The organism is Streptomyces nojiriensis (assembly GCF_017639205.1).
Taxonomy (GTDB): domain Bacteria; phylum Actinomycetota; class Actinomycetes; order Streptomycetales; family Streptomycetaceae; genus Streptomyces; species Streptomyces nojiriensis.
In genome coordinates, this window is sequence record NZ_CP071139.1 from 5,082,675 (window position 1) to 5,140,345 (window position 57,671).

The window sequence follows — 57,671 nt, forward strand, 5'->3', positions numbered from 1 at the left end:
GAGTGGGCCGCGCTGCCCGCGGGGGCCGAGCGGGCCCGCGCCGAGCGGATCGCCGCGCTGCGCGCCGCCCGTCCGGGCGCCGTCACCTACCGGGCGGCCGACCTGGCGGACCCGGAGCAGGCCCGGGCGCTCGTCGAGGAGGCCCGCTCCCTGCTGGGCGCCGTCGACGGCGTACTGCACTGCGCGGACGCCCGCGGCACCGGACTCGTCGCGCTCAAGTCGCGGGACGACTTCGAGGCCGTGCTGGGGGCGCGGGTGCGCTCCACGCTGCTGCTCGAAGAGCTGCTCGCCGACGACGAGCCGGCCTTCTTCCTCTCGGCTTCGGCCACCACCGGCATCGTCGGCGGCTTCGGCCAGGCCGACAACTGCGCCGCCGCCGCCTTCCTGGACGCGTTCGCCGCCGCGGGCTCCGCCCAGGGGCGCAACACCGTCACCCTCGACTGGTCGCAGTGGGAGTGGGACGACTGGTTCGAGCTGCAGATGGCCGGACTGCCCGAGGTGCGCGAGCTGTACGAGCGGCTGCGCGTAAGCCAGGGCATCCCCGTCGCCGACGGCCTCGCGCTGGCCCGCGCCGCGCTCTTCGCCGGCCTGCCCCAGCTGGTCGTGTCCCGAGCCGACTTCCAGGACGTCCTGGCCGACCAGCAGGGCATGACCGCGGCCTCCTTCACGAACGCGCTCGGCAGCGGCCGCGGCGAGGACAGTGACTGGGACCCCGCCACGGTGTGGCCGGACGACGAACTGGCCCAGTCGGTGGCCCGGGTGTGGCAGGAGATGCTCGGCGCCTCCCCGATCGGCCCGGACGACGACTTCTACGACCTGGGCGGGAACTCGCTGTTCGCCATCCAGATCGTGGGCCGGCTGCGCCAGGCGCACGGCGACTTCCCGATGAGCGCCGTCTTCGAGGCGCCGACCGTACCGGGGCTCGCGGCGGCGATCCGCGCCCACCAGGCCGAGTCCATCGGTCTGGACGAGTTCGAGGCGATGCTGCGCGAGGTCGAAGCCCTCTCCGCCGCCGAGGCCGAGCAGAAGCTGAAGGGTGACAGCTGACCATGGCTGACGAGAAGACGACCAACGACGCCGAGGCGGCGCAGGCCCGCATGCTCCAGGAGCGGCTCGCCTCGCTGAGCCCGGAGCAGCGCGAGGTCCTGTTGCGCGCCATGCGCGAGCGGGGCCTGAAGGCGCCCGCCACCGTGGACGCGGGGGAGAAGGCCGGTGCCCGGCAGGCCGCCGCGCCGCGCCGCACCCGGCGCCCCGGCAGCACCATGGAGTTCAGCCTGTTCTTCTTCTCCGGCGACGGCACCGCCGCCGGCCCCGGGAAGTACGACCTCCTCATGGAGAGCGCCCGGATCGCCGACGCCAACGGCTTCGCCGGGATCTGGGTGCCCGAGCGGCACTTCGTGGACTTCGGCGGGCTCTACCCCAACCCGTCGGTCCTGGCCGCGGCCATCGCCGTACAGACGCAGTCGATCCAGATCCGGGCGGGCAGCTGCGTCCTGCCGCTGCACCACCCGGTGCGGGTCGCCGAGGAGTGGGCGGTCGTCGACAACCTGTCCGGCGGGCGGGCCGCGATCTCCGCGGCCTCCGGCTGGCACCCCGACGACTTCCTCCTGGCCCCCGGCGACGGGCAGCAGCGCTACCCGCGCCGAAAGGAGGAGATGTTCGAGGCGATCGAGACGATCCAGCGGCTGTGGGCCGGGGAGAGCGTCGAACTGCCGCGCGCCGACGGCTCGCTGCAGTCGGTGCGCACCCTGCCGCGCCCGATCCAGGCCGAGCTCCCGGTGTGGGTGTCGGCGCAGGGCAGCCCCGAGACGTTCGTCAAGGCCGGTGAGGCCGGTGCGTACCTGCTGACCGGTCTCGTCGCCCAGCGGCCCGCCGACCTCAAGGACAAGATCGCCGCCTACCGCGAGGCGCTCGTCGGAGCCGGGCACGACCCGTCCCGCGCCAAGGTCACCGCGATGGTGCACACGTTCCTGGACTCCGACGACGAGAGCGCCCGGGAGATCGTGCGGGAGCCGCTGACCGGCTACCTCAAGACCTTCCTCGCGCAGCAGGACAGCTTCGGCAGCGAGTACTCCAAGCTCTCCGAGGCCGAGCGCGACGTGATGCTGAACGCCACCTTCGAGCGGTACTTCGACACGCTCGCGCTGCTCGGCACGCCCGACAAGTGCGAGTCCCTGATCGAGGACCTGGTCGACATCGGCGTGGACGAGGTGGCCTGCCTGGTCGACTTCGGCCTCGCGCCGGGCCAGGTCGTCAAGGGCCTGGAACACCTCACCGAACTCAAGAACCGGTACCGGGCCGACGCGGCCGCCGCCGAAGGAGACCAGTCGTGACCGAACTCGCCAACCGGCTGGCCGGCCTCACCCCGGCCCAGCGGGCCCTCCTGGACAAGAAGATGCGCGAGCGCGCCCAGACGCCCGCGACGGCCGGCCCCATCCCGCGGCGCACGGGCGGCGACCGGGTGCCGCTCACGGTGGACCAGGAGCGCATCTGGCTGATCCACCAGTTCGACGCCGAAGACCCGCTCTACAACGTGTACTTCGCCTCGAAGCTGCACGGCGCGCTGGACCGGGACGCGCTCCAGCGCGCCACCGACGCCTTCGTGGACCGCCACGAGGCGATGCGCACCACCTTCGAGCAGGACGGCCACACTCCCGTCCAGGTCGTCCACCCGGCCATGGAGGTGCCGGTCCGCCACGTCGACCTGCGCTCCGTACCGCAGGAGCGGCGCGAGGCGGAGCTGACGCGCCTGGCCACCGAGGAGATGCGCGCCCCCTTCGACCTGGTCAAGGGACCGCTGCTGCGCATCGCGGTGCTGCGGGTCGCCGACGACCGGCACGTGCTCGTCGGCACCGTCGACCACCTGGTCTGGGACCGCGGCTCGATGGGCATCTTCAACGCCGAGTTCGCCGAGTTCTACACGGCGTTCGCGACGGGCCGTGAGCCCCGGCTGCCGCCCGTCGAGGTGCACTACGCGGACTACTCCGAGTGGCAGCCGCAGTGGCTGCGCGAGGAGGTCCGGCACAAGCACCTGCCGTACTGGAAGAAGAAGCTCGAAGGCGCCGAACTGGTCCTGGAGCTGCCCACCGACCGGCCGCGCCCGCCGGTCATGACCTCCAACGGCGCCCGCTACCAGTTCCCGCTCACCCCGGAGCTGACCCAGGCGATCCGCGACCTCGCCAAGCGCGAGGACGTCACGATCAACATCGTGCTGCTCGCCGCGTGGAAGACGCTGCTGCACCGGCTCACCGGCCAGCAGGACGTCGTCGTCGGCACCACCTCGTCGACCCGCGGCAGGCCCGAGACCGAGCCGATGATCGGCTACTTCCTCACGATGCTGCCGCTGCGCACCACGGTCTCGCCCGCGATGACGGTGCGCGAGCTGATGCAGGCGACCCGCTCCACCATGCTGGGCGCCTTCGACCACTTCGACATCCCGTTCGGCACCCTGCTGGACGAGCTCGACATCCCCCGCGACCCCAGCCGCACCCCGATCTACCAGGCCTCCTTCATCCTGGTGGACTTCGTCCACGAGGACCCGCCGCCGATGGCCGGGCTGCGCGTCGAGGAGCTGATGCTCGACAACGCCACCGCCAAGGACGACGTGTTCCTCGGGTTCCTCGACGACCCGCAGCTCGCCGCCGACCACCTGCACGGCCTGTTCGAGTACAACACCGACCTGTTCGACGAGAGCACCATGGCGCGGATGGCCCGGCAGGTCGTGCGCCTCCTGGAGCAGATGACCGAGGACGCGGGACGCACCGTCCGGGACCTGTCCCTGGTCGACGCCGACGAGGCGCACACCCTGCTCGTCGAGTGGAACAGCACCGCGGCCGAGCGCGAGCCCGGCGTGGGCCTGGACGAGCTGGTGCGCCGCCACGCCGCCGCCACCCCCGACGCGGTCGCCGTCTCCTGCGGCGACGAGCGGCTGACGTACGGCGAACTCCTGGACCGCTCCGGCCGGCTGGCGTCCCACCTGCAGGCACGCGGCGTCGTCCCCGAGACCGTCGTCGGCGTCTGCCTGGACCGCTCGGTCGACCTCGTCGTCGCCCTGCTCGGCGTGATCATGTCGGGCGGCGCCTACCTCCCGCTCGACGCGGCCTACCCGGCGCAGCGCCTCGCCGACATGACCGGCGACGCCGGCACCGGCTTCCTGCTCACCCGGGACGGTCTGCTCGGCGCGCTCGCCGGGTGTCCCGGCGAGCGGATCCGCCTGGACGCCGACGCGGAGGCGATCGCGGCCGCGCCCGCCGTCCCGGCGAAGCCCGCCTCCGGCGAGGACCGGCTCGCGTACGTCATCTTCACCTCGGGCTCCACCGGCCGCCCCAAGGGCGTCGAGGTGACCCACCGCAACCTGGTCAACCTGCTCCTGTCGATGGCCCGCGAGACCGGGCTCGGCCCCGGCGACACGCTCGCCGCCGTCACCCCCGTCACCTTCGACATCGCGGGCCTGGAGCTGTACGCCCCGCTGATCAGCGGGGCCCGGGTGCACGTCGTCACCAAGGAGCAGGCCGTCGACGGCCGGCGGCTCGCCCGGCTGCTCGCCGAGACCGGCGCCACCGTCATGCAGGCCACCCCCGCCACCTGGCACCTGCTGGTGGAGGCGGGCTGGCACAACGACGGCTCGCTGCGCGTCCTGGTCGGCGGCGAGGCCCTGCCGCCCGCCCTGGCCGAGCAGCTGGTCCGCGAGCCCGGCCGCACCTGGAACGTGTACGGCCCCACCGAGACCACCATCTGGTCCACGTTCCAGCGCCTGGACAGCGGCACCGAGCAGATCTCCATCGGCCGGCCGCTCGACAACACCCAGGTGTACGTCCTGGACGACCGGCTCGCGCCGGTCCCCGTCGGCATGCCCGGTGACCTGTACCTGGGCGGCACCGGAGTCGCCCGCGGCTACCGCGGCCGGCCCGGGCTGACCGCCGAGCGGTTCGTGCCCGACCCGTTCGGCGGCCGCCCCGGCGCCCGCCTCTACTTCACCGGGGACAAGGCGCGGCTGCGCGAGGACGGCACGCTCGTCTTCCTCGGCCGCGACGACGGCCAGGTCAAGCTGCGCGGCTTCCGCATCGAGCTGGGCGAGATCGAGGCCCGGCTGGAGGAGCACCCGGCGGTGCGCCGCGCGGTCGCCCTGGTCCGCGAGGACCGCCCCGGCGACAAGCGGCTCACCGGGTACGTCGAGTCCGCCGACGAGGCGCTGACCGCCGAGGAGCTGCGCGAGCACCTGCGCGGCTCGCTGCCCGACTACATGGTCCCCGCCGCGATCGTGCGCCTGGAGACCTTCCCGCTGAACACCAGCGGCAAGATCGACCGCCGGGCGCTGCCCGCCCCCGCCGTCGAGCGCGACGCGGCGGGCTACGTGCCGCCGCGCGACGCCGTCGAGCTGGAGGTCGCGCACATCTGGGAGGAGGTCCTCGGGGTCTCCCCGATCGGCCTGCACGACCGGTTCTTCGACCTGGGCGGCCACTCGCTGCTCGTGCTGCGCCTGATGGCGGAGATCGAGAAGCGGTTCGGGCAGCAGCTCCCGATGGCGGCGATCTTCCGGGGCGCCACCGTCGAGCGGTTCGCCCGGATGCTGCGCGAGGGCTACCAGGACGAGACCGGGGTGCACCTGGTCGAGCTCGGTTCCGGCGACGGCACCGGCTCCCCGGTGTTCTTCGCCCACCCGGCCGGCAGCGAGGTCGTCTGCTACATGCCGTTCGCAGCCCTCGTCGAGCCCGCCGGACGCCCGCTGTACGCGCTGGCCTCGCCGCCGCCCGTCGACGGCGAGCTGCCGTTCACCGGCTTCGGCGACCGCGCCGCCCAGTACGCGGCGCTGATCCGCGAGACCCAGCCCGAGGGCCCCTACACGGTGGCCGGCTGGTGCTACGGCGGGGCCAACGCCTTCGCCGTCGCCGGGGAGCTGGAGAAGAGCGGCGCCGAGGTGTCGGTGGTCATGATGGACGCGCACGCGCCCGCCGTCGTACCGGCCGGCTCCGAGCCGGACCCGGCCGAGATCGTCGAGGCCATCGCCGCCAACCTGCAGTGGGACTACGGCCGGCGCCTCAAGCCGCTCGCCGAACTGCAGACCATGGACGAGGACGCGCACCTCGACTACCTGCTCGGCATCGCCCGCGAGTGCGACTACCTGCCGCCGGACGCCGGCCGCGAGCAGATCCGCGACATCTACGAGCTGTGGGTCGCCAACCTGCGCCTGGTGTGGAACTTCCGGCCCGGCCCCGTCAAGGGCAAGGTCACGCTGATCCGCGCCGACGAGGAGGAGTGGGACCTCGCGACCTCCTGGAACGAGCTGACCGGGCAGCACTTCGACGTCCGCACGGTCGGCGGCAACCACTACACGATGATGCGCCACCCCCACATCGAGGGCGTCGCCGAAGTACTCAACGAGGTACTGAACGGCGCTGCCGGGAACGGTGGGGGAGACGATGCTTGAGCTGCTGAAGGACCGGACGTACATCCGGTACTGGCTGGCCGTCGTCGCCTCCTTCCTCGGTGACGCCATCACCAAGATCACTCTGATCTACGTGGTGGCCACCGAGACCGACGACCCGGTCCTGTACGTGTCCCTGGTCGTCATCGCGCAGCTGCTGCCCTTCGGCGTGCTCGGCGCGTTCGTGGGACCGCTGGCCGACCGGCTGCCGGCCCGGCTGCTGATGGTCGGCTCGGACCTGGTCCGCGTCGTCCTGGTGCTCGCGATGATCGTCGTACGGGACTCCCCGCTGCTGCTGCTCGTGCTCATCCTGCTCAGCGGCATCGCCAAGGCCTTCTTCGAGACGGCCCGCATCACCGCGATCCCGCTGATCGTGCGCGGGCACAGCATCCCCACGGCGGTCGCCCTCTTCCAGTCCACCAACCACACCCTCAACCTGGTGGGCCCGGCGCTCGGCGGGCTGCTCATCGCCTTCGGCAGCGTCACCGCGGTCTTCGTGCTCGACGCCGTGACGTTCGTGCTCTCGGCGGTGCTGCTCGCCAGCATGGCGGTGCTGCGGGAGGTGCCCGTGCGGGGCGCCGACAGCGGCCGCGAGGGGTACTGGCAGTCCCTGCGCACCGGCATCTCCGGCGTGCTCGCCGTACCCTCGCTGCGCTTCCTGGCGATCGTCATGGTCCCGGTGATGCTGGTCCTCGGCCTGTTCACCACCAACCTCAACTCCCAGCTCCTGAGCGTCTTCGAGCTGCCGGCCTTCGAGTACGGGCTGGCCCAGGCCGGCTTCGGAGCGGGCTGTGTCATCGGCGCGCTCACCGGTCCGCCGCTGGTGCGCCGGTTCTCCGACCGGGGGCTGCTCATCGGGTCGATCGTGCTCTTCGGCGCCTCCCTGCTGCTGCTCGCCCCCACGGGCACGGCATGGGAGGCCACCGACCAGGGCGCACTCGGCCTGACCGTCGTCCTGCTCTGGTGCGTCCTGGCCGGTCTCGGCTCGGGGCTCTTCCAGGTGCCGGTCGCCAACACGCTGCTGAGCGACCTGCCCGAGGAGCTGCGCGGCCGCGGTGTCGGCCTGCTCAACGCCCTGATGGTCAATTTCACCGTCCTCGGCGTGGTCGTCGGCGGCCTGCTCGCCGGGATCGTCGGCATCGCCGACTCCATCGTGGTGGCCGGCGCCGTCCTGGTCGTCGCGGCCCTCGTCCTGCTCGTCCCCCGGCTGCGCGGCGGCCGCGGTGACCAGGCGGGCACCCCGGAACCGGAGGCCGTCGCATGAGCACGCCCGACCTGCCCGCGCTTCCCCTGACCCCCGCCCAGCGGCGGCTGTGGGCCCTCGGCCAGCTCCGGCCCGGCGACCCGTTCTTCAGCATCCCCTTCGCCGTCACCATCGAGGGCCCGCTCGACGGCGACGCCCTGCAGCGCGCCCTGGACGCCCTCGTCCGGCGGCACGACGCACTGCGGGTGCGCATCGTGCGGGACGCCGGCGGCGAGCCCGTACAGGAGATCGGGGCGCCCGCCCCGGTCGCCCTCGCCCCGGTCGACGTGACGCGCGAGGAGGCGGCCGCCCGTGCGGACGCCTTCGCCCGCACCCCCTTCGACCTCGACGGCGGACCGCTGCTGCGGGCCGAGCTGCTGCGCCTGTCCCCGACGCACCACCAGCTCCTCGTCGGCGTCCACCACATCGTGTTCGACGGGGCCTCGCTGGAGCTGTTCACCGCCGAACTCACCGCCCTGTACGGGGCGTTCGCGGACGGCCTCGCCGACCCGCTGCCGCGTCCCGCGGTCGGGTACGGGGAGTTCCTCGCCGCGCGCACCGCGCTGGACGAGGAGGCCAGGCCCGAGCGGCTCGCCTACTGGACGCAGCGCCTGGCCGGCGCCCCCGCACTCCTCGAACTGCCGCTCGCCGGGCCCCGCCGGGCGCGTGCCGGGCACACCGGGGCCCGGGTCACCACCGTCGTCCCCGAGCCGGTCGTGGAGCCGCTGCGCCGGCTGGCCCGCACCAAGCGCGCCAGCCTGTTCATGGTCCTCAAGGCCGCGGTGGACGTGGTGCTGAGCCAGTACGGCGGCACCGACGTGCTGACGGGCATGGCCGTCTCCGGCCGCGACACCACCGAGAGCGCCGGCGTCATCGGCTACCTCACCCGGCCCGTCGTCCTGCGCGGCGAGCTGGCCGACGACCCGGAGTTCACCGATCTGATCGGCCGGGTGCGCGGGGACCTCCTCGACGCCCTCGACCACCCCGACCTGCTCGTCGACGAGGTCATGGACCGGCTCGGGCTCGCCCGCGACCCGAGCTACCACCCGCTCTACCAGGTCATGTACACGCACGCGCCGGCCGCGCCCGTCCACGAGGCGGCCGGCTCCCGGTTCGGCGCGGCCGAGCTGCGCCTGCCGACCATGAAGACCGACCTGGCGATCGACACCGTGGAGACCGAGGACGGCCTGCTGGCCCTCGCGGACTACCGCGCCGACCTCTTCGACGAGGCCACCGCCCGGCTGCTGCTCGACCGGCTGCGCACCGTACTGGAGCGGATCGGCGCGGACCCGAAGGCCCGCGTCTCCGCGCTGCTGCGCACCGAGGCCCCGGAGCCGGTGGCGGCGTACGAGGACGAGGGCACCCTGCACGGGCTGGTCGCCGAGCAGATCGCCCGCACCCCCGACGCGGTCGCCGTGGCCGCGGGGGCGCGCACCTGGACGTACCGCGAACTCGACCGCGCGGCGGACCGGGTGGCGGCGCGCCTGCGGGCGCTCGGGGTCGGCCCCGAGACCCCCGTCGGGGTGTGCGTCCCGAAGTCCTTCGCGCTGGCCGCGGCCCAGCTCGGCGTGGTCAGGGCCGGCGGCACGTGCGTACCGCTCGACCCGGAACTGCCCGCCTTCCTGCTGCGGCTCGCCGTGGACGACGCGGGGCTGCGGACGGTCCTCGCCGACCCGTACTCCGGCGCGCTGTTCGACCACACCCAGGTCGACGTGCTCGACCCGGAGGACGCCGCCGACGCGGACGGGGCGGCGCCGGAGGCCGCAGGAACCACCGCGCGGGGCGCCGCCTGGGTGCTGCGCACGGCCGGTGTCACCGGCGAGCCGCGCGCGGTCGTCGCCGAGCACCGCAACCTGGTGTCCCGGCTGCGCTGGGCCCACCGCGAGCTGTCCGGGGCCGCCTTCGACGCGGTCGCCCTGCTCGCGGCCCCGGACTCGCCGGCCGCGTTCCTGGAGCTGTTCGGCCCGCTGACCCGGGGCGGCCGCGCGGTCGTCCCCACCGGCGGCGACGCGGCCACCGTGCTCGCGGCCCCCGCCGAGCTCGCGGGGCTGCTCACGAGCGGCGCCCGGATCCCCGTACTCACCACGGGCGAGCCGCTGTTCCCCGGCACGCTCGCGGCCGCGGTGGCCGCCGGCGCCACGGACGTGCACCAGCTGTACTCGTGCGCCGAGACGGCCGGCCCCGCGCTCGCGGGCCCGGCGCCGTCCCCGGAGGGGGAGGGCTACGGCCCCCTGCCGCTGGGGCCGGCGGGCGCCGGCACGGCGTACGTCCTGGACGCGCGCGGCGCGATCGCGGCCACCGGCGCGGTCGGCGAGCTGCACATCGGCGGCCCGGCCGTCACCCGCGGCTACCCGGACCGGGCGAGCGGCACCGCCGAACGCTTCCTGCCCGACCCGTTCGGCGGGGAGCCCGGCGCCCGCCTGTTCGCCACCGGCGACCTGGCCCGCCGGCTCCCCGACGGGCGGATCGTCCTCGCCGGCCGGGCCGCCGACCACGCCCTGGTGCGGGGCGTCCGCGTGGCCGCCCTCGACGTCGAGGCGGCGCTGCTCGCGCACCCCGACGTCGCCCGGGCGCAGGTCCTGACCGACCCGGCGGACGGCTCCCTCGCGGCGGCCGTGGCGGCCCGGCCGGGCGCGGACCTGACCGCCGGCGCACTCCGCACCCACCTGCGGGACCTGCTGCCCGGCCACCTGCTGCCCGCCCGGCTGCACCTGGCCGCCCGGCTGCCGCTGCTGCCCGGCGGGCGCCCCGACCGGGAGGCGATCGCCAAGCTGCTCGCCGAGGCGGCCGCAGCCGAGGCCGCGGAGCCGGCCGACCGGGCCGACGCGCAGCCGGCGAACGACACCGAGCGGACCGTCGCCGCGGCCTGGGAGCAGGTGCTGGGCCGGACGGTCGGAGCGTCGGAGAACTTCTTCGACGTCGGCGGCAACTCGCTGCTCCTGATCCGGCTGCGCGACCGGCTGCGCGGCGCACTGGACCGCGAGGTCGACGTCGTGGACCTGTTCCGGCACTCCACCGTCCGGGCCATGGCCGCCTTCCTGGGCGGCGCCCCCGCCACGGACGCCCCGTCGGCCGCCGGGGAGCGCGGGCAGAGCCGGGCCCAGGCCCGCGCCGAGGCCATGCGCGCCCGCGGCCGCACCCGCCAGACCAGCACACCGATACCGAGGAAGCGATGAACGACCGGCAACAGCGCACGCTCTACCAGTGGTTCGAGGAATCGGCCCTGCGTCACCCCGGCCTGCCCGCCCTGGAGATCGGCGACGAGGTACTGACCTACGGCGAGGTGCGCGCCCTCGCGCTCACCCTCGCCGACCGCATCGCCGCCAAGCACGGCTCGCTGCCCGCCCGGGTGGCGCTCGCCGCCACCCGCTCGGTCGCCGCGTACGCCGGCTACCTGGCGATCCAGCGGCTCGGCGCGGCCGTCGTCCCGCTCAACCCCGACTACCCCGCGCAGCGCAACCTCGACATCGCCCAGCGGGCCGGCGTCGAGGCGGCTCTGGTGGACACCCGGTCCGCCGGCCTGTTCACCCGGCTGCCCGAGCGCCACCGGCCGACCGTCCTCGGACTCGACGAGGACGAGCGGGTGTCCGCGGCCGTGACCGACGCGCTGGAGCGGTCGCTGCCGCCGGTCCCCGACGACCCGGACCGCGAGGCGTACCTGCTGTTCACGTCCGGTTCCACCGGCCAGCCCAAGGGCGTGCCGATCCGGCACCGGAACACCTCGCTGTTCCTCGCGCACAACATCGAGCGGTACGAGATCGCGCCGGGCGCCCGGCTCACGCAGACCTTCGGCCTGACCTTCGACGCGAGCGTCATCGACCTGTTCGCCACCTGGGGCGGCGGGGCCACCCTGGTGGTGCCGCTCGCCGCCGACCTGTACCGGCCGGTCGACTTCATCGTCGAGCGCGAGCTCACCCACTGGTTCTCGGTGCCCTCGGTGATCCGGGAGGCGCAGCGGCTCGGCAACCTGCCCCTGGGCCGCGCCGTGAACCTGCGGCACAGCATGTTCGGCGCCGAGCCGGTCACCGCGCAGCACGCCGAGCTCTGGCGCGCGGTCGCCCCGAACGCCGTGATCCACAACGTGTACGGGCCCACCGAGCTGACGGTGTGCTGCATCAACCACGGCCTGTCCGGTCCGAGTACGGACTGGCCGGAGTCCTCCAACGGCACCGTGCCGATCGGCGTCCCCTTCCCGGGCAACGAGATGGTGCTGCTGGACGCGGACGGCCTGGCGGCCGACGAGGGCGAGCTGTGCGTGCGCGGCGCACAGCGCTTCGGCGGCTACCTCGACCCGCGCGAGAACGCCGGGCGGTTCGTGTCGTACGAGCCGGATGCCGGCCCCGCCGAGGGCTACGACGGCAGCACCGCGCTGACCGACCGCCACTGGTACCGCACCGGTGACCGGGTCCGGCGCGAGAACGGGCTCTACGTGCACTGGGGCCGCCTCGACCAGCAGGTCAAGGTACGCGGCTTCCGCATCGAGCTCGGCGAGGTCGAGGCGGCCGTGCACCGCCACCCGCACGTCATCGACGCCGCGGTGCTCGCCCTGCCCGGCCCGGACGGCGAGACCGAGCTGGTCGGCGCCTACGCGGGCCGCGAGGTGGACCCCGAGCGGTTCGACGCCTGGCTGCGCGAGCTGCTGCCGCTGCACATGGTGCCCGCCACGCTCGTCCACCTGCCGGGCGGGCTGCCGCTCAACGACAACGGAAAGACGGACCGCAAGGCACTGGCGCGGATCCTCGACACGACGGAGGGGTCATGACCGACGCGCTGGAGTACTGGCGAACCGAACTGGCGGGCCTGGAACCGCTGGAGCCGGCCACCGACCGGCCGCGCCCCTCGGCGCGCACCGGCGCCCTGGGCCACCTCACCCGCACCGTCCCGGCCGGCACGGCGCAGGCGCTGGACAAGGCGGCCGCCGAGTACGGCGCCCCGCTGTCCACCGTGCTGCTCGCCGCCTACCAGGTGCTGCTCGGCCGGTGGACCCGGCAGCGCGACCTCGCCGTGGGCGTCCCGGACCCCGACGGCGGCCTGGCCGTCGTACGCGCCGACCTGGCCGCGGGCCCGGCCTTCGCCGAGCTCGTGGCGCGGACCGACGCCGCGCTGACCCGCGGCCGGGCCGCCGCGCTGCCGGTGGACCGCCTCGCCGCCGCGCTGGGACCCGGAGCCGACGGTCACCACCCGGTGGTCCAGGCCCTGTTCACGGACGGGCCCGCCTACCGGGCCGAGGGAGTCTGCCCGCCCGACCTGACCCTGGCGCTCGACCCGGTCCCCGGCCGCGAGGGCCTCGGCCTGCGCGTCGGTTTCGCCGCCGAGCTGTTCGACGCGGCGAGCGCGGAGCGGTTCACCGACGGCTACCTCACCCTCCTCACCGCGATCGCCGAAACCCCCGGCATCGCGCTGGAGGGGCTCGACCCGCTCGGCGCCGCCGAGCGCGAGCTGCTGCTCACCGGCTGGGGCCGCGGCCGCGCCGCGTTCCCCGAAGCGGACGCCGACGTGGCCGCGCTGGTCGCCGAGCAGGCCCGGCGCGTCCCCGACGCCGTCGCGGTCGTCTTCGGCGCCGAGGAGGTCGGCTACCGGGAGCTCGACGCCCGCGCCGACCGCCTCGCCCACCACCTGCGCGGCCTCGGCGCCGGCCCCGACGTGCCCGTCGCGGTCTGCCTGGAGCGCGGCCCCGCACTGATCGTGGCGCTGCTCGCGGTGCTCCGGTCGGGCGCGGCCTACGTGCCGCTCGACCCCCAGCACCCGGTCGACCGCCTGGAGTTCGTCCTGCGGGACACGGCCGCTCCGGTGGTCGTCACCCAGGAGTCGCTGCGCGGGCGGCTGTCCGGCGGCGACGGCGCGCAGCCCCGTACCCTCGTCGCGGTCGACACCGACGCCGCGGCGATCGCCTCCTCCCCCGTCGTGGAAGCGGCGGCGGCCGCCGGGCCCGGGCACCTCGCCTACGTCCTCTACACCTCCGGCTCCACCGGCACCCCCAAGGGCGTCGCCGTCACCCGGGGCGGCTTCCACAACCTGCTGTGCGGCATGCGGGAGACCTTCCCGGCGCCGGCGAACGAGCGGGTCCTGTTCACCACCTCGGCCACCTTCGACATCGCGGGCGTCGAGATGTTCCTGCCGCTGATCACCGGCGGCCGGATCATCGGCGCGTACCAGGACCAGGTCCACAACCCGCCCGCCCTCGTCGAGCTGATCGACCGGCACGCCGTCACCCTCGTCCAGGCCACGCCGTCCGCACTGCGCCCGCTCCTGGACGCCCTCGGTGACCGGCCGCGCGCCCTGGAGATCTTCGCCGCGGGCGAGGCCCTGCCCGCCGAACTCGCGGCGCGGATGCTGCGGGCCGGCACCCGGGTCCTCAACGGCTACGGCCCGACGGAGACCACCGTCTACGCGTCCGTCGCCGAGCTCACCGGCGCCGCCGGCGCCGTCCCCATCGGCCGCCCCACCGCCGGCACCGAGCTGTACGTCGTCGACGACGCGGACCGCCCGGTCCCCGTCGGCGTACCCGGCGAACTGCTCATCGGCGGCGCCGGAGTGGCCCGCGGCTACCTCGGCCGCGAGGACCTGACCGCCGAGCGCTTCACCCGCAACCCGTTCGCCGCGGGCCGGGTCTACCGCACCGGCGACCTGGTGCGCTGGCTGCCCGGCGGCGAACTGGAGTTCCTCGGCCGCCTCGACCACCAGGTCAAGGTCCGCGGGTTCCGCATCGAACTCGGCGAGATCGAGGCCGCGCTGCTCGCCCACGAGGACGTCGACTCCTGCGCCGTCACGGTCCGCGAGGACGTGCCCGGCGAGAAGACGCTCGTGGCGTACGTCGTCCCGGTGCCCGGCCGCCCGGTGCCCGGCATCGGCGCGCTGCGCGACTGGTGCGGCCGTACCCTGCCCGGCTACATGGTGCCCGGTACGTACGTCTTCCTGGACCGGATGCCGCTGACCACCAGCGGCAAGACCGACCGCAAGGCGCTGCCCGCACCGGACGGCGAACGCACCGGCCTGGAGGCCGAGTTCATCGCCCCGCGCACCCCGGCCGAGCGGGCCGTGGCCCGGGTGTGGGCCGAGACCCTGTACGCCGACGAGGTCGGCGCCGGGGACGACTTCTTCGACCTGGGCGGCGATTCGCTGACCGCGACCCGGGTGGCGCTGCGGCTCCAGGAGGAATTCGGCCTGGAGATCCCGGTGCGCACCCTGTTCACCCACTCGACCGTCGAGTCGCTCGCGGGGGCCCTGACCGTCGCCCGCCGCACCGGCGCGTTCCCGGCCGGAGGCTGACCCATGACCGCGACCCCCGCCAACCCCGTGCTGCTCGTCGTCTACGACGCCGGCAGCCTCGCCCCCACCCGGCTCGCCGAGGCGGCCCGGCAGGCCGGCTGCGACCTGGTGTTCGTGACCGCGGACACCGCGCACGCCCAGGAGATGATCCCGACCCTGGAGATGGTCGGCACCGTGGTGAACACCGCGGGCCGCACCGAGGCACAGACCGAGGCGGCGCTGCGCGCGCTCGCCCCGGCGGGCATCATCACCTTCAGCGAGTTCCAGATCGCACCCACCGTGCGGCTGGCCGAGGCGCTCGGCCTGCGCTACCACCGGCCGGCCGACGTCGACGCCATCACCCACAAGGACCTGCAGCGCCGCCGGTTCGCCGAGGCGGGCGTCGACAGCGTGCGCTTCCGCACCCTGACCGACCCCGCCCAGGCCGACGAGGCGATCGCCTACGTCGGACTGCCGGCCATCATCAAGCCGGTGATCGGCGCGTCCAGCCGCAACACGCAGGCCGTCGCCACCCCCGAGGAGTGCCGGGCCGCCCTCGCGGCGATCTTCACCGGTTCCGACGGCGGGCCCGCCGAGACGGCCGTGATGCTGGAGGAGCTCCTGGTCGGGCGGCCCACCCCGGCGCCCTGGGGCGACTACATCGCGGTGGACTGCGTGGCCGACGGCGACGACGTCCGGCCGGTGTTCGTCACCAGCAAGTTCGCCCTGGCCGAGCCGTTCCGCGAGCGCGGCGGCTACGGCGGCTTCTCCGTCGTACCGGAGGCCGAGGAGCGCGAGGTCCGCGACCTCGCCTGCCGCGCGGTGCGCGCCCTGAACATCCACGGCGTCGCCGACGTCGAGATCAAGCTGACCGCCGACGGCCCCCGGGTCATCGAGGTCAACGGCCGGCTCGGCGCCTGGGTCGACGACCTCGCGGTCCGCTCCGGCACCTCCGACCCCGCGTACGTCGCGGTCGCCGCCGCGCTCGGCCTCCCGTACGAGACCCCCGAGGTCAAGCAGGGCGGGCCGATCGCCTTCCACTACCTGACCGTGCCGCCCGTCGGCGCCCGCCGGGTGCGCGCCATCCGGGGCGTCTCCGCACTGCGCCGCCTCGCCCGCGTCGACCGGGTCGTCGTCCTCGCCGAGCCCGGCGCCGACGTGGACTGGCGGATCGGCGCGCGCGGCAACACGGCGGCCGTCATCGGCTCCGCCGCCACCCATGAGGAACTGGCCGCGACCGTCGCCGCCATCGAGAGCGTGGACTGGATCGACTATGAGTGAGTTCCCCGTACGAGCCGCCGAGTTCGTGGTCTTCGACCTGGACGGCGTCCTCGTCGACACGCAGGACGCCGAGAACGGCGGCATCGCCCACGTCGGCGAGATGATGGGCCTGCGGCTGGACAAGGACCAGCGGGACGAGCTGTTCTCCGGCAAGAAGATGCAGGAGTGCTTCGACCTGATGGCGGACCTGTCGGGCAACGCCCCGCCGCAGGACGCCATGGCGATCGCCCGCGCCCGGTGCGAGGAGCTGATCGGCGACCGCATCGAGCCCATCGACGGCGTCGCGTACGCCCTCGAACAGCTCGCCGCCGCCGTCGGCGACCGCATGTGCGTGGCCTCCAACAGCCCGCTCGCGATCATGCGCAGCCGTCTGGAGAAGGCCCGGATCCTGCACCACTTCGGCGGCCGGCTCTTCTCGGCCTACGACGCCGACGCCTGGAAGCCCGACCCGAAGCTGTTCCTCTGGGCCGCCGAGAGCTGCGGTGTCACGCCCGACGAGTGCGTCGTGGTCGAGGACAGCCCGGTCGGCGTGGACGCCGCCGTGGCCGCCGGGATGCGGGTCCTGCAGTACACCGCCGACCCGGCCACCCCGCCCCACCGGGAGGGCGCCCTGACCTTCCCGTCCATGCGCCTGCTGCCCCAGCTCGTCCGTGACGCCCACCTGATGGCGCCCGCCGCCGCCCCCTTCGCCGCTGCCGCACCCTTCGGAGGTACCTCGTGAACAACGCCCGCAAGATCATGGTCCTGGGTGCCGGCGACATCGGCCGCCGGGTCTTCCACGAGCTGGCGCACAGCCCGAACCCCCGCCACGTCCAGCTCGTCGGCCGCGACGAGGAGACCGTCCTGAAGGCCGCGAACCTGACGCGCTTCTGCAGCGTCCAGCGCGGATACAGCAACGAGGTCAGCCACGCGCAGACCGACGTCACGGACGTGGCGCGCACCGCCGAGCGGATATCCGCCTTCGCCCCGGACATCATCTTCCTGGCCGTCAGCTACCAGTCCTGGTGGGTCATCTCCACCCTCCAGCAGGACGCCTTCCAGCGCGTCTACGCCGCCAACTACGGCCCGTGGCTGCCCATGCACCTGGTCCCGGTGATGAAGGCCATGGAGGCCGTGCGCCTCTCCGGCACCCAGGCCCTGGTCGTCAACGCCGCCTACCCCGACGCCGTGCACCCCGCGCTCACCGCGATCGGCCTCTCCCCGCACATCGGCATCGGCAACGTCGCCAACAACGTCCCCGGCATCACCGCCGTGGCCGCCGACGAGCTGGGCCGCAGCACCGCCGACGTGGAGGTGCGCCTGGTGGCCCACCACTACGTCTCGCACCGCCTGTCCCGCACCGGCAACAGCGGCCCCGCCGGCATGGGCCTCGGCATCCGCCTCGACGGGCGCGACGTCACCGGCGAGCTGGACGTCGCGGAGCTCCTGAACCGGCTGCCCGGCGCGTACCGCCGCACCGGCGGCCTGCCCGGCCAGACGATGACCGCGTCCTCCGCGCTCAGCGTGCTGGAGCCGCTCGCCGACGGGCGCGACGCGGTGGTCCACGCGCCCGGCGCGGACGGGGCGCTCGGCGGTTACCCGGTGGCGATCGAGAACGGCAAGTTCCGCGCGCTGCTCCCCGACGGCATGACGGCGGACGAGGCCCACGCCATCAACGTCTCCGGGCAGCTGCACGACGGCATCAGCGAGATCCGCGCGGACGGCACCGTCGTCTTCGAGCCCTCCGCCATGGCGATCATGAAGGAGGAACTCGGCTACGACTGCGCCGAGATGAAGCTCTCGGAGGCCGAGGGACGGGCCCGGGAGATCGCCGAGCGCTTCGCGGCGTACCGGGACCGCACCGCCCGCTGACCGGGCGTCCCGGCGGACGCCGCCGGTGGCCCCTGCGGCCCCCGGCGGCGTCCGCGCGCTGCACGACACGACGGACGAGCTCCACGGAGAGGGACCAGGATGAGGCTGTTGCTGCTGGGCGGAACGGACTTCGCGGGGCGCGCCGTCGCCGAGGGCGCGGTCGCCCGGGGCTGGGACGTGACCGTCTTCCACCGGGGCGAGCACCCGGCCCCGCCCGGCGTGCGGGTCCGCCACGGCGACCGTACGCACGAGGACGGTCTGGCCGCCCTCGCGGCGGGGGAGTGGGACGCGGTCGTCGACACCTGGTCGGGGGCCCCGACCGTGGTGCGCGACGCGGCCGCCCTGCTGGCCGGGCGCGCCGGACGCCACGCCTTCATATCCAGCCGCTCGGTGTACGCGTGGCCGGTGCCGGCGGGGCTGGACGAGTCCGGACCGCTGGCCGAGGGCGACCCGGACGCGGAGTCGACCGACTTCGCGGCCGACAAGCGGGGGTCGGAACTGGCCGTGCTGCGCGCGTTCGGCGAGGACCGCACCCTGCTGGTCCGGCCGGGCCTGATCCTGGGCCCGCGCGAGAACGCGGGCCGCCTGCCGTGGTGGCTGTCGCGCATCGCGCGGGGCGGCGCGGTCCCGGCCCCCGGCCCCCGGGACACCCCGCTCCAGTACATCGACGTACGCGACCTGGCGGACTGGCTCCTGAACGCGCTGGAGTCGTCGCTGCACGGCCCCTACAACCTCGTCTCGCAGCCGGGCCACACCACGATCGGCGAGCTCCTGGACCTCTGCGTACGCGTCACGGGCGCGGCGGCCGAGCTCCGCTGGACCTCCCCCGAGGCGATCGCCGCCGCGGACCTCTCCCCGTGGACCGACCTCCCCGTCTGGGCCCCGCCCGGCTCGGACTTCCACGCCGCGATCCACGCGGGAGACGTCTCACGGGCCCATGCCGCGGGCCTCGTCTGCCGCCCGGTCACCGAGACGGTCACCGACACGTGGGCCTGGCAGCGGTCGGTCCCGGAGGGCGGGCCGGCCCTCGCGGACGGCCTGTCCGAGGAGGCGGAGGCCCGGCTGCTGAAGGGCTGACGCGGCTGACGCGACCGCACGGACCGGCGGGCGGGCGGCCGCGGGCGATCACGGCCCGGGGCCGGGGTCCTTCGGGTCGCCGGCCAGCCGGACGGTGCTCAGGATGCGCATGATCAGGGCGTCGTCGACGGCGCCCGGGACGCCCGTGCGGCCGTAGAAGTCCCAGGAGACGAGGTCCCCCCGGGAGTTCTTGAAGCCGAAGACGACCGCCTGGCCGTCGCCCGCGCAGCGGTGGGGCCGCGGGGCGCCCGAGGAGCGCGCCTTGACGTAACTCCCCCTGAGTCCGGACTTCGTGGTGTACTCCACCGGCTTGTCCGCCGTGACCACGCTCTTGTCCGGCTGGGTGTAGGCGGCGTAGACCCAGGTGGGCGCCTCCTTCACGGCGATGTCGGCGGGGTTCTTGGCACCACCGGCGCCCTTGGTGCCGACGTTGGCGAGCCGGACGTCCGTGACCTGGCCGTCGCCGTTCGCGTCGATGCTGCACCACTGGGACTTGTAGAAGGCGGGGGCCGTGTGCCCGATGAGGACCTTCTCCTTGTCCTTGGTGTCCTCATAGCCGCTGAAGACGTCGGGTTCGAGGACCTCCCACCCCGGCGGGACGTCGAAGGCGGTGCCGTGCTTGGGGTTGATCACGGTCTTCCAGCCCGCGACGAGCGGTTTCGTCGGGTCGGCGGCCGACGCCGCCGCGGCCGCCGACGCGCGCTCCCGGTTCTCGCGGACGCCGAGTGCGACGCCGGTCGCGGCGGCGGCGACCGCCAGGGCGGTCAGGACGCAGACCCCGGTGACGAGCCGTTTCCGGCTGATCCGGCGCCCGCCGCCGGGCTCCTGCGATGGTGCGAAGGGCGGCGGGTACGGGCCGCCGGGGTGGGTCGGCTGGTGGTACGGGTTCTGCACGGTGCCCCTCCTGGTACCTGCCTGCCCTACTTGCCGAAGGACAGGATCGCGCGGCTGGCCTTGCGCGGCTCCGGGCTGTTGACCCGGCCGTTGAGCAGGAACAGCCGTCCGCCCGCCCATGCGATACGGACGCCGTGGGGGTAGAAGACGCCCTCGGCGCCGCGGGCCGCCGCCGGGCTCTGCAGGAGCGGCCGCGAGGCTCCGTCGGCCGCGGCGAGGGAGACGACCGCCCCCGCTTCGTCGTTGCCCGGGGTGACGTACGTGAGGACCCTGCCGTCCTCGACGGCCAGCGGCCACACGGTGCGTCCCTTGGGCTGCTCCGCGGTGCGCCACCGCTCCTTGCCGGTGTTCAGGTCCACCGCGACGACCTGGTCGGTGACCTCGGTGTCGAGGGTGGTGCCGGGCTTGCCCGCGCCGATGTAGAGGCTGTCGGCGTCGGCCGCGGCGGCGTAGCACTCCTGGAAGCCGCTCGCGTTGCCGAATCCGTTGCACCGGCCGCTGACCCCGAAGGCCGGGGTGCTCTGTGAGCGGACCGTCCCGTCGGCGGCGAAGGCCGTGAGGTTCCAGGTCTTCTTGTCCTTGTGGTGCGCGGCGATCACCAGCGGGTCGACGGAGAGCACCCGGCCGACCGTCCAGTCCGGGGCGTACTTGTAGCTCCACCGCGCGCCGCCGGTGGCCGGATCCAGCTCCTCGACCATCGCCTGTCCGGACGCGCGGACGTCGTTCGGGTCGGGGCAGTGGCGGATGCCGATCAGCCGGGAGCCCCCGGCGAAGGCGGACGGGTAGCAGCCGTTCGGGCTCGACGTGCCGAAGAGCTTGCGGCCGTCGGTGACCGAGAAGCCGCTCATGACGGCCGACCGGGCCACGACCACGGTGTCGCCGCTGATCGCCAGCTCGAACTGCGACGTGGTGTCGTACTTGTTCTCCGGCGGCAGCGGGATCTTCCAGCCCGCCTGCCCCGTGGTGAGGTCGATCTGCTGGAGGTGGGTGCAGTGCGAGGTCTGCGAGGTGGTCTCCTTCACCCCCACGACGAGCCTGCCGTTCGCGGACGGGGCCGGCGGGACCCCGCACAGCGAGGTCTGGAGGGGGAGCTTCCACTTCTCCTGGCCGTCGGCCGCCGCGTAGCCGGTGAGGCCGCTCGGGATCGCGACGACCACGGTGTCGCCCACTCGCCAGGGGCCGTACTGCGAGACACCCGCCCCGGCGACCTCGGCCTGGTTGTCGCGCAGCCAGACCCGGGCCTCGCCCGCCCGGATGCCGGCGTTGGGGTCGTAGGCGTCGGGTCCCCCGCCGGGGCCCTTGCCGTCGCCCCGGTCGACCGAGGGCGAACCCGAGGGACCGGCCAGGGGCTGCGCGGGCCCGCCGCGGACCGTGAGGCGGTAGGCGCCGCCGCCGATGAGGAGCAGGGCGGCGAGCAGCGCGAGGGCGGCGCCGGCGGCGGCCACGGGCCGGGGCGGCCGCGGTCCGCGGCCGCCGGGTCGCGGTGCCGGCGGTGCGAACGGGGCGGGCGGCGGGCCGAAACCGGCGGGGCGCTGCTCGTCGGGTTCCGGCCAGGGGCCGGAGGTGCGACCGGTCATGGGGGAAGTCTGGCCGATCCGGAGAAATTTCTAGAATAGATTTTTGGACGAATTCGGTGCGGGCAGCTCCGGTCGCCCGTCCGGGTGCACAGGTCTAGCGTGGAGTGATGGTTCCTTGGCTCGGGGGGTGAGGAGGCCGGGCATGTCGACACGCTGGCGCAGTGCCGCCGTGGCCCTGGCGGCCGTCGGACTCGTGGTGGGGCCCGTGGGCGCAGGGGCGGGGGCGGTGCACGCAGGGGTCGCGGCGGCGTCCGCGGTGACCGTGCCGGCCGCGACGGTCCCGGCGCCGACCCCGACCCCGACGCCCGCCTCGGACGGGTTCGCACAGCTGACCCCCGCCGTGACCCGGCAGCTGGACGCCGCGATCAAGAAGGTACTGGCGGAGGCGAAGATCCCCGGCGTGATCGTGGCCGTGTCGGCCCCGGGCAAGGGCGACTACGTACGGTCCTTCGGCATCGCCGACAAGGCCACGGGCGCGCCGATGACCCCGAACCTGAACATGCGGATCGGCAGCGTGACGAAGACCTTCACCGTGACCGCCCTGCTGGAGCTGGTGGACGAGGGGAAGGTCGGTCTGGACGACCCGATCGGCAAGTACGTCGACGGCGTCCCGAACGGCGACCGGATCACCCTGCGCGAGCTGGCCGGTATGCGGAGCGGCCTGTTCAACTACTCGGCGGACGAGGGCTTCTACAAGGCGTTCACCAGCAATCCCGACCGGCCCTTCACCCCGCAGGAACTGCTCGGCTACTCCTTCAAGCACCCGGTGCTCTTCGAGCCGAACGCCAAGTTCTACTACTGCAACACCAACCTGATCCTGCTCGGGCTGGTGGTGGAGAAGGTCAGCGGCGTCCCCCTCGACCGGTTCATCGGACAGAAGGTCGTCGTGCCCGCCGGGCTCAAGCACACGGTGTTCCCCACGGGCCCGGAGTTCCCCAGCCCGCACGCCCACGGCTACACGAACCAGACGGCCTCCGGGAAGGTCGAGGACGCCACTGACTGGAACCCCTCCTGGGGCTGGGCGGCGGGCGCGATGATCTCCGACCTCCCCGACATGCGCAGCTGGGCGAAGACCCTGGCGACCGGGACCCTGCTGACCCCCGCCACCCAGGCCCAGCGGCTTGACGTGGTCGACGCGCTCCCGGGCACCGGCTACGGCCTCGGCATCTTCAACGTCCAGGGCTGGATCGGGCACAACGGCTCTCTGCCGGGCTACGGCTCACTGGTCCTCTACCTGCCGGAAGCGAAGGCCACGCTGGTCGTGCTGCTCAACACGGACATCGGGTACGCGGGCCAGGAGCCCAGCACCCTGGTCGGCGAGGCGATCACCAAGATCGTGACCCCCGACCGGGTCTACACCCTCCCGGCCCAGCCGGCGTCGTGAGCGGGGACGGCAGGCGGCCCATGTGCGCGGCGGGCCCCGGGACTTCGGTCCCGGGGCCCGCCGCCGCGTGCGCGGCCCGTCCTTCGCCCGGGCCGACTCCCGCCGTAGCGTAGGGAGTCGAGGGCGCCGGTGGTCCGGACGGCGCGAAACACCCCCGAGGGAGACGCACATGAACGGTCAGGCAGCACAGCGGGACGGCCGGTCCCCGGCGGAGGACTCCGCTTCCGCCGTCTCGGTCCGCGCGGCAGGCGAGGCGGACGTCGACGCGGCGGCCGTGCTGTTCCGCGGCTACCTCGACTTCTACGAGGTGGACATCGAGGACCCGGACGCCCCGCGGGCCTTCCTGGCGGAGCGGATCGCCAAGGACGAGTCGCTGGTGCTGCTCGCCGATGTCCCGGAGGCCGGAACGGTCGGCTTCGCGCAGGTCTACCGCGGGTTCTCGTCCCTCTCCCTGCGGACCGCCTGGGTCCTCAACGACCTCTACGTCGCCCCGGCCGGCCGCCGTACCGGGGCCGGCCGGGCGCTGCTGCGCGAGGTGCTGCGCCGGGCCCGCGAGGCCGGGGTGTCCGGCGTGCAGCTGGAGACGGCGTACGACAACACCGTCGCGCAGGGGCTGTACGAGGCGGAGGGCTTCGTCCGCGAGGAGTTCCACGTGTACTTCCACGACCTGGGCTGACCGGCCCGCGGCAGCGGTACCGGCGGGAACGGCGACGGGAATGGCGGCGGAAATGGCGGCGGGAGATGAAACATTCTCCGCCGCCATCGCGTCACAGGGAGGGGACGGACGCGAGGGGGGAGCACATGCGCCAGGGGCGCAGGGACGGGTTCCGTGAGTTCGCCGCGGGCCGCTCGGGCCATCTGTACCGGTCGGCATGTCTGCTCGTGGGCGGGGACACCCACCTCGCGGAGGACCTGGTGCAGGAGACCCTGGGGCGGATGTACCAGCGGTGGGGCCGGATCTCCCGGATCGACAATCCGGCGGCGTACGCCCAGACGGTGCTGGTCCGGGTCTTCCTCACGCACCGGCGCCGCCGCTCGGCGGGGGAGCGGCCGGTCGGGGAGCTCCCAGACGCCGGCGCGCCCGAGCAGGGCGGCGGGGATCCGGCGCTGCGGCTGACGCTGCTGGAGGCGCTGGGACGGCTGGCGCCCAAGGACCGGGCGGTGCTGGTGCTGCGCTACTGGGAGGACCGCAGCGTCGAGGAGACCGCCGACGCGATGAACGCCTCCTCGGCGGCGGTCCGTACCCGGACCACGCGCGCGCTCGCCCGGCTGCGGGAGCAGCTGGGCGGCAGCCTCGCCGCCTTCGTGGACCTCTGAACCGCCGGTCGGCCCCCTCCACCGACTCCACCCGAAACGGAAGGCTTGATTCCTTATGTCCTTCGAAGACGAACTCGCCGAAGCCCTCCGGCGCACGGGGGAGGGCTTCACGACCAACCCCGGAGCCCTCGCGGAAGCGGGCGAGGAGCGCGGCCGGCGACGGGCGCGCCGCCGGGCCGCAGCGGCGGGCGGATCCGCGCTGGCCCTGGTCCTGACCGCCACGGCGGGGGCCTACGCCGGAGGCCTGTTCGGCGGTTCCGGGGCCGAGGGCGCGGTCCCCGCCGCGGCGCCGCCGGCGACCCCGCGGGCCGACGGGCGCCGGACCGGCACCGGCGCGGTCACCGCCGACCGGATGATCGGCAACCTGAAGTCGCTCCTGCCGGGCGGTCGGCTCACCGAGCCGAAGGCGCGGGGCACGGACGACGAGCTGGGACCCAGGGTCGGGGCCGTGTACGACGACGGGAAGGGCCCGGCGGCCATCTCCCTCAGACTCCAGCGCGTGGACCCGTTCGGCAGCCAGGCCCGCGCGCACACCGAGTGCGAGGACAGGAACCTGCAGTCCTACGACGACTGCCGGACCGAGCAGCTGCCGGACGGCTCCCGCCTGCTCCTCCACCAGGGGTACGAGTACCCGGACCGCCGGACGGACACCAAGGTCTGGCGGGCCGTGCTCGTGACCGTGCAGGGCTTCCTGGTCGACGCGTCCGAGTGGAACGCCGCAGCCGACAAGGACGCCCCCGTCTCCCGGACCGACCCGCCGCTGACCATCGCGCAGCTGAAGGGCCTGGTCACCTCGGACACCTGGCACGCGGCCCTGAACGACCTGCCGGCGGCCGATCCCGAGCCGGCGCCCCGGCCGGAGTCGATCGCCCTGCGGGACCGGAAGGCCGTGGACGCCTTGGAGCAGCTGATGAACCGGCTCGGGATCACCGTCCCGATCGCCTCCAAGGGCGGGCAGGGGACGTACTACGGCTACGTCGTACTCGACGACGGCAAGGGCAAGTCCCTGGTCCAGATCAACGTCCAGCCGACCGCGAACTCCATGCTCTTCACGGACAACTCTGCCGTCACCACGGAGTCCGACGGCACGAAGGTGAAGGTCACGGCGGGGCCCGGCGAGAAGAACAGGGGCGTGACCCAGTGGAAGGTGGACACCCTGCGCAAGGACGGGCTGCGCGTGGTGCTCAGCGCCTTCAACACGGCGGACCAGAACGGCCCGGCCACCCGCCCCGCACCCGCGCTGACGGCGGAACAGCTGCGGAAGATCGCGCTCGCCCCGGAGTGGAACCTGGGAGCGCCCACCGCCGCCCCCGCTCACTGACCCCGCCCATGGCCCCCCTCACTTGGCGTCCGCGTAGCACTCCACGACCGCCGTCGTGAACGGGAACCGGACCGGGGTGTCGCCGAAGGCGATCCGGCCGGCCCGTTCGCCGGCGGCCCGGATCGCCTCCACGACGGCCGCGGCCTCCTCGGCCGGGCAGTGCACGATCACCTCGTCGTGCTGGAAGAACACCAGCTCGGCCCGCATCCCGGCGGTCGCCTGCCGCAGGGCCGCGAGCAGCAGCAGGGCCCAGTCGGCCGCACTGCCCTGGACGACGAAGTTACGGGTGAACCGGCCGCGGGCCCGGGTGTTGGTGGAGGCGTAGCTCGGGGTCCAGCCGTCCTCCCGGCCCTGCGGGCTCCCGGCCCCGCCCTCCCCGTACCCCTCGCCCGGGTCGACGCCGCCGTCCCCGGCCTCGTCCCCCTCGCCGGAGCCGGCGGGCGGCGGACAGGTGCGGCCCAGCCAGGTCCGTACGAGCCGGCCCTCCTCCCCGGCCTTCGCCGCGTCGTCCACGTACGCGACGGCCCGGGGGAAGCGGCGGCGGAGCGCGGCCAGGTTCTTCAGGCCGTCCCCGGAGGTCTGGCCGTAGACGGCGCCGAGCACGGCGAGCTTGGCCTTCTCCCGGTCGCCCGAGAAGCCCTGCCGGGAGACGGCGGTGTAGAGGTCCGAGGCCTCCCCGGCGACCTCCATGAAGGCGGGGTCGCGGGAGATCGCGGCGAGGACGCGCGGCTCCATCTGGTCGGCGTCGGCGACGACGAGCCGCCAGCCGGGGTCGGCGACCACGGCCCGGCGGATCACCTTGGGGATCTGCAGGGCCCCGCCGCCGTTGGTGACCCAGCGGCCGGTGAGGGTGCCGCCGGGGATGAACTCCGGGCGGAAGCGGCCGTCCCGGACCCAGTCCGCGAGCCAGGCCCAGCCGTGGGCGGTGTAGATCCGGTACAGCTTCTTGTACTCGATCAACGGCTCGACGGCCGGATGGTCCAGCTCCTGGATCTCCCAGCGGCGGGTGGACCTGAGCTTGATCCCGGCCCCGGCGAAGGCCTTGACGACGTCGGCGGGCAGATCGGGGCGCACGCGCCTGCCGAAGGCGGCGGACACGCGGTCGGCCAGCTCGGCGAGGCGCCGGGGCTCCCCGCCGCCCGCGTACCGCTCACCGAGCAGCTCGGTCAGCAGGGCGCGGTGCACGTCGGCGCGCCAGGGCAGCCCCACGCGGTTCATCTCGGCGGCGATGAGGAAGGCCGCCGACTCGGCGGCGGTGAGCAGCCGCATCCGGTCGGGGTGGGCGGTGGCGTCGAGCCGTTTCGCCTGGTCGGCGTGGACGGCGAGCAGGGCCTCCAGGGGGACCGGCGCGGGCTGCGGGTCGAAGAGGGAATCCTGGGCGCGGGGTTCGGCGGCGCGCGGGCGCGGATCGGGCGGTACGGGGGCGTCGGTGAGCCGGGCCCAGGCGGCCGCCGCCGAGCGGGGCTCGCCGAACCGGCCCTCGTGGCCGAGGAGCAGCAGTTCGGCGCCCTCGATGTCGTGGCACCGCTCGACGCGTACGCCCGCGGCGAGCAGCCGGGGGTAGACGGCCGCGGTGGACCGCCAGACCCAGCGCGTGCCGGGCGGGGCGGCGCGCACCGCGTCGGCCGGGTCGCGCACGCGCATCCGGACTCCGTCGGCGGGGGGCACGGGCGCGGCGTGCCACCACCCGTCGCCGTCCTCGGCGAGGGCCCACCGGGGAGTGCGGTCGCTCATGGGTGCGAGTGTCCCACCGGGGTCTGACAGGGGCGGTCCCGCCGTGCCGCGGGGTGCAGGTCGGCGGGGCGGGTGCGGCGCCGTTGCCGGGGCTCCGCCCCGGACCCCGCGCCTCAAACTCCCCCAGCTACCGCTGGGAGGTACCCCCGGGCGGGGCTGGGATGGGCCATCGCCGCGTACACCTCCAGGGCCGCGCGCGGCGGGCGGCCCAGGAGGCGGCGCAGGGTGCCCTCGTCCGGGGCGCCGAGGAAGCCCGCGGCGATGGCCGAGTACGTGGCCACCAGCATCGGCGGCTGGAAGGGCGCCGCGTCCGGGCCGGAGAGGGCGCCGCGGGCCTGCGCCAGGCAGCCCGGGGCGTAGCGCGCGCCCACCGCCGCGGCGAGTTCCGCCCCGCCCAGGGGGCGGTCCCCGACCAGCTCGTAGACCTGCCCGGCATGCGCCTCGGGCGCCAGGGCCACCCGGACCGCCACCTCCGCCAGGTCCTCCCGCGCGACCGCCGCCAGCCGGCCCCCGCCCAGCGGGGCGGTGATCGCCCCGTCGGGCCCCGGCGCGGCGAGCGCGGCCAGCAGCTCGGCGTACAGCCCGTTGCGCAGTACGGTCCAGGCCACCGAGGAGCCGCGCAGGCGGCGTTCGGTCCAGCGGTGCGCCAGCGCGTACGGCAGGTGGTCGCCCGCCCCGGTGAGGCTGGTGTAGACGAGGTGCCGCACCCCGTCCCGCTCGGCGGCCGAGACGGCGGCCCCGTGCCGCGCGATGACCTGGTCGTCCTCGCCGTAACCGGCCGAGATGAGCAGCAGGGTGTCCACCCCGGTGAAGTCGAGGGAGTCCGGGTCGTCGAAGTCCACCCGGACCTGACCGGGGCCGTCCGGGACGCGCGTGCCGAACCGTACGTCCGGCCGGTCCGTGCCGTCGGGGTGGTCCGCCAGCCGGCGTGCGATCAGTGAGCCGAGTCCGCCGGAGGTGCCGGTGATCAAAAGCATGGGGAGTCCTTCGTGTCCGCGCCTGTCGGCCTGATTGGCTTCGGGGGCGGGAACATCGTGTGCCGACGGGCGCACGGCGCGTAAGGAGGCACTTCCATGTCAGTAGGGCACACCGGGATAACCACCCCCGAGCCCCTGCCCGAGCCGTTGCTGAGCTGCGACGACGACTGCGGCATCCGCGACGTCCTCGACCGGCTCGGCGACAAGTGGTCCGTCCTCGTCGTGGTGGAGCTCGGCGCCGGCATGCGCCGGTTCAAGGAGCTCCAGCGCGCGGTCGACGGCATCTCGCAGCGGATGCTCACCCTCACCGTCCGCCGCCTGGAGCGCGACGGCCTGGTCACCCGGACCGTGCACGCCACCGTGCCGCCCCAGGTCGAGTACGAGCTGACCGACCTCGGCCGCAGCCTGACCCTTCTGGTCAAGGGCCTCGCGGACTGGTCGCTGGCGCACCGCGCACGGATCGAAGCCGCCCGCCGGGAATGGGACACGAAGGCGGACATGCCAAGCTGAGGGGTGTGAGAGACCTTGCCGAGACCGTCGACCGAGCCTTCGCCGCCGCCCTCTACGCCCAGGACGACGCCGGGCTGGACACCGGCGCCTCGCTGCTCGTCGCGGACCAGGGAGGCTGGCCCGGGGTCGGGCGGGAGCTGCTGGCGCGCGGGGAGGCGTACGTACGCCAGGGCTGGGAGCGGGGCTGGCAGCCGGCCGACGTGCTGCGGCTGGTCCGCCGGGACCTCGACGAGCGGCACCTGCGGATCACCGGGGACCTGATCGCCGCCGAGGCGCGCCGCTACGCCCGGCTCCCGGCGCGCTGGGGCGCCGCCGAGGTGTGGTGGACGGGCGACGAGGAGTACGCCGACCGGCTCGCGCAGCGGGAACGGGCCGACCGGTTCACGCTGGCCACCGCCTTCCTGGAGGTGCTGCGGCTGCTGATCCGGCTGCCCTCGATCGAACCGGTGGGTCCGCTGCCCGGTGACCCGGCCGACGCGCTCGCCGAGCACGCCCACATCGAGCCGCGCATGCTGGGCCGGATACGGGCCCTGCTCGCCAAGGCCGAGGCGACGAACTTCCCGGAGGAGGCGGAGGCGCTCAGCGCCAAGGCCCAGGAGCTGATGGCCCGGCACACCGTGGACGAGGCACTGCTGGCGGCGAGCGGCAAGGGCCCGGCCCAGGTGCCCGGCGCCTGCCGGATCGGTGTCGAGCCGCCGTACGAGGAGGCGAAGGCGGTGCTGCTCGACGCGGTGGCCACCGCCAACCGATGCCGGGCGGTGTGGAACAGCGGCTTCGAGTTCTCCACGGTGGTCGGCTTCGAGAGCGACCTGGAGGCCGTGGAACTGCTCTACACCTCGCTGCTCGTGCAGGGCACGGCGGCGATGACCCGCGCGGAGGCCGCGCAGCGCTCCGGCGGGCGCAAGCGGACCAAGACCTTCAGGCAGTCCTTCCTGCTGGCCTACGCCAGCCGGCTCGGCCACCGGCTCGCCGAGACCGCCGAGCACACGGCGACGGAGGCCCCCGACAACCTGCCGGCCCTGGTGGCCCGCGACGTGGCGGTCACCTCGCGGGCGGAGGAGATGTTCCCCCGGACCACCACGACCCGGCTGCGCGGGGCCACCGACCACGCGGGCTGGGAGGACGGCACGGCCGCCGCCGACCGCGCCCACATGGGCGGCCGGCAGAAGCCGCTGCCCCGCTAGGCCGTCTCTTTCGGATCTTGCCGGGCCCGCGACGCCCGGCACCGCACCTGGCCGCGTTGTCGGGGCGCCCGAGTACGTCCGGTACACGGTGCGCTCCTCCGCCTTGCCAAGCACGGCACCGGACGCCGCGGGCTCGGCCGACAAGATCCGAAAGAGACGGCCTAGGGGGTGTCCGTCCGGGCGTCCGGACGGGCGTCGTCCGAGCGCAGGGCGCGCGCCTCCGACTTCAGGATGCGCATCGACCGGCCCAGCGAGCGGGCCATGTCGGGGAGCTTCTTGGAACCGAACACCAGCAGGCAGACCACCAGGACCAGGACCAGGTGCCACGGCTGGAGGGCGTTGCGGAACACGGGCGTTCCACCTTTCGGACGGGCCGGCTTCTTTTCGAACGACCGGCTCATGGAACAGGCACAGCCCGGGCCGGGACAAATCTGAAGAAGTCCTGAAAACCGGCGAGGCCGGCGCCACGGGACGCCCCCGGGCGCCCGAGGGCGGTACGGACCTGTCTGTGATCAACGGACCACCCCGCGTGCACGTGCATCTGCCCGTGCAGCCGCTCATGAACACAGCTATGATCCGGAGGAGTTGACATCTGCACTATCGGGGGCTTCCTGTGGACCACGCGTACAACGGGATGGCAGCTGCAGAACTCGCTACCTTGTTTGAGCTGACGTGGCAGAAGAGCAGACACAGCAACTCGCAGGGTTCCTGCGTGGAGTTCGCACGGCTGCCGGGAGGCGATGTCGCCATGCGCAATTCGCGCTTTCCGGACGGACCGGCGCTCGTCTACACACCGGCCGAGATCGAGGCCCTGCTCCTGGGCGTCAAGGACGGCGAGTTCGATCACCTGATCAGCTGACGGAACAGCGCACCCATCAAGCCATGCACGTGCACTGGCCGGGACCGATCGCAATGATCGGTCCCGGCCAGTTGTCCTGTGTTCGCCCTTGATCGGCGGCCGTCGGGCGCTCAGTCCTGGAGCAGGAAGAGCGCCCAGACCACCTTGCCGGTCAGCCGGCCCGCGAGCGGGTGCCAGCCCCAGCTGTCGCTGTACGAGTCCACCAGGAACAGCCCGCGCCCGGACTCCAGGTCGAAGTTCTCCTCGGTGCGCTCCGGTGAGAACGCCCCGCCGGGCCGGTCCTCGCTGGGGTCCCGCACCGCGCACACCAGCCGCGTGCTCCACCGCATCAGGTGCAGCCGTACGGGCGGCTCCGGCTCGGCGTCCGCCCCCCGCGTGTCCTCGGGCAGGGCATGGCGCAGCGCGTTGGTGACGAGCTCGGAGACGACCAGGGCCACATCGTCGAAGCGGTCGTCCAGGCCCCACTGGGACAGGGTCGAACGACAGAAGGAGCGGGCTCCGCGCACCGCCTCGTAACGGGCGGGCAGGGCGCAGGAGGCGGACCCGGAGACAGCCGTGGGGTCGACCGGGGGCAGCCCCTGCCGTAACGGCTCGAGCATGGTCGATCCATTCGTCCCCATGCGAGGCACTCCCGGGATTCGCGGGCGGAGCGGTCATCTCCGTCCAGAAAGAACTGCGGGGTGGGTCCGGCGCCGGCGCGAACAGCACGCAGGTGCGCGGGGACCATCGTTCCGAATGCCGGAGCCGGATGCAAGGGCAGATGCACGTGCACGCGCCGGACCTGTCCACTCCCGTGACGGTTCTGACTCATTTCTTCCTACGCATACTGACGGACTTCTTTTCCCGAAGACGGGATTCCGTTACAGAACGAGTACGAGCCGATGCGTTTTGGTGGCAGACTGCGGCCCCTGGGGTACGGGGGCCCCGAGACGCTCGCGCACACCACGCGCACGCCAATGCGATGGGGAGGGCAGTACTAGTGACCGCAGAAGCAAGCGGTTCTGTGGTGCGCCGCATCCTCCTGGGCTCCCAGCTCAGGCGACTCCGAGAATCCCGCGGCATCACCCGTGAGGCGGCCGGCTACTCGATCCGCGCATCCGAATCGAAGATCAGCCGCTTGGAGTTGGGAAGGGTGAGCTTCAAGGCCAGGGACGTCGAGGACCTCCTCACGCTCTACGGAGTCACTGACAGCGCGGAGCGCGAGTCGCTGCTCGGACTGGTCCGGGAGGCCAACGCGACCGGCTGGTGGCACAGTTACGGCGACGTGCTGCCCGGGTGGTTCCAGACGTACATCGGCCTGGAGGGCGCCGCCTCGCTCATCCGGATCTACGAAGTCCAGTTCGTCCACGGACTGTTGCAGACCGAGGCGTACGCCCACGCCGTCGTCAGCCGCGGGATGCCCGGCGCCACCGCCGCCGAGATCGACCGCCGCGTCGCCCTGCGCCTGGAGCGCCAGAAGGTCCTCGTCTCCGAGAACGCCCCCGTCTTCCACGCCGTCCTCGACGAGGCCGCGCTGCGCCGCCCGTACGGCGACCGCGAGGTCATGCGCGGTCAGCTGGAGCACCTCATCGAGGTCTCCCAGCGGCCCAACGTGCAGCTCCAGGTGATGCCCTTCTCCTTCGGCGGCCACGCGGGCGAGAGCGGAGCCTTCACCCTGCTGCGCTTCCCCGAGTCCGATCTCCAGGACATCGTCTATCTGGAACAGCTCACCAGTGCCCTCTACCTGGACAAGGGCGAGGAAGTGGGGCAGTACGAGCGGGCGATGGAGCGGCTCCAGGCGGATTGCCCCGACGCCGAGCGGACCCGGGATCTTCTGCGCGGCCTGCTCCAACTGTCTTGATTCGCACGTAGTATGACGTCTGATCAGTGCATGATGACCGATCGGTCTCCGGTGCAGCGCACGGGTGCGCGCTCGCAGTAAGGGATGGCATGTCCATATTCAGCGACCTGGCTCACCAGTACATCGACGGCGAATGGCTGGCCGGTACCGGTTCGTGGGACATCATCGACGTCAACCCCTTCAACGGGGAGAAGCTCGCGGCCATCACCGTGGCCACCGTCGAGCAGGTGGACCAGGCCTACCGCGGCGCCGAGCGCGCCCAGCGCGAGTGGGCCGCCACCAGCCCTTACATCAGACGCGCCGTCCTGGAGCGCGCCCTGCGGATCACCGAGGAGCGCGAGAAGGAGATCGTCGAGGCGATGATCGACGAGCTCGGCGGGACGCGTCCCAAGGCCGAGTACGAGGTCCACCTCGCGATGGAGTTCATCCGCGAGTCCCTCCAGCTCGCCGTCCGGCCCGAAGGGCGGATCCTGCCCTCGCCGGTCGAGGGCAAGGAGAACCGGGTCCAGCGGCTCCCCGTGGGCGTCGTCACGGTGATCAGCCCCTTCAACTTCCCCTTCCTGGTGACCCTGAAGTCGGTCGCCCCGGCCCTGGCGCTGGGCAACGCGGTCGTCATCAAGCCCAACCAGAACGCCCCGGTCGTGGGCGGCGGCGTGATCGCCAAGATCTTCGAGGACGCCGGGCTGCCCGCCGGCCTGCTGAACGTCCTGGTCACCGACATCGCCGAGATAGGCGACGCGCTCCTGACCCACCCCGTCCCCAAGGTCATCTCGTTCGCGGGATCGGACCGGGTCGGCCGGCACGTCGGGGCGATCGCCGCCCGCCACTTCAAGCGCACGGTCCTGGAGCTCAGCGGCAACAGCGCGCTCGTCGTGCTCGACGACGCCGACCTCGACTACGCGGTGGACGCGGCCGTCTTCAGCCGCTTCGTCTACCAGGGCCAGGTCTGCATGGCCGCGAACCGGATCCTCGTCGACGCCTCCGTCGCGGAGGAGTTCACCGAGAAGTTCACCGCGCGCGTGCGCGCCCTCAAGACGGGCGACCCGCACGAGGCCGACACCCACATCGGCCCCCTGATCAACTCCTTCCAGGCCGACGCCCTGACCGCGCTCGTGGACCAGGCCGTGGAATCCGGCGCGCAGGCGCTCGTACGCGGGTCTACGCGCGGCAACCTGGTCGAACCCACGGTGCTCGCCGGGATCCCCGAGGACTCCCCGCTGCTGAGCCAGGAGATCTTCGGCCCGGTGGCCCTGCTGGTGGTCTTCGACGGCGAGGACGAGGCCGTACGGCTGACCAACGCGACCCCCTACGGGCTGAGCGGCGCCGTGCACACCCGGGACGTGGAGCGGGGCGTCCGCTTCGCCCAGCGGATCGAGACGGGCATGATCCACGTCAACGACTCCACCATCGGGGACGAGCCGCTGGCCGCCTTCGGCGGCGAGAAGGCCTCGGGTCTGGGCCGGCTGAACGGCGAGGCCACGGTCGAGGCCTTCACCACGCAGAAGTGGATCTCCGTGCAGCACGGCCGGACGACCTTCCCGTTCTAGGTCTCACAGGTCGCACCCCTAGGGGGTGTCTTGCCGATCAGGCCGGGCTCGCGGCGCCCGGTGCCGCGCCTCGCCGCGTTGTCCTCGGTCGGCGACGCTCCGCGTCGCCTCCCTCGTCCGCCTTGCGATCCACGGCACCGGACCCCGCTCCCCGATCCGGCCTGATCGACAAGACACCCCCTAGACTCGGCCGGGCGTAGGAAGCCGCCCGGGGGAGAACGAGTTGAGCAACATACCGGAGACCGGCCGGACCCCTCGGGTCCAGAACCGTCTCGTCGTCATCCAGATCGTGGTCTTCTCGCTGTTGCTCACGCTGGGCGGACGCCTGTGGTACCTCCAGATACGCAATGGCTCGGAGTACACGGACGAGGCGAAGAACAACCACGTCCAGCAGGTGGTGCAGCCGGCCGTGCGCGGCTCGATCCTGGACTCGCGCGGGGTCCCGCTCGCCGACAACGCCACCCACCTCGTGGTCTCCGCCAGCCGCACCGAGCTGCTGACCATGAAGGACAAGGGCAAGTCCGTCCTGACCCGGCTCGCCGGGGTGCTGGGCATGGACGCCCAGGAGGTCGTCGACAAGGTCCGGCTCTGCGACGCCAAGACCAAGCAGCCCTGCTGGAACGGCTCCCCCTACCAGCCGATCCCGGTCAGCGACGAGGCCACCACCGAGCAGGCCCTGCAGATCCGCGAGCACCCCGAGGACTTCCCGGGCATCACGGCCGAGGCGACCGCCCTGCGCCGTTACGCGGCCCCGGACGCGGCCAACACCTCGCAGGTGCTGGGCTACCTCTCGCCGGTCACCGACGATGAGATCGCCAGGGCGAAGAAGTCGGACTCCCCGTACCTGCGCTCCGACCAGGTGGGCCGCTCCGGTCTGGAGCGCACGTACGACAAGGAGCTGCGCGGCAAGGCGGGCATCACCCGCTACGAGGTGGACAATCTCGGCCGCGTCATCGGGCAGGGTCAGACCGATCCGGCGCAGCCCGGTTCGAACATCGTGACCTCGATCGACTCCCGCGTGCAGGCCGTCGCCGAGCGCGAGCTGAACAACGCGATGATCGAGGCCCGCAAGGTCCGGGACAAGAACACCGGCCGCGACTACGAGGCCGACTCGGGCGCGGTCGTGGTGATGGAGACCAAGACCGGCCGGGTCGTGGCGATGGCCTCGAACCCGACGTACGACCCCAACGCCTGGGTGGGCGGCATCTCCGCCAAGGACTACGCCTCCCTCACCGACAAGGAGTCGAACTACCCGCTGCTGAACCGGGCCATCCAGGGCCAGGCGGCGCCGGGTTCCATCTTCAAGGTGGTCACCTCCACGGCCGCGGTCAACGCCGGGTACCCGTTCAACAACCGCTACCCTTGCCCCAGCTCGTATTCGGTCGGCAGCCAGACCTTCACGAACTTCGAGTCGCAGGGCCACGGTGACATCACCATCGGCCGGGCGCTGGAGGTCTCCTGCGACACCGTCTACTACGCCATCGCCGACCAGGAGTGGAAGAAGGACGGCGGCATCAAGCCGAAGAAGGACCCGAAGGACTGGTTCCTCAAGACCGCCCACGAGTTCGGGCTGGGCAAGCGCACCGGCATCGACCTGCCGAACGAGGTCCCCGGCCGGGTCCCCGACCGGAAGTGGAAGCAGGACTTCTTCGACGCGAACAAGGACGCCTGGTGCCGCGACGGCAAGAAGAACGGCTCCTTCGCCGAGAAGATCGCCTACGAGAACTGCCGCCAGGGCAACCAGATGCGTGAGGGTGACGCCATCAACTACTCGATCGGTCAGGGCGACACGCTCGTCACCCCGGTCCAGATGGCCTCCGTCTACGCGGCCATCGCCAACGGCGGCACGCTCCACCAGCCCAGCATCGGCAAGGCGATCGTCAGCGCCGACGGAAAGTCGGTCCAGGAGATCGCGCCGAAGGAGCAGGGCAGGCTGCCGATGGACGCGAAGACCCGCGACAACATCGACGAGGCCCTCGCGGGCGTCGCCACCAACGGCAGCGCGGCCTGGCGCTTCGGCGGCTGGCCGCAGAAGCAGATCCCGATGCACGCCAAGACGGGCACGGCCGAGGTCCAGGGCAAGCAGACGACCTCGTGGTTCGCCTCGTACACCGAGGACTACGCGATCGTCATGACGATCTCCCAGGGCGGCACCGGCTCGGGCGCCTCGGGACCGGCGGTCCGCAGCATCTACGAGGCGATGTACGGCCTCGACCCGACGGGCAGGCAGGACCTCTCCAAGGCCCTGCTCCCGCAGCCCGCGGCCGCCCTGCCGGCGATCCACCCCGACGGGGAGACCGAAGGCAACTGAAGGGCCAATGAGGACAGGATCTGACCGCAAGGCTCCGTAGCGTGTGTCCTGTCGGGGGGAAAGGCCCCCCGGCAGGACACCTCACGCAGAAGGCGGTCGGTCATGGCCCAGATTTCCACCGAAGTCCCCGGCGACGAGCGCGGCACCCTCCTCGCCTTCGTCGAGGCCCAGCGCACGGCGATCCGCGAGTCGCTGCTCGGGCTCGGCGAGGAGCAGGCCGCGAGCCGCCCCAGCGCCAGCGAGCTCACCCTGTCCGGGCTGCTCAAGCACGTGGCCGAGGTCGAGCTGAACTGGCTGCGCATGGCCCAGCAGGTGCCCAACGAGAAGCAGCGCACCCAGGAGACCTGGGGCGAGGCCTTCCGTCTGGTCGACGGCGAGTCGATCCCGTCGGTCCTCGCCTTCTGGGACGAGGTCGCGCAGCAGACGGCGGAGTTCGTCGCCGCCCTCCCGAGCCTGGACGAGACCTTCCCCCTGCCGCCGGCGCCCTGGTTCCCCAAGGACGCCAAGGTCTCGATGCGCTGGATGCTCCTGCACCTGGTGGAGGAGTTCGCCCGGCACGCGGGCCACGCGGACATCGTCCGCGAATCCCTCGACGGCACCAAGGCCATGGGCTAGACGGCGGGGGCTTAGCCTGGCCCCATGTCAGCGATCCGGCTTCTTGTCCTCGGCGCGGTCCGCCAGCACGGGCGGGCCCACGGGTACCAGGTACGCAACGACCTGGAGTACTGGGGCGCCCACGAGTGGTCGAACACCAAGCCCGGATCGATCTACCACGCGCTGAAGCAGATGGCGAAGCAGGGCGTCCTGCACGCGCACGAGGTGGCACCGAGCGCGGCGGGCGGGCCGCCGCGCACCGAGTACGAGGTGACGGACGCCGGCCGCGAGGAGTACTTCCGGCTGCTGCGCGAGGCGCTCGCGGCGTACGACCAGAAGACGGACGTGCTGTCGGCGGCGATCGGCTTCATGGTCGATCTGCCGCGGGCGGAGGTGCTCGCGCTGCTCCGGGAGCGGCTGGCGAAGCTGGCGCTCTGGCGGTCGTCGGTGACGGAGTACTACACGCCGGAGGGCGGCCCGGAGGCGCTCGGCCACATCGGCGAGATCATGCACATGTGGGTCCACTCCGCCGACGCGGAGGCGGAGTGGACCCGGGGGCTGATCGCCCGGATCGAGGGGGGCGCGTACTCCTTCGCGGGCGAGGGCGGCGAACCGTTCGTGGGGGTGCTGGCGGAAGGCCAGGAGAACCCGTACGCCTAATCAAGTTTGACTAGCCCATGGGTGGGCACTACCTTTGCGGATCCTGGTAATCAAATTTGATTAGTGAGGAACGGTTTTGGCGATCTCCGTCGAAGGTGTCCACAAGCGCTACGGCGACAAGCAGGCCCTGGCCGGGCTCGACCTGGAGGTGGCGCGCGGCACCGTGCACGCGGTGCTCGGCCCCAACGGCGCCGGCAAGACCACGGCCGTACGGATCATGAGCACCCTGCTCCGCCACGACGAGGGCGCGGTCCGGGTGGCGGGCCACGACGTCACCGCGGACCCGGCGGCCGTCCGCGCCCGGATCGGGCTGCTCGGCCAGCACGCTGCGCTCGACGAGGAACTGGCCGGGCGGCAGAACCTGGAGATGTTCGGCCGCCTCCACCACCTGGGCGCACGCCGGGCCGGGCGGCGCGCCGACGAACTGCTGGAGCGCTTCGGCCTCGCGGACACCGGCCGCAAGGCGGTGAAGCGGTACAGCGGCGGCATGCGGCGCAGGCTCGACCTCGCCGCCTCCCTGATCACGGACCCGGAGGTGCTGTTCCTGGACGAGCCGACCACCGGCCTCGACCCGCGCGGCCGCGCCGAGGTGTGGGGCGCGGTCCGCTCCCTGGTCGGCGGCGGCACGACCGTCCTGCTCACCACGCAGTACCTGGAGGAGGCCGACCGACTGGCCGACCGGATCGCCCTGATCGACGGCGGCCGGGTCGCGGCCGAGGGCACGGCCGACGAACTGAAGGCCCTGGTCGGGGCGGACCGGATCGTCGTGGTCCTGCGGGACGCGGCACGGCTGGCCGAGGCGGCGCGGCTGCTGCCCGACCCCTCCGTCGATCCCGACACCCTGACCCTGAGCTTCCCGGTGGCGGACCGGATGGCGGGCCTGGCCCGGACCCTGCGGACGCTGGAGGAGGCCGGCGTCGAGGCGGCCGACCTCGCCGTCCGGCGCCCCACGCTGGACGAGGTCTTCCTGCACCTGACGGACCGCGAGGAGGTGGCCGCATGAGCGCGGCATGGGTGGTCTCGGACTCCTGGACGATGACCCGGCGCGAGCTGGCCCACTGGGCGCGGCAGCCGGTCCAGATGGTCGTCGGCCTGGTCTTCCCCGTGATGATGCTGCTGATGTTCGGCTTCCTGGTGGGCGGCGGGCGCGGGATCGACGGCGAGTACGTCGAGTTCCTGGTCCCGGGGATGCTCGCCCTCACCATGGCCTTCGGGCTGGAGGCCACCCTGACCGCGGTCACCCAGGACCTGAGCAAGGGGGTGATCGACCGCTTCCGCGCCATGCCGATGTCCTCCTCCGCGGTCCTGGTGGGCCGCAGCGCCGCCGACATGCTCCAGTCGGCCGTGGGGCTGGCGGTCCTGGCCGCGGTCGGGCTGCTGCTCGGCTGGCGCTGGCACGACGGCGCGGCGGCCGCCCTCCTCGCCTTCGGGCTGCTCCTGCTGCTGCGCTTCGCGATGCTGTGGATCGGGATCTGGCTCGGCATGGTCGCGGGCCGGCCGGAGCTGGTGCAGGCGGTGCAGATCCTGGTGTGGCCGGTGGGCTTCCTGTCCAACGCGTTCGCCACGCCGGAGTCGATGCCGGGCTGGCTGGGAGCGGTGGTGGAATGGAATCCGCTCTCGGCGACGGCCACGGCCGTCCGCGACCTGTTCGGCAACCCGGCCGCGGCCCCGCCGTCGTGGGCCGCCGACCACGCGGCCCTGCTGGCCGTCGTCTGGCCGCTCCTGCTGCTCGCGGTCTTCTTCCCGCTGGCGGTGGGCCGCTACCGGGGCCTGAGCAGGTAGCCGCCGAAGAGGACTTGCACCTCACGCGGCGTGAGGAACCACAGTGAAGGGCGTACCCGACCAGAGGAGGGAAGAGATGGGCCACTCCGTGGGCCAGGTCGCCGGATTCGCCGGAGTCACGGTGCGCACCCTGCACCACTACGACGAGATCGGTCTGCTCTCGCCGAGCGGCCGCAGCGGCGCGGGCCACCGGCGGTACGACGACGCCGACCTGGACCGGCTGCAGCGGATCCTGTTCTACCGGGAGCTCGGCTTCCCCCTCGACGAGGTCGCGGCCCTGCTGGACGACCCGGACTCGGATCCGCAGGAGCATCTGCGCCGGCAGCATGCCCTGCTGACCGACCGGATCGCCCGGCTCCAGCAGATGGCCAAGGCCGTTGAGCACGCCATGGAGGCGAAGAAGATGGGCATCAACCTCACGCCCGAGGAGAAGTTCGAGGTCTTCGGGGACCAGGACCCGGAGCAGTACGCGCAGGAGGTCGAGGAGCGCTGGGGCGACACCCCGGCGTACGCCGAGTCGCAGCGCCGGGCGGCCTCGTACACCAAGGACGACTGGCAGCGGATCCAGGACGAGTCCGCCGACTGGGGCCGCCGGTACGTGGCGGCCATGGAGGCGGGCGAGCCCGCCGACGGCGAGCGCGCGATGGACCTGGCCGAGGAGCACCGCCTGCACATCCACAAGTGGTTCTACGACTGCCCGTACGAGATGCACACGTGCCTCGGCGAGATGTACGTGGCGGACGAGCGGTTCACGGCGTTCTACGACGCGATGAAGCCGGGGCTCGCCGAGCACCTGCGGGACGCGATCCTGGCGAACGGTGTGCGCAAGGTGTAAGCGGAATGTCACGCATGCGCCCCCCACCCGTACCTGGAACTGGGTGGGGGTCGTGTGCGTTGATAATTGAAAACCGCCCGTCCCGCTGCACGTCCCCCGATCCAGGAGAGCCCGGAACCCGTGTATACGCTTGCGCTCGGCCCTACGTGGCTGTCCCCGGACTATCTGATCTCGCACTTCGGTCTGATCGGCATCCTGGTCATCGTCTTCGCCGAGTCGGGACTCTTCGCGTTCCTCCCGGGCGACTCCCTGCTGTTCACGGCGGGCCTGCTGGTCGCGGACGGGCAGTACATCAAGCAGCCGCTGTGGCTGGTCTGCACCCTGATCGTGGCCGCCGCGATCATCGGTGACCAGGTCGGCTACATGATCGGCAAGTTCTTCGGGCCCAAGCTCTTCAACCGGCCGAAGTCCAAGCTCTTCAAGCGGGAGAACCTGGACAAGGCGCACGAGTTCATGGACAAGCACGGCCCCAAGGCCATCGTGCTCGCCCGCTTCGTGCCGATCATCCGCACCTTCGCCCCGATGGTCGCGGGCGCCGGCACGATGAAGTACCGCACCTTCCTGACCTACAACGTCATCGGCGGCATCGGCTGGGGTGCGGGCGTCACGATCGCCGGCTACTGGCTCGGCCAGATCGAGTTCATCAAGACGAACGTCGAGCCGATCCTGGTGGGCATCGTCCTGATCTCGGTCATCCCGGTGATCTTCGAGGTGCTGAAGGCCCGCAAGGAGGGCAAGGCGAACGCCGGCGCCGTGGCGGCCGAGGCCGTGGCCGACGGTTCCGCCCCGCAGGCCCCCGGCGCGCGCGGCCGCCACGCCAAGCGCTGAGGCCCGTCCGCAGCACCCCGTGCAAGCCCGTACCGCCCCGGAGGCCCGTGAGAGGCCCCGGGGCGTACGTGTGCCCGTGGGAGGCCGCGTACGGGGCCCTGCGGGGCTCCGGCGCTCAGAAGCCGCGGGTCCGCTTCGCCGCACGGCGCTTGGCGGCGCTCGTGGCCCCCGGGATGCGCATGAACAGCCGCGAGGCCTCCGACCCGAGGTTGACCCCGATCGCGATGGCCAGCGCGACGGCCGCGGCGTTCACCAGCGAGCCCAGGCCCTCGTTCAGCCGGTTCTCGGCGATCAGCAGCAGCCCGTAGTACACCGCCGAGCCGGGCAGCAGCGGGCCGATGGCGGCCGTCACGTACGGCAGGGCGGAGGCGAAGCGGTAGCGGGAGAAGAGCTGCCCGAAGAGGCCCACGAGCCCCGCCGCGATGGCCGTGGACGGTACGGGCGGGATGCCCCCCGCGTAGTGCAGGGCCCCGAAGGTGACCCAGGCGACCGCTCCGTTCAGCGTCACGATCCACACGGTGGAGCGTTCCTGCTGGAGCAGGATCGCGAAGGTGAACACCAGCACCATCGAGGCGGCGATCTGGATCAGCGGCCGCTGCTGGATCTGGAGGACCTCCTCCGGCCGCGGCGAGGCGTCGAACTGCAGCCCCACGTAGAGCACCACCAGTACGCCCATGATGATGCCGATGAAGAGGTACATGACCTCCAGCAGCCGGGCCGACGCGGTGATGTAGTAGCCGGTCAGGCCGTCCTGCACGGCCGCGACCACGGCCCGCCCCGGCAGCAGCGCGAACAGCCCGCCGGTGATCACGGCGGAGGCCTTGACGTCGATCCCCGTCATGTTGAGCGCGACCCCGAGGGCGGCCGGCGGCATCGCGGCGACCACGAACTGGTAGAACTCGGGCAGCCCGCGCCCGGCGCACAGCCAGGCCAGGCGGTCACCGAGCATCGCGCCGATCGCAGCGGCGAAGAAGACGAGGACCCCGCCGCCGACGAGGGTGGAGGCGGCCCCGGCGAGCAGTCCGGCGGAGGCCGTGAGCATCCAGCCGGGGTACGGGTGCCGGTTGCGGCGGATCTCGGCGAGGCGCCGGTAGGCCTCCTCCAGCGACACGTCGATCTCGTGGGCGCTGATGTCGTCCACGAGCCGGAACACGGCCGCGAGCCGGTTGTAGTCGGTGCCGCGGCGGCGCACGGTCCGGCTGGCCGAGACCGGGTCGCCCACCAGCGAGGGGTGGTGGGTGATCGACAGCATGGTGAAGGTGACGGTCGGCTCGCAGCGGTCCAGCCCGTACGAGCGGGCCACCGCGAACATCGCGGCCTCCACGTCCTCGGCGCCCTCACCGCCCGCGAGCAGCAGCTCCCCGATGCGCAGGGTCAGGTCGAGCACGCGGCCCACGGCGGGCCCGGTCTCGCTGTGGCGCTGCACGAGCTCCGGTACGGGGCGCACGTCGACCGGCATGCGCAGCATCGTGCGCATGCGGTCCTGCCAGGGCGATTCCTTCATCTGCGCGACGGGGAAGCCCTGGCCGGGGGTGTAGGCGGGCGGGGACTGCGCGGCCCGGTAGGTGGCCGGGGCGGCGAAGGCCGACCCCTCGGGCTCGGGCTCCACCGGATCGGCGCCCGCCGGACGGGCGAATTCCGAGGTGGGCTGGTCCTCCTCGGGAACGCCCGGCTCGATTCCGGGCGGCGGCGTGAAGGCGCTGTGCGCCTCGTCGGACTGGGGCTTCCTGTCCTCGGCCCCGTCGGCCTCCGCCACGCGTCCTCCAGTCCGTGATCACCCGGGGTATCAGTATGCGGAATCGTTTCCTCCCGCCGCACACCCAGCTTCCACCCGGTACCCGCCCGGCCGCGCGCGCCGCAGCGGCCCGCGAACGCGACGGCGGGCGGCATCCCCGAGGGATACCGCCCGCCATGTCACGAGGGGCGCGGGGGAGTGCCCCGGCCCGTTACCGCCGAGCGCGAGCTCAGTGGTGGCCGCCCTGCGCCTCCAGGCGCTTGAACGAGGCCTCGATCTCGGCCTCGGCCTCGGTGCGGCCGACCCAGTTCGCGCCCTCGACGGACTTGCCCGGCTCCAGGTCCTTGTAGACCTCGAAGAAGTGCTGGATCTCCAGGCGGTCGAACTCGGACACGTGGTGGATGTCGCGCAGGTGCTCGACACGCGGGTCGGAGGCCGGCACGCACAGCAGCTTGGCGTCGCCGCCCGCCTCGTCCGTCATGTTGAACATGCCGATGGCGCGGCACTTGATCAGGCAGCCCGGGAAGGTCGGCTCGTCAAGGATGACCAGCGCGTCCAGCGGGTCGCCGTCCTCGCCCAGGGTGTTCTCGACGAAGCCGTAGTCGGCCGGGTAGCTGGTCGAGGTGAAGAGGCGACGGTCCAGACGGATCCGGCCGGTCTCGTGGTCCACCTCGTACTTGTTCCGCGAACCCTTGGGGATCTCGATGGTGACGTCGAACTCCACGTCCTGCTCCTCCATGATCAGCTGCATTGCTTCGGGACTGCGTCGATTCGTCTGCGTGCGCGTCCGGCCCAGCCCTGCCGGGTGGGGTGCCATGCTCGCGGCAAGACGCAGTGGTTAAGTGTCCCTCACGCATATGTGTGATCGCGAAAGGGGCTGGTCCGAGGTGCCATTGGTCAAGACCTGGCAGCTCATCGCGGGGTCGGCCGTCGCCGGCCTCGCCCTGTCGGTGGCAGCGGTGGCCGCTGCCGGTCCTTGGGACTCCGGCCAGCGTAAGGCCGAGCGGGACAGGGCCGCCTCCTGGAGCCGTACGGGTGGCGCAGATCACGGTGGAGGGCCCGGCTCCGGGGCCCTGCCCGAGGCCGCGCCCAGCGCCCCCGGAGTGCTCGGCGCGATCGGCCCCGGCGTCCCGCGCGGGCAGAGCGCCCCCGCCGCGCCCGCCGCCGCCGGGGGCCTGGCCGCCGCGCTGAAGCCGCTGCTCGCCGACCCCGCGCTCGGCACCGTCCGTACCGCGTCCGTCGTCGACACCGCCACCGGCCAGGTCCTCTACGAGTCCGGGGCGCGGGACGCGATGACCCCCGCCTCCACCGTCAAGATCGCCACCGCCGCGGCCGCGCTGGCCGCCCTCGGCCCCGAGCACCGGATCCGGACCACCGTCACGCCCGACGCCGCCCCCGGACAGATCGTCCTGGTCGGCGGCGGCGACCCCTCGCTCACCGCGAAGAAGAAGAGCCCCGCCGGATCCGGCGGCAGCCTCGTCGCCCTCGCCGGAGACACCGCGCAGGCCCTCAAGGCCGCCGGCACCGACACCGTGACCCTCGGGTACGACGACAGCCTCTACACCGGCCCCGCCCGCCACCCGATCGGCGTCAACCCCAACATCGCTCCGGTGGCCGCCCTGACCGCCGACGAGGGCCGCCCCGACGACTCCACCTCCGGGCCCGTGGACCGGTCCGACGACCCCGCCAGGGACGCCGCCCGGGCCTTCCGCACCCTGCTGGCCGAACGCGGCATCAAGGTCACCGGCGAACCGGCGAAGGCCAAGGCCGCCGCCGGCGTCCAGCCGCTGGCCGTCACCCTCTCCACCCCCGTCGCCGGGCTCGTCGAGCGGATGCTGACCAGCAGCGACAACGACATCGCCGAGGCCCTCGCCCGGCAGACCGCCCTCGCCTCCGGCCGCCCCGCCAGCTTCGAGGGCGCCGAGCAGGCCGTCACCGACCGGCTCACCGCCCTCGGCATCGACACCTCCGGCTCCCGCTTCGCCGACGGCAGCGGCCTGAACCGCGCCGACAAGATCAGCGCGGGCCTGCTGACCGGGCTCCTCACCAAGGCCGCCGACCCCCAGCGCCCCGAGCTGCGGCCGGTCCTCACCGGACTGCCCGTCGCCGGATTCACCGGAACCCTCAAGGCCCGCAACTCCGGCAGCTCCCCGGCCGCCGGCCTGCTCCGCGCCAAGACCGGCACCCTGTCCGGGGTGAACTCCCTCTCCGGGACGGTCGTCGACCCCTCCGGTCGGCTCCTCGCCTTCGCCTTCCTGACGGCGAACACCCCCGGCCCCGAGGGCGCCGAGAAGGCCCTCGACAAGCTGGCCGCCGCCGTCGCGACCGCTTCGTAGGGGGTCCGCCGGAGGGCCGGTCCACGTACGGTTGACGCATGACGAGCATCGGTGGTGCGGAGATGGTCGACTGGAACCTCGCGGTGGCGACCGCGACCCGACTTGTACGACCCGGCCCGGAGGTCACCCGGGACGAGGCGCGGGCCGTCGTGGCCGAGCTGCGGCGGCACGCCAGGACCTCGGAACGGCACGTGCGCGAGTTCACCCGGATGATCCCCGAGGGGTCGGCCGTCCCCGACACGCCCGTCCTGGTCGTCGACCGGGCCGGCTGGGTCAAGGCCAACGTCGCCGGCTTCCGCGAACTGCTCCAGCCGCTCCTCGGCAAGATGCAGGACCGCCGCGCGGGCGCCTCCGGCGGAGCCGTCCTCGGCGCCGTCGGCGGCAAGGTCACCGGCGTCGAGCTGGGCATGCTGCTGAGCTTCCTGGCCTCCCGGGTCCTGGGCCAGTACGAGACCTTCGCGCCCGTCTCCCGGGACCTGCCCGCCTCCGCCGCCGGCGGCCGGCTGCTGCTCGTCGCCCCCAACATCGTGCACGTCGAGCGCGAGCTGGAGGTGCACCCGCACGACTTCCGGCTGTGGGTCTGCCTGCACGAGGAGACGCACCGTACACAGTTCACGGCCGTCCCGTGGCTGCGCGACCACCTCGAAGGCGAAATCCAGACGTTTCTCGGCGCCACCGAAGTGGACCCGTCCACCGTCCTGGAACGCATCCGTGAGGCCGCCCAGTCCTTCGCGGGCGCCCGCCCCGACGCCGAGCACGGCGACGAGGGCCGCTCCCTCGTGGAGCTCGTGCAGACCCCCGAGCAGCGCGAGATCCTGAGCCGGCTCACCGCCGTCATGTCCCTGCTGGAGGGCCACGCCGACTTCGTCATGGACGGGGTCGGCCCCCAGGTGGTGCCCTCGGTCGCCGAGATCCGGGAGAAGTTCCAGCAGCGCAGGGCCAGCGGGGCCGGCCGCCTCGACGCCGCCCTGCGCAAGCTGCTGGGCCTCGACGCCAAGCTGCGCCAGTACCGCGACGGCGAGCGCTTCGTACGCGCCGTCGTCGGCCAGGTCGGCATGGACGGCTTCAACCGGGTGTGGACCTCCCCGAACACACTGCCGACCAAGGCCGAGATCGCCAGGCCCGCCGACTGGGTGTCCCGGGTGCACAGCAAGGGGAGCGAACAGAGCGAAGCGGAGTGACACAGGGGGCGTAAACATGTCTCACTGGGGGAAGCAGCGTCACCCGTCCGAGGGACCGTGGGCCGTGGAAGGGCGTGCGATGCTCGGGGAACGGCTCGGTTCTGTCACCATCGACGCACTCTGAGTGACATCCTCCCGTTCCCCGGGGGCGCCGGGCAGCAGCACCCCAGCACACCACCCCAACGCCTCCGAGGCATCCGAACTCCATCGAAGGGCACCGGACATGGGTCCCCATCCTGCGGTCGCGGCGATACGCCTGGCGGTCCGCCGCGTACTCCACGACGTCCTCACCGATCACACGGGCAGTTCCGCCGGCCCCCGCCGCGCCGGGGGCCCCCTGCCGCTCGTCCTCGTCGCCTGCTCCGGCGGCGCCGACTCCATGGCGCTCGCCTCCGCCCTCGCCTTCGAGGCCCCCAAGCTCGGCATCCGGGCCGGCGGCATCACCGTCGACCACGGACTGCAGCCCGGCTCCGACCTGCGCGCCGCCGAGGTGGTCACCCGCATGACCGCACTCGGCCTCGACCCGGTGGAGTCCGTCGCCGTGCGCGTCGGCCGCGACGGCGGACCCGAGGCCGCCGCCCGCGACGCCCGCTACGGGGCCCTGGACGAAGCCGCGGACCGCCTCGGCGCCGCCGCCGTGCTGCTCGGCCACACCCGGGACGATCAAGCCGAAACCGTCCTGCTGGGCCTCGCCCGCGGCTCCGGCATCCGCTCGCTCTCCGGCATGCCGGAGGTCTCCGGCGGCAGCGCGGGCCGCACGAACCGCTACCGCCGCCCCTTCCTCCAGGTCGACCGGCAGACCGCCCGCAAGGCCTGCATGGTCCAGTCCCTCCCCGTCTGGGACGACCCGCACAACATCGACCCCGCCTACACCCGCTCCCGGCTGCGCCACGAGGGACTGCCCGCCCTGGAGAAGGCGCTCGGCAAGGGAGTCGTCGAGGCACTCGCCCGCACCGCGCAGCTCTCCCGGGACGACGCCGACGCCCTGGACGCCTGGGCCGCCGAGGCGGAGACCGGCGTACGCGACGCCGACGGCCGCCTGGAGTGCGCCAAGCTCTACGCCCTGCCCCCGGCCGTCCGCCGCCGCGTGCTGCGCAGGGCCGTCGTCGCGGCGGGTTCCCCCGCGGGTTCCCTCTTCGCCCGCCACATCGAAGAAGTCGACCGCCTCATCACCGGATGGCGCGGTCAGGGCGCCATCAACCTGCCCGGCCGGGTCGAGGCCCAGCGGCAGGGTGGCAGACTTGTCATCCGGCAGGGCTGATTGGTGCTGAAACACGGCTGAGTCCTCCGGGGTCGCCCCCGGAGCCCCGGCCGACAACGAAAGTGATGCGGGTGGACGAGAAGGACATGGGCAACGACCTCCAGTCGGTGCTCATCACCAAGGAAGAGATCGACGCGAAGCTGGCCGAGCTGGCCGCGAAGATCGACGCGGAGTACGCGGGCAAGGACCTGCTCATCGTCGGTGTGCTCAAGGGCGCCGTGATGGTGATGGCGGACCTGGCGCGTGCCTTGTCCACCCCGCTCACCATGGACTGGATGGCGGTGTCCTCGTACGGCGCCGGGACCCAGTCCTCCGGCGTGGTGCGGATCCTCAAGGACCTGGACACCGACATCAAGGACAAGCACGTCCTGATCGTCGAGGACATCATCGACTCCGGCCTGACGCTGTCCTGGCTGCTGTCGAACCTGGGCTCCCGCCAGCCGGCCTCCCTGGAGGTCGTCACGCTGCTGCGCAAGCCCGAGGCGGCGAAGGTCGCGATCGACGTGAAGTGGGTCGGCTTCGACATCCCCAACGAGTTCGTCGTGGGCTACGGCCTGGACTACGCGGAGAAGTACCGCAACCTGCCGTTCGTCGGCACGCTCGCCCCGCACGTCTACGGCGGCTGATCCCGCTTCCGCCCCCGGGAACCCCGCCGGTCTGCGGGGAACCTGGGGGCGTTCCCCGCCGTTGAAGCAGGGGAAGACGGGTCTGTCAGCCGTCCCACAGGGCCGCGGGTGACAATTCAGGGGTACATTCCGAAGAACAGTCTTTACTCACAGCAGCATTTACCTACGGGCAGGAGGGACGGGACGCCTGGCGTCCCGTATGGATGGACGTGAAGCGATACTTCCGTGGGCCGGTCATGTGGATCGTGCTGGCCGTCCTCGCCGTGGTCGTGTTGATGAATGTCGTCGGCTCCGGCGGCGGCTACAAGTCGGTGGACACCAGCGAGGTCATCAAGGCGATCAACACTGGCCAGGTGGAGACAGCCAAGCTGACCACCGGCGACAGCCAGATGATCAAGATCGAGCTCAAGCAAGGCGAGAAGCTCGGCAAGCACGACGGCACCAAGTTCCAGGCCAACTACATCGGGGATCAGGGCGTCCAGCTCGCCCAGAGCCTCCAGACCAAGTACGACGCCGGTCAGATCCCGGACGGGTACTCCGTCACTCCGGACAAGACCAGCCCGTTCCTGAGCGTGCTGCTCTCGCTCCTGCCCTTCGTTCTCATCGTCGTTGTCTTCCTGTTCCTGATGAACCAGATGCAGGGTGGCGGCTCCCGGGTCATGAACTTCGGGAAGTCCAAGGCCAAGCTCATCACCAAGGACACCCCGAAGACCACGTTCGCCGATGTCGCGGGCTCGGACGAGGCCGTCGAGGAACTCCACGAGATCAAGGAGTTCCTGCAGGAGCCGGCGAAGTTCCAGGCCGTCGGCGCCAAGATCCCCAAGGGCGTGCTGCTGTACGGCCCGCCCGGCACCGGCAAGACCCTGCTCGCGCGTGCCGTCGCGGGCGAGGCCGGCGTCCCCTTCTACTCGATCTCCGGTTCCGACTTCGTCGAGATGTTCGTCGGTGTCGGTGCCTCGCGTGTCCGTGACCTGTTCGAGCAGGCCAAGGCCAACGCCCCGGCGATCGTCTTCGTCGACGAGATCGACGCCGTCGGCCGGCACCGCGGTGCGGGTCTCGGCGGCGGTCACGACGAGCGCGAGCAGACCCTCAACCAGCTGCTGGTCGAGATGGACGGCTTCGACGTGAAGGGCGGCGTCATCCTGATCGCCGCCACGAACCGCCCGGACATCCTCGACCCGGCGCTGCTGCGCCCGGGCCGCTTCGACCGGCAGATCGCGGTCGACCGCCCGGACATGCAGGGCCGTCTGGAGATCCTCAAGGTCCACCAGAAGGGCAAGCCGGTCGCCCCGGACGTCGACCTGGGCGCCGTCGCCCGTCGCACGCCCGGCTTCACCGGTGCCGATCTCTCCAACGTCCTGAACGAGGCCGCGCTGCTCACGGCCCGCTCGGACAAGAAGCTGATCGACAACCACTCGCTGGACGAGGCGATCGACCGCGTCGTGGCGGGCCCGCAGAAGCGGACCCGGATCATGTCGGACCGGGAGAAGAAGATCACCGCGTACCACGAGGGCGGACACGCCCTGGTCGCGGCGGCCTCCCCGAACTCCGACCCGGTCCACAAGATCACGATCCTGTCCCGCGGCCGGGCCCTGGGCTACACCATGGTCCTGCCCGACGAGGACAAGTACTCGACCACGCGCAACGAGATGCTCGACCAGCTGGCGTACATGCTGGGCGGGCGCGCGGCGGAGGAGCTGGTCTTCCACGACCCGACCACCGGCGCGGCGAACGACATCGAGAAGGCCACCGCCACGGCGCGGGCCATGGTCACGCAGTACGGCATGACCGAGCGTCTCGGTGCGATCAAGTTCGGCGGCGACAACACCGAGCCGTTCCTGGGCCGCGAGATGTCGCACCCGCGGGACTACTCGGAAGAGGTCGCGGCGCTGGTCGACGAAGAGGTCAAGAAGCTCATCGAGACCGCGCACAACGAGGCCTGGGAGATCCTGGTCGAGAACCGTGACGTCCTCGACAACCTGGTCCTCGCGCTGCTGGAGAAGGAGACGCTGAACAAGGAGCAGATCGCCGAGATCTTCTCGACGATCGTGAAGCGTCCGGCCCGCCCCGCGTGGACCGGCTCCGCCCGCCGCACCCCCTCCACCCGTCCGCCGGTGCTCTCTCCCAAGGAGCTCCAGCTGACGAACTCGGCGAACGGCACGTCGGCCAGTGTCGCGCCGGTCTCCACGGAGAAGGGCATCGAAGTGGCTCCCGAGGACCGCGCAGAGTAGTTCGCGGGCCGATCCACCCGGAATGGAAGCCGTGCCCCCCAGGTTCTAGCCTGGGGGGCGCGGTGTTTTTTTCACAGGAACGAGGAATCGATGACGGACCCAGTGACCCTGACCGGCGATGAGGGCACGATCGGCGTGTTCGACGAGAAGCGCGCCGAGGCGGCGGTCCGTGAGCTCCTGATCGCGGTCGGCGAGGACCCGGACCGCGAGGGCCTCCTGGAGACCCCGGCGCGCGTGGCGCGGGCGTACAAGGAGATCCTGGGGGGTCTGTGGCAGAAGCCCGAAGACGTCCTGACGACGGTCTTCGACCTGGGGCATGACGAGATGGTCCTGGTGAAGGACATCGAAATCGTGAGCCTGTGCGAACATCACCTGCTGCCGTTCCACGGAGTCGCCCACGTCGGCTACATCCCGGCGGAGAACGGCAAGATCACGGGCCTGTCGAAGCTGGCTCGCCTCGTGGACGTCTTCGCCCGCCGACCGCAGGTGCAGGAGCGACTGACCACGCAGATCGCGGACTCGCTGATGGAGATCCTCGACGCGCGCGGTGCCATCGTGGTGATCGAGGCCGAGCACATGTGCATGTCGGTCCGCGGCATACGCAAGCCGGGCGCCAAGACCACCACGTCCGCGGTCCGCGGCCAGCTCCGCGCCACGGCCACCCGTGCCGAGGCGATGAGCCTGATCATGGCGCGCTAGCCGGATTGTCGGCACTGTCCGCTACGGTCCCCCTCCAAGGCGTCACGGAGGGGGACCGATGCATTGGGGCGTACCGCGAGACGGAGGAGCACCCTCTCGAACTCGATGAGTCGGCGTGGGTCGAGGTCGGAGCCGTCACGCCACGTGCACCCAGCGCCAAGCCGTCCACCCCGTACGACTTCGGCCTAGGCGCGGGCCGGGGCCTTGCCCGGGTCTTCGTCCTCCGGGAGTTTGAGGACGTGCTCCAGGAAGAGGGCGGCGGCGATGACCGCCGCGCCCGCCAGGACCGAGAAGCCGGCGTACCAGGCCTGGTCGCGGCGGGCGGGGACGTCGAGGGCGTCGGTCAGCAGGAAGACGCCCACACCGCCGTACATGCCCGCCACCAGCGCCGCCACCAGGGCACTGGCCTGCCCGAACACCACCGCGCGGGCCGCCATCAGCGGCTCCACTCCCTTGGCGCCCGGGCGGCGCTCGCGCTGGGCCTTGAGGCGGGCACGCATGGACAGGGCCGTGGCCAGGAGCACCGCCGCGATGACGCCCAGGACGATCGGCGCGGCCAGCGGAACGCCCGGCAGGGTGCCGTACGCGTTCCACAGCCGGGCACCGGCCCAGGACAGGACCCCGGCGACCACGAAGATGCCCGCCAGGACCCCCGGCCTCAGTTGCTTCACTTGCCCGTTCCCCACTTTCAGCGAGTAGCCGTGAACAGGCTACTAACGACTACTCGGGGAGGTGGAGTTCCAGGTCGGGACGCGGCTCCACGCCGACCAGGCCGATTTCGGCCAGCAGCGCCGTGACCGGGCCGCGGCCCGGGATCTGGGCCTCCGGGTCGATGTCGTGCCAGGGGGCCAGTACGAAGGCACGCTGGTGGGCGCGCGGGTGCGGGAGGGTGAGGACCGGGTCGTCGGAGACCCGGTCGGCGTACGCGACGATGTCCACGTCGATCGTGCGCGGGCCCCAGCGCTCCTCGCGGACGCGGTCGAAGGCCTCCTCGACGGCGTGCGCGCGCTCCAGGAGCGAGGACGGCGGCAGGGTGGTCTTCACGGCGACGACCGCGTTGAGGTACGAGGGCTGCGAGCCGGGCTCGACGCCCCACGGCTCGGTCTCGTAGACGGGGGAGACGGCCTTGACCCGCATGCCGGGCGTGTCGCCGAGGGCGTCGATGGCGCCCTGCAGGGTCTCCAGCCGGTTGCCGAGGTTCGCACCGAGCGCGATCACGGCCCATTTGGGGTTGGACAGGGTCACGTCCGCCGCGTCGACCGTCTCCACGACGGAGGCGGGTACCGGCTGGACGGTGGGGTCGCTCTGAGCGTTCAGTCCGTTGTTCATGCGCGGCTCCGGGTGATCGTGATGGTCACGTCGTCGAAGGGGACGGTGATGGGCGCGTCCGGCTTGTGGACGACGACCTCCACCTGCGCCACCGCTTCGTGCTTGAGGCACTGCTGGGCGATTCGCTCGGCCAGGGTTTCGATCAGGTCGACGGGCTCGCCCTGGACCACGTCGACGACCTCCTCGGCGACGACCCCGTAGTGCACGGTCTTCGCCAGGTCGTCTCCGGCCGCCGCGGGGCGGGTGTCGAGGTGCAGCACGAGGTCGACGATGAAGGTCTGGCCTTCCTCGCGTTCCCGGGGGAAGACGCCGTGGTGCCCGCGAGCCTTGAGGCCGCGCAGCGCGACACGATCCACGCGAATCACTCCTGCTTTCGTAGGTGCTTCCGGTCCCGGGGCTCCCCGGGGCCATGGCTGCGCCGAGTGCGGTCGGCGTCGTCCGTCTTCGAATTTACCTGCGAAATACTCCGGCTCCCGCCGGAGGGGTCAGGAGGCGTCCTCCTCCTCGTCGTCGTCGGACTCCGTGAGGACGGGAGAACCGTGGTGGGACCAGAGCCGCCAGCCCTCGGATGTGCGTCGGAACACATTCGTCGCGACGACCAGCTGACCGACGAGCGGGCCGAGTTCCCCGCCGTCCTCGGCGGGGCCGCCGCTGAGGATGTTCTCCGTGCACGTCACCAGGGCGGTATCACCTATTACGGCCACTTTGGTGTCGGTGAGGAAGAACTGGATGTAGTCCGTGTGCGACATGATGAGCGCGTACGAGCGCAGGACCTCGCCGCGGCCCGAGAGCACCGGCCAGCCGGGGTGGACGCAAGAGATCTCGTCCTCCAGCCAGAGCGCCGACAGTGAGTCGAAGTCCCCCCGCTCCATTGCCTCGTAGAAGGCCGTGTTGACCTCTTCGACCGCCTCGATGTCGGTTCTGCTCACGGTGCTCCTTGTCGGTGGGTGAGGATCAGACTGCCCCTTCGACGGCGCGGGCCACCCGTACGGCGTCCGCGGTCGCCCGTACCTCGTGCACCCGTACGGCCCAGGCGCCCTGGTGGGCGGCGATCGCGGAGACGGCGGCCGTGGCGGCGTCCCGCTCGCGGGCGGGGGGCGGGGTGGTGTCGGTCCCGCCGGCCAGGACCCGGCCGAGGAAACGCTTCCTCGACGCGGCGACCAGCAGCGGGAAGCCCAGCGCGCGCAGCTCGGGCAGGTGGGCGACGAGGGCCAGGTCGTGCTCGGCGTTCTTGGCGAAGCCGAGTCCGGGGTCGACGAGGAGCCGCTCGGGGGCGATCCCGCCGGCCACGACCGCGTCGATCCGGGTCCGCAGTTCGGCGGTGACCTCGGCGACCACGTCGTCGTAGACGGCGAGGCTGTTCATTCCGGCGCTGAAGCCGCGCCAGTGCATCACGACGAAGGGCACCTCGGCGGCGGCGACGGCCGGGATCATCCCGGGGTCGGCCAGGCCGCCGCTGACGTCGTTGACCAGGGCCGCGCCGGCCTCGACGGCCCGCGCGGCGACGGTCGCGCGCATGGTGTCCACGGAGACGGTGACGCCTTCGGAGGCCAGGCCGCGGACCACGGGGACGACCCGGCGCAGCTCCTCCTCCTCGTCGACGCGGGTGGCACCGGGGCGGGTGGACTCGCCGCCGACGTCGACGAGGTCGGCGCCGTGCTCGACGAGGTCGAGGCCGCGCTTGACCGCGGCGGTGGTGTCGAACCAGCGACCGCCGTCGGAGAAGGAGTCGGGGGTGACGTTGACGACGCCCATGACGGCGCAGCGGTCCCAGTCCGGCAGACCTGCGACCCGGCCCCTGCTGGTGGCTCCGCGCTTCGTGTTCATAGGTCCAAGGGTAGGGCTGACCTGGATACGACAGGGCCCCGGCGCCGTGCGGCGGCCGGGGCCCGGCTGACGGGTCTTGTACCCGCGCGGCCCGGGTCTACGCGGCCTGGACCTCGCGCTCCGACTGCTTGGGCACGGTCGTCATGTGGTTGTGCGTGCAGGTGCGCACCGGCCTGGGACGGCGGCGGCTGGCGAAGAGCCGGGGCAGGGCCACCGTGACGAAGCCCTCGGCCTGCATCACCGCGAAGCCGATGCGGGGCAGGTCGCGGGTGGTGCGGTAGACCATGAAGCGCGGCTCCCAGCGGGGGCGGAACTTCTCGTTGAACTTGTAGAGCGACTCGATCTGGAACCAGCGGGAGAGGAAGACCAGCAGGCCGCGCCACATCCGCAGGACCGGGCCGGCGCCGATCTTCTCGCCGCGGGCGAGGGCCGCGCGGAACATCGCGAAGTTCAGCGAGACCTTCTCGATCTTCAGGTCGGGGGCGGCCTGGAGGGAGGCGACGATCAGCAGCTCGTTCATGCCGGGGTCGGCGGCGCGGTCGCGGCGCATCAGCTCCAGCGACATGCCGTCGGTGCCCCACGGGACGAAGTGCAGGACGGCCTTCAGGTCGCCGAACGGGCTGGTGTCGCCCTCCTCCACGCGGTGCGCGGTGGCGATGAAGCAGTCGCCGTCGCCCTCCTCGCCGACCCGGCCCAGGGCCATCGAGAAGCCGCGCTCGGTGTCGGTGCCGCGCCAGGCCTCGGCCGCGCCGCGGACCCGTTCCAGCTCCTCGTCGGTCAGCTCGCTGACCCGGCGGACCTGGGTGGTGTAGCCGTTGCGCTCGATGCGCTTCACCATCTGGCGGACATTTCGCATGGGACGGCCCGCGAGGGAGAAGTCTTTGACATCGACAATCGCCTCGTCACCCAGCTCCAGGGCGTCCAGACCGGTCTCGCGGGTCCAGACCTCGCCACCGGTCTCGCTGCAGCCCACGACGGCCGGGGTCCAGGAGTGGGCCTTGGCCTCCTCCATGAACCGCTCGATCGCGCCCGGCCAGGCCTCGACGTCACCGATGGGGTCGCCGGAGGCGAGCATCACGCCGGAGACGACGCGGTAGGTGACGGCGGCCTTGCCGCTGGGGGAGAAGACGACGGCCTTGTCGCGGCGCAGCGCGAAGTGGCCGAGCGAGTCGCGGCCGCCGTGCTTGGCGAGCAGTTCGCGCAGCTTGCCCTCGTCGTCGGCGGTGAGCCGGGCGGCGGGGTGCTCGGGGCGGAACGCCAGGTAGATGGTGGTGAGGGCGGTCAGCATGCCGAGGGCACCGAGGGAGTAGCCGACGGTCCAGGACACCTGGCCCGCGTAGTCGACGGGGCCCTCGAAGCCGAAGAGGCCGTAGACGACGTGCGTGATCTGCTCGTACAGGCTCGGGTTGCCGACGACCCGGTTCGGGTGGACGTTCACGATGAGCAGGCCGAGCCCGATGGAGCCGGCGCTCATCAGTACGAAGTTGGCGAGGGCCCTCCAGCGGCTGCGCGGGTCGGGCAGCGCCTTGAATTCGTTCTGGTGGCGCAGCAGCAGCGCGAAGAGCACCGCCGCGATGATCACGCCGGGGATCGAGTGCCGGTAGAGGAACTGCGCCACGGCGCCGGCCGGCAGCAGCACCACCGCAGCCCGCCAGGCCCGGCGCTTGCGGCGCTTGAGGCCGTGCGCGAGCAGCAGGAGCAGTACGCCCGCGCTGATGGCGAGGGCCGCTGCGAAGGGGCCGAACACCGGCAGCACCTCGGCGAGCGCGTGGATCCGGCTGTGCCGGAACCGCGGGAACACCCCTGCCGCGACGTCCAGAAGGCCGACGATCATGACGGCCGTACCTACCAGGCCGGGCACCGACTCCGGCTGTGGGCCTCGGAGGATTCGGCGGACCCTGCTCGGAACCTGTCCCGACTTATCGCCATCTATCCTGCTAGACATCGCTTCCCGTTGCTCCGCGAGAGATCATGTGGCCGAAGGCCGCGACAGCCTCCGGTGTGTGGTGCGTCCCTTAGGACGACATCGACGAGGAGCGGGTTCACTCTTTCGTCGGAAAAAAACAGTCCTGCCACCAGAAAGTCGACTGACTGCTCATGGGTCTCACCAGTAATACGGTTCTGGCGCTGGCCATCATCGCCGGTGTGCTGCTCTTCGCGGCCACGGTGTGGTTCTGGCCGAAGCTCTCGGGCCGCACCTGGCGCGCGTTCGCCGGCCGGATCGGGCTGCTGCTGGCGACCCAGCTGGCGCTGTTCTCGGCTGTGGGGCTGGCGGCTAACAAGTCGTTCCTCTTCTACGGTTCCTGGGCCGACCTGCTCGGTCAGGAGACGTCCATGGGCAAGGTCGTCGACCACTCGATGAGCAGCAAGGACATCAAGGTCGTCGACAAGCAGAAGCTGGACGTACCCGGTGGCGCCAAGCCCCAGGTCGGTGGTCAGATCCTGAAGGTTGCCATAACCGGGCAGAAGTCGAAGATAACGAGCCCCGGCTACGTCTGGCTCCCGCCGGAGTACTTCCAGCCCCAGCACAAGGACCAGAACTTCCCCGCGTCCATCGTCCTGACGGGCTACCCGGGCACCGCCGAGAACCTCATCAAAGGGCTCGACTACCCCATGAAGGCCTTCAGCCTGTCCAAGTCGGGCAAGATGAAGCCGATGATCCTGGTCATGCTGCGCCCGACCGTGGCGCCGCCGCGTGACACCGAGTGCGTCGACATACCCGGTGGCCCGCAGACCGAGACCTTCTTCGGCGAGGACCTTCCGCAGGCCATCACGGACACCTTCCGGGTCGGCAAGAAGCCCCAGAACATGGGCTTCATCGGCAACTCCACGGGCGGCTACTGCGCCCTGAAGATCGCCGCGCACTACCCGCAGACCTTCGGCGCCGCCGCGGGTCTGTCCGCGTACTACGAGGCCCCGGACGACCCGACGACCGGTGACCTGTTCCACGGGGACGAGAAGCTGAAGAAGCGTGCGGACGTGCTGCACAGCGTCGAGCACAAGAAGCCGACCGGTACGTCCTTCCTCGTGACCAGCAGCGAGAAGGGCGAGCCGAACCTCGCCGACACCAAGAAGTTCATCAAGAAGGTGCAGGGCCCGGACCGGGTCTCCTCCATCATCCTCGACAGCGGTGGCCACAACTTCAACACGTGGCGACGTGAGATCCCG

46 protein-coding genes and 2 pseudogenes (2 of these 48 cut by a window edge) are annotated in these 57,671 nt (G+C 72.5%); 34 read left to right on the forward strand and 14 right to left on the reverse strand.

Features of this window, described 5'->3' with window-relative positions:
• From JYK04_RS23745 to JYK04_RS23795, 11 genes are all read left to right on the forward strand, one after another.
• Positions 1-1,047 carry the end of a type I polyketide synthase gene (locus tag JYK04_RS23745; protein WP_189743946.1) on the forward strand. It extends 3,540 nt beyond the left edge of the window, so only the last 1,047 of its 4,587 coding nucleotides appear in the window; its start codon lies beyond the left edge, outside the window; its stop codon occupies positions 1,045-1,047.
• A gap of 2 nt (positions 1,048-1,049) precedes the next feature.
• Positions 1,050-2,333 (forward strand): MupA/Atu3671 family FMN-dependent luciferase-like monooxygenase, encoded by a 1,284-nt coding sequence (locus JYK04_RS23750; RefSeq protein WP_229876590.1) that lies wholly within the window; start codon positions 1,050-1,052, stop codon positions 2,331-2,333.
• Positions 2,330-6,427 (forward strand): non-ribosomal peptide synthetase, encoded by a 4,098-nt coding sequence (locus JYK04_RS23755; protein WP_189743948.1) that lies wholly within the window; start codon positions 2,330-2,332, stop codon positions 6,425-6,427. The genes JYK04_RS23750 and JYK04_RS23755 overlap by 4 nt, the downstream gene beginning before the upstream one ends.
• Entirely contained in the window at positions 6,420-7,688 is a 1,269-nt protein-coding gene (locus JYK04_RS23760; protein WP_189743950.1) for an MFS transporter, read from the forward strand. The genes JYK04_RS23755 and JYK04_RS23760 overlap by 8 nt, the downstream gene beginning before the upstream one ends.
• The gene (locus JYK04_RS23765; protein WP_189743952.1) at positions 7,685-10,843 is read left to right on the forward strand and encodes a condensation domain-containing protein; all 3,159 of its coding nucleotides are present in this window, start codon (positions 7,685-7,687) and stop codon (positions 10,841-10,843) included. Before JYK04_RS23760 ends, JYK04_RS23765 begins: the two co-directional genes overlap by 4 nt.
• Complete coding sequence (locus JYK04_RS23770; protein ID WP_189743954.1) at positions 10,840-12,429, forward strand: AMP-binding protein; 1,590 nt, start codon at positions 10,840-10,842, stop codon at positions 12,427-12,429. Before JYK04_RS23765 ends, JYK04_RS23770 begins: the two co-directional genes overlap by 4 nt.
• A complete protein-coding gene (locus JYK04_RS23775) occupies positions 12,426-14,936 on the forward strand; it encodes a non-ribosomal peptide synthetase (protein WP_189743956.1) in 2,511 nt (836 codons plus the stop codon). Before JYK04_RS23770 ends, JYK04_RS23775 begins: the two co-directional genes overlap by 4 nt.
• Positions 14,937-14,939: 3 nt before the next feature.
• Entirely contained in the window at positions 14,940-16,196 is a 1,257-nt protein-coding gene (locus JYK04_RS23780) for an ATP-grasp domain-containing protein (RefSeq protein ID WP_189743957.1), read from the forward strand.
• The gene (locus JYK04_RS23785; protein WP_189743959.1) at positions 16,189-16,917 is read left to right on the forward strand and encodes an HAD family hydrolase; all 729 of its coding nucleotides are present in this window, start codon (positions 16,189-16,191) and stop codon (positions 16,915-16,917) included. The genes JYK04_RS23780 and JYK04_RS23785 overlap by 8 nt, the downstream gene beginning before the upstream one ends.
• Positions 16,914-18,047, forward strand: coding sequence for a hypothetical protein (locus JYK04_RS23790; RefSeq protein WP_189743961.1), 1,134 nt, complete (start codon positions 16,914-16,916; stop codon positions 18,045-18,047). The genes JYK04_RS23785 and JYK04_RS23790 overlap by 4 nt, the downstream gene beginning before the upstream one ends.
• A 99-nt stretch (positions 18,048-18,146) precedes the next feature.
• Complete coding sequence (locus JYK04_RS23795) at positions 18,147-19,124, forward strand: NAD-dependent epimerase/dehydratase family protein (RefSeq protein WP_189743962.1); 978 nt, start codon at positions 18,147-18,149, stop codon at positions 19,122-19,124.
• 48 nt (positions 19,125-19,172) lie between these two features.
• On the opposite strand, the gene JYK04_RS23800 is transcribed toward JYK04_RS23795, so the two are convergent.
• Complete coding sequence (locus JYK04_RS23800; protein WP_189743964.1) at positions 19,173-20,018, reverse strand: DUF8017 domain-containing protein; 846 nt, start codon at positions 20,016-20,018, stop codon at positions 19,173-19,175.
• Positions 20,019-20,044: 26 nt separating this feature from the next.
• Positions 20,045-21,595, reverse strand: a complete 1,551-nt coding sequence (locus JYK04_RS23805; RefSeq protein ID WP_189743967.1) for an outer membrane protein assembly factor BamB family protein — start codon at positions 21,593-21,595, stop codon at positions 20,045-20,047.
• Between the two features lie 142 nt (positions 21,596-21,737).
• On the opposite strand from JYK04_RS23805, the gene JYK04_RS23810 reads away from it, so the two are divergent.
• The 4 genes from JYK04_RS23810 to JYK04_RS23825 all read left to right on the forward strand — a co-directional run bounded on the left by JYK04_RS23810 (position 21,738) and on the right by JYK04_RS23825 (position 25,617).
• Positions 21,738-22,979: a serine hydrolase domain-containing protein gene (locus tag JYK04_RS23810; protein ID WP_189743969.1), complete on the forward strand. Its 1,242-nt coding sequence runs from the start codon at positions 21,738-21,740 to the stop codon at positions 22,977-22,979.
• 169 nt (positions 22,980-23,148) lie between these two features.
• Positions 23,149-23,655 (forward strand): GNAT family N-acetyltransferase, encoded by a 507-nt coding sequence (locus JYK04_RS23815; RefSeq protein ID WP_189743971.1) that lies wholly within the window; start codon positions 23,149-23,151, stop codon positions 23,653-23,655.
• 125 nt (positions 23,656-23,780) lie between these two features.
• Positions 23,781-24,296: a SigE family RNA polymerase sigma factor gene (locus JYK04_RS23820; protein ID WP_189743973.1), complete on the forward strand. Its 516-nt coding sequence runs from the start codon at positions 23,781-23,783 to the stop codon at positions 24,294-24,296.
• A gap of 55 nt (positions 24,297-24,351) precedes the next feature.
• Positions 24,352-25,617 (forward strand): hypothetical protein, encoded by a 1,266-nt coding sequence (locus JYK04_RS23825; protein WP_189743975.1) that lies wholly within the window; start codon positions 24,352-24,354, stop codon positions 25,615-25,617.
• A gap of 18 nt (positions 25,618-25,635) precedes the next feature.
• Here JYK04_RS23825 and JYK04_RS23830 read toward each other — a convergent pair whose 3' ends face one another.
• Both JYK04_RS23830 and JYK04_RS23835 read right to left on the reverse strand, forming a co-directional pair.
• Positions 25,636-27,351, reverse strand: coding sequence for a bifunctional 3'-5' exonuclease/DNA polymerase (locus JYK04_RS23830; protein WP_189743977.1), 1,716 nt, complete (start codon positions 27,349-27,351; stop codon positions 25,636-25,638).
• 113 nt (positions 27,352-27,464) lie between these two features.
• Entirely contained in the window at positions 27,465-28,328 is an 864-nt protein-coding gene (locus JYK04_RS23835; RefSeq protein ID WP_189743978.1) for an NAD(P)H-binding protein, read from the reverse strand.
• 96 nt (positions 28,329-28,424) lie between these two features.
• On the opposite strand from JYK04_RS23835, the gene JYK04_RS23840 reads away from it, so the two are divergent.
• Both JYK04_RS23840 and JYK04_RS23845 read left to right on the forward strand, forming a co-directional pair.
• On the forward strand, positions 28,425-28,838 hold the full coding sequence (locus JYK04_RS23840; RefSeq protein WP_189743980.1) for a winged helix-turn-helix transcriptional regulator: 414 nt from the start codon (positions 28,425-28,427) through the stop codon (positions 28,836-28,838).
• The gene (locus JYK04_RS23845) at positions 28,808-30,022 is read left to right on the forward strand and encodes a DUF2786 domain-containing protein (protein ID WP_189743982.1); all 1,215 of its coding nucleotides are present in this window, start codon (positions 28,808-28,810) and stop codon (positions 30,020-30,022) included. Before JYK04_RS23840 ends, JYK04_RS23845 begins: the two co-directional genes overlap by 31 nt.
• A 161-nt stretch (positions 30,023-30,183) precedes the next feature.
• Here the strand turns inward: JYK04_RS23845 and tatA are convergent, their stop codons facing one another.
• Positions 30,184-30,372, reverse strand: a complete 189-nt coding sequence (gene tatA, locus JYK04_RS23850) for a Sec-independent protein translocase subunit TatA (RefSeq protein WP_189743984.1) — start codon at positions 30,370-30,372, stop codon at positions 30,184-30,186.
• A 263-nt stretch (positions 30,373-30,635) separates the two neighbouring features.
• Here tatA and JYK04_RS23855 point away from each other — a divergent pair, with 263 nt between their 5' ends.
• Complete coding sequence (locus tag JYK04_RS23855) at positions 30,636-30,881, forward strand: DUF397 domain-containing protein (RefSeq protein WP_030726905.1); 246 nt, start codon at positions 30,636-30,638, stop codon at positions 30,879-30,881.
• A gap of 110 nt (positions 30,882-30,991) precedes the next feature.
• On the opposite strand, the gene JYK04_RS23860 is transcribed toward JYK04_RS23855, so the two are convergent.
• Positions 30,992-31,501, reverse strand: a complete 510-nt coding sequence (locus tag JYK04_RS23860) for an ATP-binding protein (protein ID WP_189743986.1) — start codon at positions 31,499-31,501, stop codon at positions 30,992-30,994.
• Between the two features lie 341 nt (positions 31,502-31,842).
• Here JYK04_RS23860 and JYK04_RS23865 point away from each other — a divergent pair, with 341 nt between their 5' ends.
• From JYK04_RS23865 to JYK04_RS23905, 9 genes and pseudogenes are all read left to right on the forward strand, one after another.
• The gene (locus JYK04_RS23865) at positions 31,843-32,721 is read left to right on the forward strand and encodes a helix-turn-helix domain-containing protein (protein ID WP_189743988.1); all 879 of its coding nucleotides are present in this window, start codon (positions 31,843-31,845) and stop codon (positions 32,719-32,721) included.
• An 89-nt stretch (positions 32,722-32,810) separates the two neighbouring features.
• Entirely contained in the window at positions 32,811-34,268 is a 1,458-nt protein-coding gene (locus JYK04_RS23870) for an aldehyde dehydrogenase family protein (protein ID WP_189743990.1), read from the forward strand.
• Positions 34,269-34,491: 223 nt separating this feature from the next.
• Positions 34,492-36,561 (forward strand): annotated as a pseudogene (mrdA, locus tag JYK04_RS23875) (penicillin-binding protein 2); the annotation flags it as partial.
• A 120-nt stretch (positions 36,562-36,681) separates the two neighbouring features.
• Entirely contained in the window at positions 36,682-37,194 is a 513-nt protein-coding gene (locus JYK04_RS23880; protein ID WP_189743994.1) for a DinB family protein, read from the forward strand.
• 24 nt (positions 37,195-37,218) lie between these two features.
• Positions 37,219-37,833, forward strand: coding sequence for a PadR family transcriptional regulator (locus JYK04_RS23885; protein ID WP_189743996.1), 615 nt, complete (start codon positions 37,219-37,221; stop codon positions 37,831-37,833).
• Positions 37,834-37,909: 76 nt separating this feature from the next.
• Positions 37,910-38,836, forward strand: coding sequence for an ATP-binding cassette domain-containing protein (locus tag JYK04_RS23890; protein WP_189743998.1), 927 nt, complete (start codon positions 37,910-37,912; stop codon positions 38,834-38,836).
• Complete coding sequence (locus JYK04_RS23895; RefSeq protein ID WP_189744000.1) at positions 38,833-39,615, forward strand: ABC transporter permease; 783 nt, start codon at positions 38,833-38,835, stop codon at positions 39,613-39,615. The genes JYK04_RS23890 and JYK04_RS23895 overlap by 4 nt, the downstream gene beginning before the upstream one ends.
• Positions 39,616-39,691: 76 nt before the next feature.
• Entirely contained in the window at positions 39,692-40,450 is a 759-nt protein-coding gene (locus tag JYK04_RS23900) for a MerR family transcriptional regulator (RefSeq protein WP_189744002.1), read from the forward strand.
• 120 nt (positions 40,451-40,570) lie between these two features.
• Positions 40,571-41,248 (forward strand): annotated as a pseudogene (locus JYK04_RS23905) (DedA family protein); the annotation flags it as partial.
• A 145-nt stretch (positions 41,249-41,393) separates the two neighbouring features.
• On the opposite strand, the gene JYK04_RS23910 reads toward JYK04_RS23905, so the two are convergent.
• Together JYK04_RS23910 and JYK04_RS23915 are read right to left on the reverse strand one after the other, a co-directional pair.
• Positions 41,394-43,034 carry a threonine/serine exporter family protein gene (locus JYK04_RS23910; protein WP_189744006.1) on the reverse strand — a complete coding sequence of 547 codons (1,641 nt, stop codon included), beginning with the start codon at positions 43,032-43,034 and terminating at the stop codon, positions 41,394-41,396.
• Positions 43,035-43,242: 208 nt separating this feature from the next.
• Positions 43,243-43,737, reverse strand: coding sequence for an inorganic diphosphatase (locus JYK04_RS23915; protein WP_030756147.1), 495 nt, complete (start codon positions 43,735-43,737; stop codon positions 43,243-43,245).
• Positions 43,738-43,870: 133 nt separating this feature from the next.
• Here JYK04_RS23915 and dacB point away from each other — a divergent pair, with 133 nt between their 5' ends.
• From dacB to folE, 6 genes are all read left to right on the forward strand, one after another.
• Positions 43,871-45,349 carry a D-alanyl-D-alanine carboxypeptidase/D-alanyl-D-alanine endopeptidase gene (dacB, locus tag JYK04_RS23920; RefSeq protein ID WP_189744008.1) on the forward strand — a complete coding sequence of 493 codons (1,479 nt, stop codon included), beginning with the start codon at positions 43,871-43,873 and terminating at the stop codon, positions 45,347-45,349.
• 38 nt (positions 45,350-45,387) lie between these two features.
• On the forward strand, positions 45,388-46,530 hold the full coding sequence (locus tag JYK04_RS23925; protein ID WP_189744009.1) for a zinc-dependent metalloprotease: 1,143 nt from the start codon (positions 45,388-45,390) through the stop codon (positions 46,528-46,530).
• Positions 46,531-46,753: 223 nt separating this feature from the next.
• Positions 46,754-47,791, forward strand: a complete 1,038-nt coding sequence (tilS, locus tag JYK04_RS23930) for a tRNA lysidine(34) synthetase TilS (protein ID WP_189744011.1) — start codon at positions 46,754-46,756, stop codon at positions 47,789-47,791.
• Positions 47,792-47,856: 65 nt separating this feature from the next.
• Positions 47,857-48,417 (forward strand): hypoxanthine phosphoribosyltransferase, encoded by a 561-nt coding sequence (gene hpt / locus JYK04_RS23935; protein ID WP_030010907.1) that lies wholly within the window; start codon positions 47,857-47,859, stop codon positions 48,415-48,417.
• A 203-nt stretch (positions 48,418-48,620) separates the two neighbouring features.
• Positions 48,621-50,648: an ATP-dependent zinc metalloprotease FtsH gene (gene ftsH / locus JYK04_RS23940; protein ID WP_189744014.1), complete on the forward strand. Its 2,028-nt coding sequence runs from the start codon at positions 48,621-48,623 to the stop codon at positions 50,646-50,648.
• A gap of 90 nt (positions 50,649-50,738) precedes the next feature.
• Positions 50,739-51,347 carry a GTP cyclohydrolase I FolE gene (gene folE / locus JYK04_RS23945; RefSeq protein ID WP_189744016.1) on the forward strand — a complete coding sequence of 203 codons (609 nt, stop codon included), beginning with the start codon at positions 50,739-50,741 and terminating at the stop codon, positions 51,345-51,347.
• A gap of 185 nt (positions 51,348-51,532) precedes the next feature.
• Here folE and JYK04_RS23950 read toward each other — a convergent pair whose 3' ends face one another.
• The 6 genes from JYK04_RS23950 to JYK04_RS23975 form a co-directional block, all read right to left on the reverse strand.
• Entirely contained in the window at positions 51,533-52,018 is a 486-nt protein-coding gene (locus JYK04_RS23950; RefSeq protein WP_189744018.1) for a DUF3180 domain-containing protein, read from the reverse strand.
• A gap of 49 nt (positions 52,019-52,067) precedes the next feature.
• On the reverse strand, positions 52,068-52,676 hold the full coding sequence (folK, locus tag JYK04_RS23955; protein WP_189744020.1) for a 2-amino-4-hydroxy-6-hydroxymethyldihydropteridine diphosphokinase: 609 nt from the start codon (positions 52,674-52,676) through the stop codon (positions 52,068-52,070).
• Positions 52,673-53,032: a dihydroneopterin aldolase gene (folB, locus tag JYK04_RS23960; RefSeq protein ID WP_030010912.1), complete on the reverse strand. Its 360-nt coding sequence runs from the start codon at positions 53,030-53,032 to the stop codon at positions 52,673-52,675. Before folB ends, folK begins: the two co-directional genes overlap by 4 nt.
• A 129-nt stretch (positions 53,033-53,161) precedes the next feature.
• On the reverse strand, positions 53,162-53,605 hold the full coding sequence (locus JYK04_RS23965) for a nuclear transport factor 2 family protein (protein ID WP_030726966.1): 444 nt from the start codon (positions 53,603-53,605) through the stop codon (positions 53,162-53,164).
• 25 nt (positions 53,606-53,630) lie between these two features.
• Positions 53,631-54,503, reverse strand: a complete 873-nt coding sequence (gene folP, locus JYK04_RS23970) for a dihydropteroate synthase (RefSeq protein ID WP_189744022.1) — start codon at positions 54,501-54,503, stop codon at positions 53,631-53,633.
• A 97-nt stretch (positions 54,504-54,600) separates the two neighbouring features.
• A complete protein-coding gene (locus JYK04_RS23975) occupies positions 54,601-56,448 on the reverse strand; it encodes a phosphatidylglycerol lysyltransferase domain-containing protein (protein WP_189744024.1) in 1,848 nt (615 codons plus the stop codon).
• A 152-nt stretch (positions 56,449-56,600) separates the two neighbouring features.
• Between JYK04_RS23975 and JYK04_RS23980 the strand changes: the two genes are divergently transcribed.
• Positions 56,601-57,671: the 5' portion of an alpha/beta hydrolase gene (locus tag JYK04_RS23980; protein ID WP_189744026.1), read on the forward strand. 39 nt of this gene lie beyond the right edge of the window; only the first 1,071 of its 1,110 coding nucleotides appear in the window; the start codon lies at positions 56,601-56,603; its stop codon lies off the right edge, out of view.

What these genes read in the sequence shown, in the direction of transcription:
- folK (WP_189744020.1), bottom strand. Translation starts at nt 52,676, where the DNA reads ATGAACAACGGACTGAACGCTCAGAGCGACCCCACCGTCCAGCCGGTA.
- JYK04_RS23835 (WP_189743978.1), bottom strand. Translation starts at nt 28,328, where the DNA reads ATGCTTTTGATCACCGGCACCTCCGGCGGACTCGGCTCACTGATCGCA.
- JYK04_RS23805 (WP_189743967.1), bottom strand. Translation starts at nt 21,595, where the DNA reads ATGACCGGTCGCACCTCCGGCCCCTGGCCGGAACCCGACGAGCAGCGC.
- JYK04_RS23830 (WP_189743977.1), bottom strand. Translation starts at nt 27,351, where the DNA reads ATGAGCGACCGCACTCCCCGGTGGGCCCTCGCCGAGGACGGCGACGGG.
- folP (WP_189744022.1), bottom strand. Translation starts at nt 54,503, where the DNA reads ATGAACACGAAGCGCGGAGCCACCAGCAGGGGCCGGGTCGCAGGTCTG.
- JYK04_RS23760 (WP_189743950.1), top strand. Translation starts at nt 6,420, where the DNA reads ATGCTTGAGCTGCTGAAGGACCGGACGTACATCCGGTACTGGCTGGCC.
- dacB (WP_189744008.1), top strand. Translation starts at nt 43,871, where the DNA reads ATGTGTGATCGCGAAAGGGGCTGGTCCGAGGTGCCATTGGTCAAGACC.
- JYK04_RS23975 (WP_189744024.1), bottom strand. Translation starts at nt 56,448, where the DNA reads ATGTCTAGCAGGATAGATGGCGATAAGTCGGGACAGGTTCCGAGCAGG.
- JYK04_RS23765 (WP_189743952.1), top strand. Translation starts at nt 7,685, where the DNA reads ATGAGCACGCCCGACCTGCCCGCGCTTCCCCTGACCCCCGCCCAGCGG.
- JYK04_RS23900 (WP_189744002.1), top strand. Translation starts at nt 39,692, where the DNA reads ATGGGCCACTCCGTGGGCCAGGTCGCCGGATTCGCCGGAGTCACGGTG.
- JYK04_RS23880 (WP_189743994.1), top strand. Translation starts at nt 36,682, where the DNA reads ATGGCCCAGATTTCCACCGAAGTCCCCGGCGACGAGCGCGGCACCCTC.
- folE (WP_189744016.1), top strand. Translation starts at nt 50,739, where the DNA reads ATGACGGACCCAGTGACCCTGACCGGCGATGAGGGCACGATCGGCGTG.
- JYK04_RS23750 (WP_229876590.1), top strand. Translation starts at nt 1,050, where the DNA reads ATGGCTGACGAGAAGACGACCAACGACGCCGAGGCGGCGCAGGCCCGC.
- JYK04_RS23795 (WP_189743962.1), top strand. Translation starts at nt 18,147, where the DNA reads ATGAGGCTGTTGCTGCTGGGCGGAACGGACTTCGCGGGGCGCGCCGTC.
- JYK04_RS23785 (WP_189743959.1), top strand. Translation starts at nt 16,189, where the DNA reads ATGAGTGAGTTCCCCGTACGAGCCGCCGAGTTCGTGGTCTTCGACCTG.
- JYK04_RS23860 (WP_189743986.1), bottom strand. Translation starts at nt 31,501, where the DNA reads ATGGGGACGAATGGATCGACCATGCTCGAGCCGTTACGGCAGGGGCTG.
- JYK04_RS23780 (WP_189743957.1), top strand. Translation starts at nt 14,940, where the DNA reads ATGACCGCGACCCCCGCCAACCCCGTGCTGCTCGTCGTCTACGACGCC.
- JYK04_RS23770 (WP_189743954.1), top strand. Translation starts at nt 10,840, where the DNA reads ATGAACGACCGGCAACAGCGCACGCTCTACCAGTGGTTCGAGGAATCG.
- tilS (WP_189744011.1), top strand. Translation starts at nt 46,754, where the DNA reads ATGGGTCCCCATCCTGCGGTCGCGGCGATACGCCTGGCGGTCCGCCGC.
- JYK04_RS23885 (WP_189743996.1), top strand. Translation starts at nt 37,219, where the DNA reads ATGTCAGCGATCCGGCTTCTTGTCCTCGGCGCGGTCCGCCAGCACGGG.
- JYK04_RS23925 (WP_189744009.1), top strand. Translation starts at nt 45,388, where the DNA reads ATGACGAGCATCGGTGGTGCGGAGATGGTCGACTGGAACCTCGCGGTG.
- JYK04_RS23840 (WP_189743980.1), top strand. Translation starts at nt 28,425, where the DNA reads ATGTCAGTAGGGCACACCGGGATAACCACCCCCGAGCCCCTGCCCGAG.
- JYK04_RS23820 (WP_189743973.1), top strand. Translation starts at nt 23,781, where the DNA reads ATGCGCCAGGGGCGCAGGGACGGGTTCCGTGAGTTCGCCGCGGGCCGC.
- JYK04_RS23870 (WP_189743990.1), top strand. Translation starts at nt 32,811, where the DNA reads ATGTCCATATTCAGCGACCTGGCTCACCAGTACATCGACGGCGAATGG.
- JYK04_RS23815 (WP_189743971.1), top strand. Translation starts at nt 23,149, where the DNA reads ATGAACGGTCAGGCAGCACAGCGGGACGGCCGGTCCCCGGCGGAGGAC.
- JYK04_RS23775 (WP_189743956.1), top strand. Translation starts at nt 12,426, where the DNA reads ATGACCGACGCGCTGGAGTACTGGCGAACCGAACTGGCGGGCCTGGAA.
- hpt (WP_030010907.1), top strand. Translation starts at nt 47,857, where the DNA reads ATGCGGGTGGACGAGAAGGACATGGGCAACGACCTCCAGTCGGTGCTC.
- JYK04_RS23865 (WP_189743988.1), top strand. Translation starts at nt 31,843, where the DNA reads ATGGGGAGGGCAGTACTAGTGACCGCAGAAGCAAGCGGTTCTGTGGTG.
- ftsH (WP_189744014.1), top strand. Translation starts at nt 48,621, where the DNA reads ATGGACGTGAAGCGATACTTCCGTGGGCCGGTCATGTGGATCGTGCTG.
- JYK04_RS23845 (WP_189743982.1), top strand. Translation starts at nt 28,808, where the DNA reads ATGGGACACGAAGGCGGACATGCCAAGCTGAGGGGTGTGAGAGACCTT.
- JYK04_RS23895 (WP_189744000.1), top strand. Translation starts at nt 38,833, where the DNA reads ATGAGCGCGGCATGGGTGGTCTCGGACTCCTGGACGATGACCCGGCGC.
- JYK04_RS23810 (WP_189743969.1), top strand. Translation starts at nt 21,738, where the DNA reads ATGTCGACACGCTGGCGCAGTGCCGCCGTGGCCCTGGCGGCCGTCGGA.
- JYK04_RS23825 (WP_189743975.1), top strand. Translation starts at nt 24,352, where the DNA reads ATGTCCTTCGAAGACGAACTCGCCGAAGCCCTCCGGCGCACGGGGGAG.